Consider the following 57,671-nt stretch of genomic DNA (forward strand, 5'->3'; position numbering starts at 1 on the left):
GGTCCAAAAATGGCCTAACATGTGGGCTCGTAGAGCCGCAATCTCTTAACTTTAGGCGAAAATTCAAAGGGATTTTCAAAAGGGGTTCAGAATTTTTAATTCCGAACCCCTTTTGTCTACAAACTGCAATATTTCATATTTAAAGGCCTTCCACATCATCGGGAAGGCCTTTAAATTAACATGTTTTCCACCGCTACCTGGCTCAGTTGATTTCTGCGAGGTTTTCAGTGCGGTTCAAGAACTCTTTGACACGGTCCACATATTCCTGTTTATCATAGCCGTTATATAAAGCGCTTGCCATACGGACCGGATCCCCAAAAAAGAACCTTTCGTACAGCGTTTGCCTGGATCCAAATGAACTCATGCATACATCCCATGCAAGACGATACAATTTAACCCTGTCATAAGCTCCACCATTCGCGGCTTGAAGATATTTATCCAAATCCGGTCGAAGCTCCGAATTGAAATCAGCTTCATTTGGTATCGCCATTAAGCCACTAGCTCCAAGAAGCTGCATTATTTCACTGAATCTAGGGTAAATCTTCGGATAATAATTACGGGCTATGTTTAAAGGTGTGAAATCGGGTGTCATCATTCCCCACTTATCCACTTTCGCATTTGCCTCAGAAGCTGTAATGAAAGCCTTTACCGTTTCAAGCGCTATGATGACTTCCGAGATTTTCTCCTGAACATGCTGGTATTGCCCGATATTGATGGTTTCCACCATTAGCTGCAAAATCCCCAGAATGAACTCGGTTTTGGCGATATTCTTCGATACCACCTGATGAGTCATATGAACAACGGCATTGCTTTCATTATAAGCCTGGTTGCAAATGCCGACATCCCCATATGCAAATACCCGATTCCAAGGTACGACTACATCATCAAAAACGATAATCGTATCCATTTCCTCAAATCGTGAACCAAGTGGATGGTCAAAATGTGATTTGCCATAGTCGAATGATTCACGACAGATGAATTTCAACCCCGGTGTATTATTTGGGATGGAGAATGCGAATGCATAAGGGTTTTCTTCTTCTGATTGTTTAAGCAATGTGGAAGGGAAAACCATGATTTCATCCGTTATTCCTCCTTGTGTAGCTAATAATCTGGCACCCTTTATAATAAGCCCTTCTGAATTCTTGCCGGCAATCCGTGCAGCGATGTAAGGGTCCGGAAGCTTTGCGGCACTTACTCCCCTATTAACCTGGGGTTGAATCAAGGTATGTGTCAACGACAAATCCTTTTCCCGGCAGAGCTCATAATAATCCTTCATATTTTTTGCAAATGCCGAATCCTGAGTGCCGAACATATCAGCTGCAGTACCGTACGCCATCATCCCACTGTTGATATAGTCAGGGGAACGTCCCATCATTCCATTATTATGTCTTGCCCATTCTTGAATCATTTTCCGCCTTTTTTCAAGGTCTTCCTTAGTCCGCGGCTGCATGAATGAGGTTCCTACTCTTTCGTTTGAAGTTGGTGAAATATAAGTCATGATGTCATGTTTCGCGGAATCATGCTGCAAATCATATAATTCGGCCTGTGTTTTCATGACCCCTTTAAAAGCTGGGTGTTGACTGATCTTATCTTTTACTTGCTCTCCATTGATCCATACATTCGCCTTTGCTTTGTCTACCCTATCGATATATTCTTTACCTGTTTTAGCCGGCATAATTACATCCCCCTTAGCATCAAAGTGATGAAGCGCTTACAATTAAATAAATTCCAAATATTGAATTAATTCCTATAACAAAATATACCATGTGTTATGATATATATATAATACTTAAAAAATTCAATATGTATATGTTAATCATATGTATGAGGTGTATATAATGGACATCCGGCAGTTAAAATATTTTGTGACGATCGTTCAGGAAGAGCAAGTAACCAAAGCCGCAAAAAAATTACATATGGCTCAACCTCCTCTTAGCCAGCAACTTAAATTAATGGAAATGGAAATCGGTGAAAAACTTTTCGATCGGAATGGAAAGAAACTTGAACTCACTGAAACTGGCAAGGTCCTTTATAAAAAAGCTGAAGCTCTATTAAACCAGTTCGAAGAATCACTACTGGAAGTGAAGGAAGTCAGTAAAGGGGTAAAGGGCACTCTTTCCATAGGGTCAGTAAAAACTTGCTTTTCTTACATTCCGCAAAGGATGAGAACCTTTAGAGTTAAATACCCTGACATACGTTTCAAATTAATGGAAGGTGATACGTTCCGTTTGACAGAAGGCTTAATAAACAGGGAAATCGAGTTGGCCATTGTGAGGCTTCCTATTAACGGTAAGCAATTCTCATCGATTAACCTTCCGCCGGAAGATTTTGTGCTTGTCACCCCAAAAGATTGGGATATCCCAGACTCGATCGAATTCAAACAAATTAAGGAATATCCCCTCTTATTGCTACATAGGGTTAGCGGTCAAGGCACTTACGAACTTATAGTGGATGAATGCTTAAGACATGGATTTGACCCTACGATTGTATGTGAATGTCCTGATGCTGCAATGATCTTATCTTTAGTGAAGGAAGGAGTAGGCGCTACCATCATGCCACGTACGACGTCCAAATCGTTTTCAACCCAGGGGATAAAAATAGTCGAATTGATAGATTGTGAAGTACAATCGGAAGCCGCCCTTATTTGGCTTGAAGAACGCTATCTTTCCAAAGGCGCCGTCAAATTCCTAGAAACATTTTCTGAATGAATGCCCAGTTACCCTTGAATATTAGTGCACCTGTACCTCATTCTTTGGTATCTGTTCGGATTTCTTTATCCATTGAAAAGAAAAAAGCAACCCATCAGGAGATGGCTGCTTTTTCAAATCCATTCACAAGTGCGTTGACCTGCGCTTTATTTATAGGCATGCCTTTATATCATTCAATGTCGCAAAACACCCTTAACATCATGACCGGTATTGGACTTTACCAGGATTTCATTATAATTGTCTTTTGCAACCGTTTTCGGACCGGTCCTGCGATTACCGATCAAGGCACCTAAATAGCAGGCGATGAATCCAAGCGGAATGGAAACGATTCCTGGTGAATTCAAAGGGAAAATTGGTTCACCTGTCATTATGGTTGCTCCGGGGACCGGGTTCCAGACATTTGGACTGAGGGCCACGAGCAAAAGTGTACCAAAAAGACCTGTCATCATACCGACTATCGCTCCAGTTTTATTGAATTTTTTCCAATAGATCGTTAGAAGGATTACTGGCAAATTCGAACTGGCGGCCAATGTAAAGGCGATAGATGCCAGAAACGCTACATTGAATTCCTGCAGACCTAATGATAAAACAATCGCAAGTGCAGTCACACCAATGGAAGCCCATCTAGCCATCGTCATTTGCTGTTTTTCCGTCGCTTTTCCATCTTTTAATATTTCATTATAAAAATCATGTGAAAATGCCGTAGCACCTGTTAAAACGATTCCCGCAACCACTGCGAGTATCGTTGCGAAGGAAACGGCCGCAATAAATGCGAATAAGATGTCCCCGCCCACAAGTTGGGCCAATAAAGGTGCAGCCATGTTACCTGCTGGATTAGCGGCCATGATATTCGATGTTCCGACCAACTTCGCGGCACCGAATCCGAGAAAAATGACCATGATATGAAATGCACCCATAATCCACATCACCCAAACAACCGACTTTCTTGCCACTCGTGCATTCGGGACAGTCAAAAAACGTATTAAAATGTGAGGCAGACCTGCCGTTCCCAGAATCAGGCCCAGTGACAAGGATGCTGCATCCCACCCACTGGCATACTTAATTCCTGCCTTCAGGTAATCTGCACCCATGGGTGTCGCTGTTTTCATATCCGTGAAAATTCCTATGAAACTAAAATTCAACTTCCACATGACGATCATGAATAATATAAACACTCCGCCTATCAGCAGGATGGCTTTAATGATCTGCACCCAGCTCGTCGCCGTCATCCCCCCAAATAGAACAAATACCAACATTACAATACCTACGATGATGACAGAGGTATTATACGGGATGTCCAAAAGCAATTTAAATAAAGCACCTGCAGCAACAAGTTGCCCCAGCATGTACATGACTGATATCACCAGGGTATTAAAAGCGGTCACTCCCCGGACCTGTTTATATTTAAACCTTGTAGTAACCATATCAGCCAATGTGTATTTCCCTAAGTTCCTTAATGGCTCAGCCACTAGTAATAATACGACAAGAAATGAAACAAGTGCTCCATACATCAGGAAAAATCCATCATATCCCGTTAAGGAAAATGCCCCTATCAACCCTAAAAACGTGGAAGCCGACATAAAATCCCCGGCCAATGCAAGTCCATTTTGCCTAGCGGTCAACCCGCCCCCAGCCGTATAAAAGGAGCCTGCCGTTTTAGTTTTTTTGGAAGCGAAATACGTGATGAAAAGCGTACCTATCGACATTAGCGCAAAGAGAATGATAACTGTCCAATTCATAAATCAAAGCCCTTCTTTCTCGATGATTTCTTTTATTTGTTCATCGATTCTTTCAGATTTCCTTACATATATGCTGCAAACCCATACAGACATAACCGTAATGGAGACACCGTACACCCACGCCCATGTTATGTCCCCAATGAAAGGGTGATCCAGGATATCTGTGTAAAAAACTAAGAAGGGCAAAAGCAAGGAATATCCCATAAAGAAAATCGTAAAAGGGATGACGAACTTCTTTTTGTCGGAAAGCATATTCTGAAACTCTTTCGAGGCAACAATTTTTTCATAATCCACTAGATCAGTTTGTTCCGATTCTTCAAGTTTTTTTTCCAGCCGAACCATCTCTTCACACCTCTTCTGATATTTATTTTTTCCAAGGACGGTCCTGGTAGTATTCCTCCGATGTCAGCCGCATTCTTCAACGGCACATCCCCCTCCATCCCAGAACACCTACAGCCTCATCTTCCCAAAGAGGGTCTGAAGCCAATTCCCTAAGCTTTCCGTACTCCTTTTGTGAAACCGATGAAACTTACAAATAGGGCAGCAGTAAGCTCCCACTGCTGCCCTGTCCCAGACCGTATCTTTTAAAAGGCTTGCACTTTCACAATAGTCTTGGCTCGCCTATCCTTCATCTGTTTCGACTTCTTGATACATTCACTTTTCCATTTGATATGAATCTTCTTTCCTTTCAAGTGAAGAGAATCATTGAAATGTAAGTGCCAACTCCCTTGAACTGATCCGTCCATTATTTGATGGGCTATTCCTTCATGAACATTTCCTTCGGTATTGATTTCGATTAAATACACGCCGGGCGGGGGTGTCAGGAATGCTTCCGATAATGTAACGATGACGTGTTGATTATCCTCGGAATCGATTGTCCCTTGACTTTCAAAATATGAGCCAAGATACGACGGGATATCTGCGAACCGACCTTTCGCAATCAAGACTCTAAGCTTAGTAGAACTTACTTTTTCATGATCAATTTCAAATTTCTTCATTTCCGTCACTTCAAAAAATCGCTTACCTTCGATTTTCAGCGTTTCCATATTCCCTTCCCCTTTATGCCCATAGCGGAAATCGAATCCAGCCACGGCATGTTTGCATTTAAATCCACATAGATAATCCTCGATAAAATCAGAAGGTGAAAGATTGGCAAATGCGGAATCGAAGTTCACGACTATCAAGGTATCTACACCCAAATCCTGCATTAATTTTGCTTTTTGCTCTAAGGGAGTAATGTATGTTTGAGGCGTTTGATCGTTACCAATGATTTGCTTTGGATGTGGAAAAAAAGTCATGACTGCCAATTTCAAATCTTGCTGTTTGGCAATCCTTTTGGCTAGATTTATCAATTCTTGATGGCCTAGATGAACTCCGTCGAAAAATCCTAGAGCCAGCACACACGGTTCTGCTTCTGCTGTATATATACTGGAAAGTGGGTGCTGAACATGAATGATATCCAAATCCATCTTCCTTCCTATGCCTTGAAAGGTTCCATTTTAGACTTAGTAAAAGGAACCCCCATAATTCAGCAGTCTTCCATCAATTTTCACCATTTACACTAGCACCCTATTGAAAAGACTATGAGAGTTCATGCATATTTTTCCTGAATTTTCCATAGTTCATCCTAAATTTTGCTTCTTTTTAGATGATGAATTCAGGCTTACTTTTTGCCAGGATCGGTTCTTTAAGAGGAACTTCTTCACCTGATATTATATCAAGTACAGAAGATGCCTCATCAAACCATGAATCCGGAGCTTGGGCTCCCCAGAATGTCTGGCGTCTTGGATCATTCAAATCCCAATGAATCGGTTCGGTATCCGGGTCAGATGTTAAGTAATCCCCATTGTATAATTCGATCCTGTGACCGTCCGGATCTCTTAAATATAGGAAGAATGCATTGGATAGGCCATGCCTCCCTGGGCCGCGTTCGATCGACTTTGCATATCCAAGAGATGCCAGTACATCACAGGCATGGATAAGTGCAAGGGGGTCAGGCAGAAAGAAGCCTACATGATGAAGTCTTGGACCGATACCGTTCATGAATGCCTGGTCATGGACCGTTTGCTTTCTATGTAGCCACGTTGCCCATAATTTGCCCGACTCATCAACTGTATCTTCCGAGCAGGCAAAACCTAATTCATTCATATAAAAGTCAGAGGCTTTTTGCACATTTGGCACACAACAATTCACATGATCGATTCTTTGGACCCTCGAACCCCTATGCAGATCATATCGTTGCAGCAATCTCTCGGCTTTATCCATTTTGTAAAAAAACTCCACTGGCAATCCTGAAATATCCTGAACTCGCAGTGACTTGCCTAGTGCATGCTGTGTTCCTTCCTGCATCCACTTCATTTTCATTCCCTTGGACAGGAAGAAAGATTCCAACCCTTCAAGGTCTTCCTCTTTTTCAACCTTGTATCCTATTGCTTCAACGCTTGGCTTTTCTGCCTTTTGCAAGATAAGCGAATGATGATGCGCTTCCTCTAAACCACGTAAATATATGTGGTCATTCGTTCTTTCCGTTTCAATAAAACCTAAAGCATCCACATAAAAGGCTCTTGATTTATCTAAATCTGTTACATTAAGTATCGTTCTCGCAACACGAATAATAGAAAAATTCATAGTATTCTCCCCTTCTTTTTTGAAACCCGGTTTATTTTTCAGCAGAAGAAACGGCATTTTGTTTTAAGTCGCCAAATTTTGGAATGTGATGTTCTCCAATTGCCACGTGGATAACTTGTGTTTCCGTATAGAATTCAAAGCTATAATGGCCGCCTTCACGTCCTACCCCACTATATTTCGATCCTCCAAATGGAATCCGCAAATCCCTAACGTTTTGGGAATTCACCCAGACCATCCCACTATCGACAGCTTGAGCAAATCTATGTCCACGTTTCATATCATTGGTCCATACATAAGCAGCCAGCCCATACTTTACATCATTAGCCATTCTCAGTACTTCCTCTTCAGTCTTGAAAGGAATGACTGCCATGACTGGTCCAAAAATCTCTTCTTGGGCGACCGTCATATCATTTGTACAGTTCAAAAGAAGCGTCGGGGCAATATAATTCCCTTCCTTGAATGCACTTGGGATGGCACCGCTTACAATTTCCGCCCCTTCATCTTTTGCTATATCCAGATATCGGGAGACATTATTAAAATGGTTACGATGGATCAGCGGTCCGATTTCCGTGTCTGGATCCATTGGGTTTCCAATTTTGATATTATGAACACGTTCCTTCAATTCTGCCACGAACTGGTCTATTATCGATTCATGGACAAATAATCTTGAATTGGCTGTACAGCGCTCCCCATTGAATGAATAGATTCCCCATACCACTGAATCCAGGGCCTTTTCTAAATCGGCATCTTCAAAAATGACTGCTGGTGATTTACCGCCGAGTTCCATGGAAAAACGTTTCATCGTATCTGCACCATTTTTAATGATTTCAGCGCCGGTTGTCGTTTCTCCGGTAAAGGATATCAATTGGACTTCAGGATGGGCAACCAAGGACGCCCCTGCTGTCTCCCCAAAACCGTGAACGATATTGAATACGCCTTTTGGCAGACCGGATTGATCAATGATTTGAGCTAATTTATTGGCAGTCAATGGAGACCACTCCGCCGGTTTAAGGACACATGTATTTCCTGTAGCCAGGGCCGGGGCGATCTTCCAGGTTTCTAACATGAAAGGGGCATTCCAAGGAGTGATTAATCCTGCCACTCCTATCGGTTTATGAATCGTATAATTGATGAAAGTGTCATCCACTTGATATGACTCTCCTATTAGCCTGCTTTTCACCATTTCAGAATAAAAACGGAAATTCTCCGCTCCCCTTGCCGCTTGTTTTTTTGTCTGGCTAATCGGCAACCCTGTATCCAGTGATTCCAAAAAGGAGATTTCTTCGGCATTTTCTTCAATTAGATCAGCAATCCTATTCATGTACTTCAATCTTTCTTCCACTTTCATCGTTTTCCATGGACCATTATCGAATGCAGCTCTTGCGGCGGCGACCGCTTGATCAATATCCTCTTTATAGCCTTCTGCCACATTATTGATTGCTTGATTATTAAAAGGGCTTAGATTTTCAAATGTTTTTCCTGAGATACCCTCGACAAATTGACCATTGATGTAATGCTTCACATCCTGCACGGGAAAAGTTTGCATGATAAGTCCTCCTTTAAAAATTAATTCGGGAAGATGACAATAACCGTTTGGATTTGTGCAATCTTCCCAACTAGCCATTATGACTGGATTTTTTGGTCAATCAACCCGTATGATTGAAGGGTTTCACGCAGTTCTTTTTCCAATGGTTCCGAAGGCGGTCCCATAGGCGGCCTTAATGCGGGATTGATTTTCCCCATCATCCCCATCGCAGCTTTTAATGGTCCTGGATTGGTTTCTTTAAACAAAACATCATTCAATGGCATTAATTTGTAATGGAGGTCAAGCGCCTTATTTACATCACCCTCCACCCAAAGGTTATAAATGTCCGCCACTTCTTTAGGAGTGATATTAGCAGTAGCACTTATATGTCCTGCCCCTCCAATAGCCAACATTGGATAGCATAATAATTCAATGCCAGAATATAAGAGAAAATCCCTTCCGCAATTCAACAAGACACGGTTCACATGTTCGAAATCTTTATTAGATTCTTTTACACCAATAATATTTTCACAATCTTCAGCTAGACGTGCCAATGTCTTCACTTCTAAATTCGTCGCCGTTCTTCCGGGAATGTTATAAACGATCAGCGGGATATCAACAGCATCGGCTACCGTTTTAAAATGATTATAAAGTGCCTGTTGATTCGGTTTATTGTAATAAGGAACGATGACTAAAGCAGCATCCGCGCCCATTTCCTGTGCCCTTTTTGTCAAATGCAACGTTTCTTTCTGATTGGCAGATCCGGTACCTGGTGCAACTGGAACACGGGCTTTTGCTGCTTTAATTGCCGTTTCCATCACTAATTCCCGTTCCTCAATCGTTAGTGAACTCGGCTCTCCTGTAGTCCCGCATACCGATATTCCATGGGAACCGCTTTCAATATGCCAGTTTACTAGATTTTCAATGGCCTTTACATCAACTTCCATCTTGTCATCAAAGGGAGTGATAACGGGTGCGATGGATCCTCTTAAACGACTTTTGATTTCCTCGTACATTTTTTCTACCACCTTTTCATTATTTGAATATTCCGAATAATCTAAGTGAAAAAATCGGCTTTGCTTTTATCAATAATCAATCGACTATAATAAAACAAAGCCTGGGTCATCAAAGTGCCTGATCTTGATTCGTTTCCGCCCTCTGCTTGAAAGTGCTTATCGCATTCAGTTTATGCTTTCTCACCAATGATTCAATTTCTTCAAAAGATGCTTTTTCCTTTAGGAGCTTTATGATGCTTTCATGTTCGCGAATCGATTGGACTGCGCGTTGCGGCACCATGGTGAACATGGACTTTCTGACTCTATTCATTCTTTGTTGTGCCTGTTTAATTTCCTCCAATAAAAAGGAATTTCCGCACTTTTCATAAATTTCCGCATGGAAACATTCGTTTAATTTACCAAACAGCTCTAATTCAAAGTTATGGAGGGCTTTTTCCATTTCTTTGTTTAAATTAATTAGATTTTCAAAATCATGATCATTCATGGTCAAAGAACTGAGGGCAGCTGCATATCCTTCAAGCAAAGATAAGACAGAAAGAGTTTCAATGTATTCGCTCTCATTTATGCTTGTAACCACCGCTCCACTATAAGGCTTATATTGAATAAGGCCGTCAGATTCCAGTTGCCTGATCGCTTCCCTGACAGGAATCGGACTTAAACTAAGTTCTTTTGCCGTTTGATCGATAATGATCCGCTGTCCAGAACCATATGTTCCATTCAAAATTAATTTACGAAGGTGCTCATAAGCTATTTGCTTTTTGCTGGGGTTTTTGTTTTTCTCTTCCATATTTTCATCATATATGAAATCATATATGATTGCAATCGATTTTCATTAAAAATCATATATGATTTTTTCACATGCTCGTTTTGCATATATGAATGACTGTGCCTATGAATAGACTGAATGTAACTATGAAATCCGGCAGCCCACCTTTTCCTTTACAATAGTGAAGTGAGCTAAAATGCATTGTGCCGCCCTTCTTCCCGTTTCGAAATATAATCCAACTAAAAAAAACCTGCAGACCCAGTCTGCAGGTTTTTAATAAATTAGGCCATTTTTGAATTAACGAATGAATGTATTCTTTCAACGGCTGCTTCCAGCAGCTCCAGTGAAGTTGCATAAGAGAGTCTGATGTTATCAGGTGCACCAAACCCTGAACCTGGAATAACAGCCACTTGAGCTTCTTCAAGCAACGCAGTCGTAAAATCTTCGACATTGCTGTACCCTGTTAATTCAACTGCACGTTTAACGTTCGGGAATAAATAAAATGCCCCTTGTGGTTTAATGCAGCTTACGCCTGGAATTTCAACCAATTTATCATAGATTTTATTCAAACGGCCTTCAAATGCTTGACGCATTTCCTCAACAGGCTCCTGTGTACCTTCATAAGCCGCAATCGCACCATATTGAGCGGTTGTGGTTGGGTTGGATGTGCTATGGCTAGCAAGGTTCGCCATTGCTTTAATGATGGACTCATCACCGACTGCATAACCTATTCTCCAGCCAGTCATCGAATGTGATTTAGAAACACCATTGATGATGATCGTTTGCTTTTTCAGTTCAGGTGAAATCTCTGCAATGGATGTATGTTTAGCATTTCCATAAACCAATTTTTCGTAAATTTCGTCGGAAACGATCAAGATATCATGAGCCAGGCAAACTTCCCCGATAGCCGCCAATTCTTCCCTGGAATAAAGCATGCCAGTTGGATTGCTTGGAGAGTTGATGATAACCGCTTTCGTTTTTTCGGTAATTGCTTGTTCTAATTGTTCTTTCGTGATTTTATATTGATTTTCTTCCGTACCGACTATATAAACCGGCTTACCGTCTGCAAGCTTGATTTGCTCAGGATAGCTCACCCAATATGGTATCGGAACAATGACTTCATCTTCTTCATCCAGGATCGCTTGAAACAATGTGTACAGCGAGTGCTTGGCACCTGAGCCAACTGCAATTTCAGACGGTTTGTAATCCAAGCCCTGATCACGCTTCAATTTAGCCGCAATTGCTTCTTTTAGCTTCGGCAGACCAGCGGATGGCGTGTATTTAGTTTGACCTTCATTCATGGAAAGAAGTGCTGCATCTATGATATGTTTGGGCGTATTATAGTCTGGTTCACCAGCACCCAAACCAATTATATCTAAACCTTGGGCCTTAAGTTCCTTTGCTTTTGCCGTAATGGCCAATGTTGTTGATGGCGTTAATGACTGAACACGGTTCGCTAATTTCATTTTAAATTAATCCTCCATTCTAAATGCTTCGATAATACTTTAGCCATTCCCCAGTTTTAAAATCATAATAGTCATAGTTAAAGCGCTCGGACTCATCAAGATACGTTACTTCCCAAAGCGGGACGTTCTTTTCCATGCCTAGCTTAACCGAAATGATTTTTTGGGGATTAAGCTTTTCTTTGACAATGTTCATGATCTCTTTTTTTGATTTACCATCTTTATAGTTTTCCACTACTATTTCTTTCTTCTTGTCTTCAGGAAGCCAGACTATTTTCTTAGTCCCCTTTTCACCTTCACCAATGATGACGGAGTATGAATCCTGCCCATTATAAAGGTAGAACTCTTCCATGGTCACAAGGCCGCCCTCTTCCTTTGCCTTTTTAAAAGCCTCATTACCAGCCTCTTTTTTAGGCTGCAACGCTTTAATATATGCCCCGCTGACAAATCCGATAAAACAAAGGACTAGGATGGAAGCAATAATCAACCATTTTTTCAAAGCTGCTTTTCCTTCTTTCTATGTACGATAAATTGTAAATATCGCTTTTTCTTGATCTTGGGAATCCAATGCCAGACCGAACATCAAGTCATCTTTTTTCAATGTTCGGTTCAAGGAATCCACAATTTTATACAGATCAGGAGAATGTTGCAACCTGACTGTTGAAATTACTTCGATTTTACTTTCCATGAAAACGCCCCTCCATTTTAATAAATTGTCAACAACCACTGGTATGAATAGGATTTGAAGGCTTTACCACCTATCACATTATACCAGTTCAAAGGTTATATTTCTTTATAAATTCATAAAAATTCCTGGATTAATGAATAATCAAGATTCTTTAAATCCACTCTTCTATCATTTCAGCCATTTCTGATATAGAGCCTTGGTGCCAGTCCACTTTCGGAATGGCCTTTTGAAATTCAGTTCCGTATTTGGCAGTGATGATGCGGCGATCAAGTATAACCAAAATCCCTTTATCTTCTGGAGTGCGTATAAGCCTGCCGAAACCTTGTCGGAACCTTAATAGGGCTTCGGGTAATGAATACTCAGAGAATGGATTGCGCCCCTGCTTCTCGAGAAGTTGGCATTTTGCAGCTGTCACAGGTTCATCCGGTGGCGAAAAAGGCAGCCTGACAATGATTAAACAAGATAAATCCTCGCCCGGGATATCGACGCCCTCCCATAGGCTGGTTGTCCCAAACAGGACCGCTTTCTCGAAGTTTTGGAAATTCCTGAGCAGCCTCATCCGGCTTCCGCCAGAAATCCCTTGTGCAAACAGGGTGAACTCATCCAGAACACCACAATCTTTGACCGAATGATAGGTCGCCCGCAGCATTTCATGCGAGGTGAATAATACCATCATTCTCCCTTTCGCTGCCTGAGCGGCAGCAATAATATGGTTTGCCGCGGTTTCGGAGAATTCCTCCACCGATAAACAATTGATATCTGGCAGATCATTTGGAACCAGTACCTTTACGAGTTCCTTATAAGGGAAGGGTGATGGAAAACTTGCTGTCTGGATCGGCTCATTCTCTAATCCGAGTTGTTCCTTAAAATACTTAAAAGAATCCTTCACCACAAGGGTTGCCGATGTCATGACCACACTTTTCTGGCGCCCGAAATAGGAATCCCATAGCCGTTTACTGCCTGCAATCGGCTGAACCGTCAAAGTCACCCCATGCTGAGGTGCTGCATTCGTATAATCAAGCCAATAAATATTTTCTTCGTGGGGCTTGATGAAAAACTCATGCAAGGAGTCCCTGGTATCCTGTAAATGTCCAAGCAGCACCTCGATATCATTCAAGTGAAATAATGAATTTTTTCCTAATGGGGACTCATTATTCAATAAAAGGGCCAATCTTTTCTCTAACTCCTTGATGATGTATCCTAATAAATCCACCAACCGCTCAGCGACAAGAATCGCTTTACCCCATCTTCCATCATTTATTTTGAATGAAAGCCGTTTTGGGCTCACAGAACGTGAAAGTTTTTCCGCCTGATTGGAAAGGTAATAAAAAAGCTGTTCGAATTCATACGAAAAATCACTAAGCTTCTGATCTAATTCATGTGAAGACTTTCCATCCGTCAGTCCGTTATTTAAGAGCATCCTGTCCAATTTATATAATAATTGCTTTTGATCAGATGTCCCCAGTCTGTTCAAAATCGTCTTCACCGAAATGTAATTAAGCCTGCTCCCAAGCTGTTTGGATGCAGCCTGTTCCAAATGGTGTGCTTCATCGAGAACCAAATACCCTTTTTTGGGGATCAATGCGTCTTCTGTAAGCAGATCCGTCATTAAAAATGAATGGTTAGTAATGATGATATCCGCCTTGGCAGCTATTTTTTTTGCCCGTTCAAAAAAATCCAGTTCAAGCCAGGGCTGTTTTAAACCGGCGTATGTAAGACCATCACTTTGAAGCCTATTCCAAAATAGCTGACCGCCGCTTGTAAGGTTCAATTCATCTTTATCACCTGTTACGGTTTCAGTAAGCCAAACCAATATCTGCATTTTCGTTAAGGCCGTTTCATAATTATCTTCCTTTTCACGCAAAGCCCTTTCGAACTTTGCCAAGCTCAAATAATTGCTTCTCCCCTTCAGTAAAACAGCTTGAAAGGTAAAAGGAAGGATTTTTTTAAGCTTAGGAACCTCGTTTTGAAGAAGTTGGTCCTGCAGCTGAAGCGTATACGTCGAAACGACGACAGGTTTTTGATGTTTTTTTGCAAAATAAACAGCCGGAAGCAGATAACCTATGGATTTTCCAATACCTGTTCCAGCTTCAATGATTGCATCCTGGCTGGTTTCGAAAGAATTGTGGATCAGGTTCATCATATCAAGTTGTCCGCTTCTTGCTTCGAATGCCGGGAATGCATTTTGAAGCATGGCTATTTTTTCCTCATTGTCGAGCGGGAATTTCGCCCCCGTGTCTTTATGATCACCTTCATGTTCGGCCTTTTTAAAGGCAAGGCCCCTATAAGTAATTAGATCAGGTGAATGGACTTCTGCTTTAGCAAGTTTGCTTGCAATGCAAGCATCTATTAATTCGGAAACCTCACTTTGTAAAGAATAAGATAACCGATACAACTGTTTTAGTGTCATGACTGGAAGATTCATCAGCTTTTTTTTCAATTCCAACAACAATAAAGCGGTGGCATATGCATCACTATCCGCTTGATGGGGCCTGGAATGATCTAGGTTTTCTTCTTTAGCCAGCTGGTGAAGCTTATATCCATCGGATGTTGGTTTTAATATTTTCGCTAACTCCACTGTATCAAGGGTGGAACCATAAAACGGCTCAAACCCGCATCGCACTAGTTCTTCCTGTAAAAAGGATAAATCAAATAAAACATTATGGGCAACAAAACAAGCCCCTTCTATAAGCCGGGCAATATTTGCTGCAACATCTTCAAAGTCAGGTGCATTTTTTACCGTCTCGTTGCTTATTCCGGTCAATTCTTCAATAAACAAGGAAATTTCCTGTCCAGGGTGGATGAATGTCGAGTATTCATCCACAATTTGGTCATTTTCGATGACCACTCCAGCAAATTGAATGATTCTATCTCCTTTTTTCGGAGAATTCCCTGTTGTTTCCAAATCGACCACTACATATCGTTGCATCATGAATTGTACACCTCAAACTTCACTTTCTCCACTTCCTGATGGAATTCTCTTATCTTTTTTATACCATAATAATCGTAATAAAGGAAACAAGCCGTTCATCAACAGACGAAAAGGGCCGGCACCTGTATGCATGTTTCATGCACATGTGCCGGCCCTCCGCTTACATGATTGTAGCTGCAGGTTCGTTTGAAATTAAATCAATGATTTTATTGTTTTCATCCATGATCGCAACTTTTGGTTTGTGATCTCCCAGTTTTTCCTCAGAAACCATCACATAAGAAATGATTATCACGATATCATCCGGCTGCACCAGTCTTGCTGCCGCTCCATTCAAACACACGACACCGCTACCCCGTTCACCCGCAATGACATACGTTTCAAGCCTTGCACCATTATTATTATTCACGATGGCGACTTTTTCATTAGGCAGAATGCCCACCGCATCTATTATATCTTCATCAATCGTAATGCTGCCTACATAATTCAAATTAGCTTCAGTTACCCGTGCACGGTGGATTTTTCCATTCATCATCGTTCGAAACATCTCAATTCCCCCTGATCTTATGATTTATTCTATATATAAGGTGATATTATCAATTAGTCTTGCATGCTTGAACTTTACAGCCATTGCAATGATGATGTTTCCTGCCAGTGATTCAAGTGGTTTAAGTTCCGGGTATTGATAGACTTCAATATAGTCGATCACGCCACTTGTTTGGGCAGCAATATGTTCACTGATTAGAGCCGTGACGGTAGCTGCATTTCTTTCACCTGATTCAACCGCCTCTTTGGCCTTCAATAAACTTTGGTACAGCTCTTTAGCCTCCATGCGTTCTTGATCTGACAGGTTCACATTTCGCGAGCTCTTCGCTAACCCATCTTCCTCGCGTACGGTATCTACAGCAACAAGCTGGATAGGGAAATTGAAGTCTTTGATCAGGCCATCTATCACGGCGACTTGCTGGGCATCCTTCTTACCAAAGTAAGCTCTATCGGGAAGGATGATATTGAAGAATTTCGTTAAGACTGTCGCTACACCATCAAAGTGTCCAGGCCTTTGTCTCCCGCATAAAACATCCGTCCTGCTTTGGACAACAACTTTCACAGATGGTTCTTCACCGTACATTTCATGGACTGTTGGATAGAAGAGGTAATCCACTCCGCCATTGGCAGCGACATTTTCATCCCGTTCCAAATCCCGTGGATATGTTTCAAAATCCTCATTCGGTCCAAACTGCATCGGATTTACAAAAATACTCAATACCACAATATCATTTTCTTTGCGGGCCTTTTCCAGGAGGGTTGCATGCCCTTCATGCAAAAACCCCATTGTCGCTACATAGCCAATGCTTTTGTGATTGTTTTTATCCTCTCTAAGTGCCAATTGCAAATCAGCTGCTGATGTAAAAGTTTTCATCTTTTTCCTCCGTAAAGTTCAGAAAGTTGCTCTTCCTTCATCGTGAATGTATGTTCTTCCGACGGAAAATCTTTAGATTTCACTTCATTCACAAAGCTTGTAATCGATTGGCCAATCAGTTCATTTGCATCTCCATAAACTTTTACGAATTTCGCTAGCCGGTCTACCCCATACTTGATGAGATCATGGTAAACGAGGACTTGACCATCCGTTTCTGCGCCTGCTCCAATTCCAATGGTTGGAATTTCGAGGTTCCGTGTGACGAGTTCCCCCACTTGATATGGAACACATTCAAAAACTACTAGCATCGCCCCTGCCGCTTCACACTTTCTCGCATCTTCCAAGAGCTGTGCTGCACTTTCTGCATCTTTTCCTTGCACTTTATATCCGCCCAGAACGCCGACGGATTGAGGAGTCAATCCAAGATGGGCTACAACCGGGATGCCTGCCTTTGTCAATGCTGATATTTTTTCAACAACATCATCCGCTCCCTCGAGCTTCACGGCATCCGCATGACCTTCCTGCATGATCCGGGCTGCATTCTTCAGTGTTTCATCCATAGATAGGTGATAGCTCATAAAGGGCATATCCGTCACGACAAATGTATTTGGCGCCCCGCGTTTTACTGCCTTTGTATGATGGATCATGTCATTCACCGTAACTGGAATCGTTGAGTCATACCCTAATACGACCATTCCTAAAGAATCACCGACTAAAATCATGTCTACACCTGATTGTTCGGCTAACTTTGCTGACGGGTAATCATAAGCCGTGAGCATCACAATCTTCTCTTGATTTTGTTTCATCTTCAAAAAATCTCCGGACAATTTCATTACGTTTCCTCCTTTTAATGGAGGAGATGAAAACATCAGCTAAAACTGGTGTCTATACATTCATGCGCAAAAAAAGGACTGACTAAAAAAGTATCTGTTTCGCTACGAAAAATGGCATGAAAAGCCACAATTCGATCAATAAACAGCACTTAGCTTTTTAGTCAATCCCTTTGTTTCATCAGAAGTTTCATCCCTCCGTCCCAGTCCAGTTCTCTGGATCAAGGCAGATTTTCAAATAATTTGGTATTTATGGGGGTGCAGTTCAAATAAGATACTGCCCACTTGCATTATATCAAGCAAAATTGAAATTTTCTATTTAATTTTCACGAATTTGACAAAAATCTACTGAATTTCAATATCTGCAGAATATATCGAATGTACGGTACCTTTTCCGTCTTCGAGAAGTAAAACGCCTGAATCCGTTATGCCCAATGCCTTTCCGACAATCGTGTCATTAACGGTACTGGCTTTGATTACCTGTCCAAGACTGATTGCATAACTCTCCCATAAATCCTTTATAGGCATGAACCCTTGATCCAAATAGAGTTCGTACAAATTTTCAAGACGAAATAATGCTCGTTGAATGACCTTGGACCTTGAAACCGTCCCTCCACTTTCTATGAGAAGGGAAGACGCTTTTTCCTGCAGTTCTTCAGGAAAATCCTCCAATTGCTGATTGATATTCATTCCAATTCCGATAATGACAGAATGGATTCTATCTGACTCCGCCTGCATCTCCGTCAGGATGCCCACCACTTTCTTGCGATTCACCAAAATATCATTCGGCCACTTTATCTGCGGCTTCAAATCAGTGGTATCCTCTATGGCCTGAGCTACAGCGACCGCGGCCAATAATGTAAGTTGTGGCGCCTCATGAATCGGAATTTTCGGTCTTAGGATCAGACTCATCCATATCCCGCTGAATTTTGGGGAATGCCAAGATCTCATTAGCCTTCCTTTTCCGGATAACTGCTCCTCGGCAACGACGAGGGTTCCCTCCTGAACACCTTCATTTGCTAGTTGATGCGCAATTTTTTGAGTGGATTCCACAGTTTCCTGATAATGGATCATTTTGCCGATCGTTTTTGTTTCCAAGCCAAGTTGTATTTCGCTCTCGGACACTTTTTCCGGCGCCGATATGATCCGGTAGCCTTTTTTCCTAACAGCTTCGACATTATACCCTTCACTGCGCAGGTCTTCTATATGCTTCCAGACCGCTGTGCGTGAACAGCCAATGTATTCAGCAATTTCCTGACCGGATATAAACGCACCATCCGCTTTTGAGAGGGCTTCCATCAGCTTTGTTCTTAACTCAGATTGCATTTCACCAGCCACCTCTTAATTTCTTCTTTATCATTTCTTAATTCTTCATTCAAGACAGCTTTCAATATTTTTTCCAAGTATTCCTTGACCCATGGACCTGGCTTTTCTTGATGCCAAATCAGTAAATCCGTCCCCGTGACGGCAAGATCCGACATTTGTTTTATAATAAGTCCATTATAGCGGTGGTGTGCATTCTCTTCAGCATCCGATACATTCCCGCCATTCAGTGCAGCTCTGACTTTAGCAGCTTGTACCGTTATGCCATGACCTGCCTGAAATACATCGATGGCTGCTGGTTCCTTACTCTTCACCAGCTTTATCGTACGTTGAACGTTTCTTATGGTTTTCAATGGCAGCTTCCATGCCCTCAAAGCCTCTTCGATTTCTTGATCCTTTGTGTGAATCATGATGATAGACCATATTTCTGCCGCATTCAGTTGATGAAGCGGCAGGTTCAGTAAGTCCATTAGATGTTCTTTTTTACTTGAGAATAGAGGCAGGTATTGATATAATCCGCTTTCAAGCAAGAGTGAGAAAGCCTTTATCTTATTGGAGCCGGCCGCTAGTTTCTCAAATTCAACCAGGATTCTTTCGACAGCGATTTCACTGATGTTCCGGGCGTTCTCTTTAAGGGAATCAAAGGTTTCATGATCCAGTTCAAAATCAAGTTGACTGACGAACCTTAAAGCACGCATCATTCTCAATGCATCCTCATGAAACCTTTCATGCGGGTTACCAACCGTGATAATCCTTTTTTGTGCCAAATCGCGCTTACCATTAAATGGATCGATGATCTTTCCGGTCTTATCCATTGCTATTGCATTCATGGTAAAATCTCTTCTTTGCAAATCTTCGGTCAAAGAACGGACAAACTCTACGGCATCGGGCCTGCGAAAGTCCGAATACCCGCTTTCCGTTCTAAACGTCGTAATTTCGTATGTACCCGTATCCGTAATGACAAGCACTGTACCGTGGTCGATTCCGATATCAGCCGTATTAGGAAAAATCCTTTTGATTTCCTGGGGTGTGGCGGAAGAAGCGATGTCCACATCGTTTATGGGCCTGCCAAGGATATAATCCCTTACAGAGCCGCCAACGAAATAAGCCTCATATCCTGCTTCTTCAATCAATTCCAGAATGGGTACTGATTTCAAGAATAATCGATCCATCAGCGTCTCCTCCCTATTCCATGGATTTACCTTCAAGTGCTTGAATGTAGATGGCTTCATACTCTGACATAATCGTATCACTATGAAAATCGGTATTGGCCCTTTCAAGCGCAGCTTCAGAAAAGCGTTTATGTAAACTCGGGTCGCTTAAAAGTCCAATCGCTTTTTCAGCAACCATTTTGACATCTCCCAGTTCACAAATATAACCAGTCTCCCCATCAACGATGACTTCGGGTATTCCCCCGATATTCGTCCCGATACAAGGAACTCCACATGCCATCGCCTCGAGCAGCACAAGTCCGAAACTCTCTTTTTCCGATAACAGGAATATCAAATCACTGATTGAATATAATTCCGCAAGGTTATCCTGCTTACCAAGGAACAAGACCGCATCATCGATTCCAAGATCTTTAGCCAATTTCAATACGGTTGTCACTTCCGGCCCGTCTCCTACGAGCAGTAGCTTTGCAGGCATTTTCTTTTGAGTTAAATAAAACGCCTGGATGACATCTTTCACTCGCTTGACCGAACGGAAATTCGAAACATGTATGATCACTTTTTCATCTTCCCTGATTCCGTATTCATCCTTAAGGTAATCGGAATCGGTTTTACGGTACTCTCTTTCATCAATAAAATTATAAACGGTTTTGATTTCCTTATCCGGTGCGATTAATTCGTGCGTTTGCTGAACAAGGGAATTAGATACTCCTGTAACGACATCTGATTGCTCTATGCCGAATTTAATCAAATTGGTCAATGAGGGATCCTGGCCCAAAACAGTGATATCCGTACCATGCAGTGTAGTTACGATCTTTACTTCATTACCTGACATCTGCTTTGCAAGGATCGCACAAACAGCATGTGGAATTGCATAGTGAACGTGTAAGATATCTAATTTCTCCCGTTTTACGACATCCGCCATCTTGCTCGCAAGCGCCAGGTCATATGGTGGATATTGAAAGACTGAATATGAGTTCACTTCAACCTGGTGATAAAAAATATTACAGTACATCTTATTTAAGCGAAAAGGGATGCTTGAAGAAATGAAATGTATTTCATGTCCTTTTTCTGCAAGCATCTTACCTAATTCAGTTGCTACGACACCAGAACCCCCAACTGTCGGGTAACAGGTAATTCCAATTTTTAATTTCATAAGATTATTATTCTCCTAACAAGTCGGCATCGATAAGTAACGGTTTTTTTGTCATGAATCCCTCCGCAAAGGCGACACCCACTTCTTTGCCAAACATCCGCTCCCGTGCCTCTACAGTCTCGATATAGCCATTAACTAACGGTGTTTCTACAGATACTTGACTTTTTTCGAATTGGCTCCCATATGCCCTAAGGCTATCCAGCTTTTTCGACATTGTAGAAGTGATATCCACGACAAAGTCCGGTTTGTGAAACCCATTGATCATATAATAGTGCATATTTTGGACACGATGGGAATCCATGCCTTCTTCTTCCATATACTTTCTTACTCCTGCCGAAAAAACTGCTTCCTCCACTAATTTGGCACAGTTACCATGATCGGGATGGCGGTCTTCCAAAAATGGGGCAAATACAAGGGCAGGTTTATATTGGCGAATGACCTTGATGATTTGATTTATGTATTCCGCCTTCATGTAAAGGCCCCTGTCGGGTAGATCAAGGGAAATCCTCTTCACCCCAAGGATTTCAGCAGCCTTATCGGCTTCCTCTTGCCGCAATGGAACGGTTCCATTGGACGACATTTCAGCTTTTGTCAAATCACAAATGACAATTTTCCTGCCTTGTTGCACATATTTAGCGATCGTGCCACCCATTCCGATTTCAACATCATCCGCATGTGCCCCGAAAGCCAGGATATCTATGTTACTTTTGTTTATCATTTATCTCACCTTGTTTTTGCCTTAGTTTTAGCCAGTCCATATATCCATGTTTCAAACCTTGAATGAGCACTTCTGCAGTGCCCATATTCGTTGCCAAGGGAATTTCATATACATCTGATAGGCGGATAAGCGCCGATACATCAGGTTCATGCGGCTGTGATGTCAAAGGATCGCGGAAAAATAGGACCATGTCCATTTCTCCGCGTGCAATCATTGCACCTATTTCCTGATCCCCGCCAAGAGGTCCTGAATGAAAACGATGGACAGGCAGTGATACTTCTTCCATGATTCGTTTCCCAGTCGTACCTGTTGCAAATAATTCATGCTGCTCAAATACATCTTTATAGGCTGTAACAAATTGAATGATATCTTCTTTTTTCATATCATGGGCAATTAAGGCAATTTTCATCGTAAATCCTCCTGATCCCTATTCAATAATATTTTCCAAGCCGTATACAAGAACATCCAATTTCATGACGGTATCGACAGCAAGTTTGACTCCTGACATGAACGAAGCTCGATTAAAGGAATCATGCCTAACCGTCAATAGCTCTCCTTCACTTCCGAAAAGCACCTGTTGATGGGCAACGAGTCCCGGTAGACGGACACTGTGGATATGCATGCCATCTACATTTGCACCTCTTGCCCCCTGGATGGTTTCTTTTTCATTAGGGTGCCCCTGTTGTTTTGTTTCACGTACCGCTGCAATCATGTCTGCCGTTTTGGAAGCAGTTCCAGAAGGTGCATCCAGTTTTTGATCATGGTGCATTTCTATGATTTCCACATCCGGGAAATACTTTGCGGCCATTTGGGAAAACTTCATCATCAAAATGGCGCCAATTGCAAAGTTTGGCGCGATGATGCAACCAATGCCTTTTTCTTTTGTCAATGAATCCAGCTTTGCTAAATCATCTTTTGTAAAACCAGTCGTTCCCACTACGGGGCGGATGCCATGATTAAGTGCCGTTTCGGTATGGAACATGCCCACTTCCGGTGTGGTCAAATCGATCAATACGTCTGCCTCTACAGAAGAAAAGCATTCATTTATATCAGAAAAAACCGGCGCTTCGATCCCGTGAAAACCTTCTATTGCGGAAAGGCTTTCCCCGTTATGCTTGCGATCTATGACAGCTGCCAATTCAAACCCTTCTGTCCTATGTACAAGCTTCACCGCTTCATTTCCCATTCTGCCTCGTGGACCTGCTACAATCACTTTCACTTTACTCATCTTTACCTTCCTCCTTCATTTCCTCTTCTTTTCTTGTCCATCTATCTTTATCGCGGGTTGTAAATTTTTCCATGACCAAATCATGCGAGTTTTGAAGATCAATCCCTAAAGAATTGGCAAAACAAATCAACACAAAAAGCATGTCCCCCAATTCCGCTTCAATGGTATTCTCTTCCTCTGTCGCTTTCTTTGGTTTTTCACCATGGTAATGATTGACTTCCCTAGCCAATTCCCCAAGTTCTTCAGACATGCGGGCGAGCATGGCGAGAGGGCTGAAATATCCTTCTTTAAATTGTCCTATGTATTGGTCGACTTCCGCTTGCATTTGTTGGATCGTCTTTTGCTTTTCCATATGAGTCACCCATTCTTGATTTTCGTTTTCAAACATCATACCTTCTCCATGTTAGCTAAAAGTGAAACAGATGACAACAGATACGTTTGCGAATCAAAATTGCCCATAGTTGGTTAATTAGTTATAATAAGTAAATTAATGCTATGCAAACCTTTGGAGGTATGGGACATGCTTTTGGGCTTAAAATTGAAAAATATCATATTCATCCTTTTTGGGGCTGGAATATTCGCATTTGGCCTCGTGCATTTTAACATGCAGAATAACTTGGCCGAGGGCGGATTCACCGGTCTCACCTTGATTATATATCAACTTATCGGGATAAATCCTTCTTATTCTAATTTGATTTTGAATATTCCTTTATTTTTAATCGGGTGGAAATATTTAGGGCGCACATCTTTTTTTTATACGATTATCGGAACGGTTGGACTCTCCGTTTGGCTATGGGTTTTCGAGAGATACGAATTTGAAATCAATCTTGGTAATGATTTGATGCTTGTGGCATTGTTTGCCGGGGTCTCGGTTGGTGTCGGCCTGGGCATCATTTTCCGTTACGGCGGTACAACAGGCGGAGTGGATATCATTGCCCGTTTTGCCCATCGTTACTTAGGGATGGGCATGGGTCGGACCATGTTCATCTTTGATGCCGTCGTCATTGGCCTGTCCATCCTTACCTACCTGGATTACCGGCAAGCGATGTATACCCTCGTTGCCGTTTTTATAGGTGCCCGAGTAATCGACTTTATGCAAGAAGGAGCCTATGCTGCTAGAGGTGCAATGATCATTAGTGATAAAAACAAGGAAATTGCAGAAAAAATCATGAATGATATGGAGCGGGGCGTAACTGTATTAAGGGGCTATGGGTCCTTTACACGCAATGACCGGGAAGTCCTCTATTGTGTTGTTGCGAAAAATGAGTTAGTCCGCTTAAAAAATGCCATAACTTCTGTGGACCCTCATGCATTTGTATCAGTCAGTGAAGTTCATGACGTATTGGGTGAGGGCTTCACCCTTGATGAGAACAAGAATCCCATTGAAAGGTGATCCATTGACTGTGGCATACCGATTGAATGCAACCCTTATGAATGTTGCCCTGTCCAACTGAATTTTATTAGCAATGTGCAGCAAATACTCTTAAAAATAAAAAAAGGACCCCATCCCAAGATGGTGTCCTTTTCTCATTAATCTTCTTCCCTCATTCCTGTATACATAAGCAGAAGGCGAACTAATTCCAGTACGGCTACAAGAGCGGCAGCAACATAAGTCATCGCAGCGGCACTTAATACTTTTTTCGTTTCCCGTTCTTCATCATTCCGGATGACCCCGGCGGAAACGAGTTGATCCATCGCCCTAGAAGAGGCATTGAATTCAACCGGCAGGGTTATCACTTGGAACAATACAGCGGCGGCCATAAATACGATACCCGCCAATAGTAACCCAGGAATTGAAGCTAACATCCCGATTAAAATCAAAATCCAAGATATGTTAGAGCCAAAATTAGCTACCGGTACTAATGCATGACGGAAACGCAAGAATGCATAGGCTTCTTTATCTTGAATCGCATGTCCAACTTCATGGGCTGCGACCGCTACACCGGCAACTGAATGGCCGTGATAGTTATCCGATGATAAACGCACTGTTTTATCCCTTGGGTCATAATGGTCAGAAAGCATACCAGGTGTCTCTTCGACCCTGACATTGAACAGACCATTTTGATCTAAAATGGCCCGCGCCGTCTCAGCACCGCTCATACCGGAAGAGGCCGATACCTTTGAATATTTTTTATATGTGCTTTTCACTTTCATTTGTGCATAAATCGGGATTAAAATGATAATCGCCAAATAAATGAAATACATGGTATCCTCCTATAACTATTATTACTCTTAATTCTATGGATTGAAGGCAACCGTGTCAAATATAGTGTTCTCTTCCCCTGTCTTTTTAATCATTATGTTCTTTCCTTGGTTTTTCCCTATCACCTTTATACTTCCTCCAGCCTACATAAGAAAGCGTCATGATGATGATTGAGCCTGTCGATATGATGACCCACCAAAGGGAAGGATCTGCATCATCTTCCCCCATATCATCAAAAATGGAGGTTAGTTCGTTTTGCAACGCATCCAGTTCCTTTTGACTTTCTCCATCACTGATTACCTCCGGACGGTATTGGTTGATGTATTGAATCCTCGTGTCCAGTTGCTGCATCGTTTCTTTAGAAAGGTCGACTTTCAAGCTTGGATATATCATTTCATATTGTGATAGGAATAAGTTCAATTGGCTATTGAAGGTAATTGTGTCTTGGTTGATCGCGGCATTCTTTGTCTGCTGGAAGGAATTCATCATTTGATCCTCCATCTCTGTCCAAAGGGGCTGATGGGTAGACTTGACCGCATCAACAACAAGCCGGAACTTTGTAACAGAATTAACCTTTTCGGAATCTCCCTTGTTCATATCCTTTATTGTCATCAACGCCTCATTATGAGCTACAGTGATAATTCGAAGTTCGTCCATGTCAAGGATCTGCTCTTTCGCTGTCTCTTTTAAAAACCGGTCAGAAAAAAACGTCAGCATCTTTTCCGAATCTCCATATCGCTTCAACTTGGTCATTTCCAAGGCTCTATCGGAAATGTTATCTAATTGCTCCAAACTTGAAGAGGATTCTGCATAGACAGGGAAATGTAAGACGACAAATAAAACAGCAATGGTTAATATGAATTTTTTCAACATGCTACTCGTCCCTCCTCATATCTCTACTAAAACGATATGAAAGAAAAAACATGAGTAGACCTCGTTCAACATAAAAAAGTTAACCCTGCTTTTACAAAGCTGTATTTAGAGTTAACTTTTTAATGGATGATGGATAGGGTGGTCCGCTTTTTTCTATATCCAAAGTACCAGCCGACAAAAATGGATAGTATACTGAGCCAAAAAGTGAAATAACCTATCGAATTCATATATACCAATAAATCACGATAAATTGGCATCATTTCAAAAACATAATCGATTATGTCATTATGTATGGTCCAAATCGCAGCCACTATCAAATGCCAAGGTTTTATTCGATAAAATGGTGCATATAATACCCCTTGTATCGCCATCCCCAAATGAGAAGCCATTAACATATAACCTTCCCATGGCAATGAACCGGTTGTCAAGAAGGTCATCAAATTCATTGCAACCGCCCATATTCCATATTTGAATAGTGTCATGATTGCCAACGCTTCCATAAGTCCGAAATTCCTTCTTAACAGGAACCCCAATAAAACAAATACAAAGAACAGGCTAGCTGTCGGGCTGTCCGGTACAAATGCCAAAAAAATCGCCGGAGTGTTTTCCAATTGACTACCGTACCAATAATATCCATAGGCAGTACCGAATATATTTATTAATAATAACAAAGCGAGCATTTGCCGGCTTGCAAGCAAACTGTAAATAACATTCATTCTTTTACCCTCACTTACATTCTCAAGTATATTCATTTTACAGGCCATCAACCAGAAAACCAAGTATTCATTTCAATTTCTTCTCATATACGCTTCAATTTACCAATAAAAAAGCCGACAACCGTAGTCGTCAGCTTCATTTACAGCCTATGAAAGAAATTGATGTTGATGGCTATATTACTTTGTCGATAAGCCAGATACAAATTCAGCTAATGTTGCCAATTCTTCATCTGTACCCTTGAACATGCCAGCTGGCATGGCACCCTGGCCTTTGACTGCGATTTTAGAGATTTCTTCTGGACTTAAGCCTGTGTCAATTAAGCTTGGCGCTCCTGCTCCACCAGTTAACTCTGCTCCGTGACAGCTAATACAGCCACTGGAATCCATCAGTTTATACCCATCGCTCTCTTTATCAATGTCTGCACCTTCCACGATCGCTCCTTGTTTCTTGGAAGCTTCCCAATCATGGTGGGCTGCAGACTCCCATGTCAAATAGAATACGCCGGCAATTGCCAATAGCATGAAGCCTACAGCAAAAGGACGTTTTGCCGGGCTCCGCTCTGGACCACGATCTAAAAAAGGTGCCAGGAGCAACGCTCCGAAAGCCAAACCAGGTATTACCAGGGCCCCGATTGCATTATAAGGACCTGAAGCATAAGTATACTTAAGTAATTGGTAAAGGAATAGGAAATACCAGTCTGGCAGCGGAATGTACGCTGTATCTGTAGGATCTGCTATCCTTTCCAATGGTGACGGATGTGCGATTGTCAGGCAAAGATACCCTACAAGAAATACAGCTCCTACCATCCATTCTTTTAAAAGGAAATTAGGCCAAAATGCTTCAGTTTTCCCAGGATATTCTGAATAATCTTTCGGAATATTCGGTTTACGGTTCGCGGAGATACGCGAGTCACCTACGAATTTCATACCTTTCCCACGATGCATAGAACAATTCCCCTCCTTTATGAAAAGGTTTTTTTGGTTCTTGGTTCACCATTCTTTTATAGTGGACCTGAAATTCCTTGTTTTCGGATCATCAGGAAATGAGCCGCTAGTAATGCAAATAATGCTGCAGGCAGGAAGAATACATGAATTGCAAAGAATCGTGTCAATGTCTGTGCTCCAACGATGGTTGGATCTCCTGCTATCAATGTCTTGAGTGCCGGTCCCATCAACGGTACCGATTCGACAATTGTCAACGTAACTTTCGTTGCGAATAGCGCTTTCATATCCCATGGCAATAAATAACCAGTCAAGCCTAATGCCAGCATGATGAAGAAAATCAATACGCCGACCATCCAGTTCAATTCACGCGGTTTTTTGTAAGCTCCCTGGAAGAAGACACGAAGAGTATGTAAAAACATCATAACGATAACTAGACTTGCTCCCCAGTGATGCATACCACGGACAATTTGACCGAAGGCAACTTCATTTTGCAAATAATAAACAGATTCCCAAGCGTTTTTAATGTCCGGGACATAGTACATCGTCAAGAACATGCCTGACAAGATTTGGATGACCGTAATAAAGAAAGTTAACCCACCAAAACAATATACGAATGCGGAAAAATGATGTGCGGGGTTAACATGTTCAGGAACCTCATGGTCAGCAATATCCCGCCATAACGGCGTAATATCTAAACGCTCGTCCACCCAGTCATATAACTTTGTTAGCAATGTTTACGCCTCCCCGTGCGGTTTTAGTTGACCCAAATAAAGTATTCCATCTTTTTCTTTCGTGTCAAAGACATCCAATGGTGAAACCGGCGGTGTCCCTTTCACATTAATCCCATCTTTCGTATACCTGCCATAATGGCAAGGACAGAAAAATTGATTCGGATTAGTCTTATCCGTATTCCACCCTACCGTACAGCCTAAATGTTTACAGATTGGAGATAAAGCAACGATCTTACCATCATCCGTTTTGTAAACCCAAGCTGTATTTGTTTCTTCAGACTCATACCACCCATCGACCTGTTTAAAACTAAAGTCGACACGGGTCGGTTCGGTAGTCAGATCACCTACCTTCTGCTTAGTTGCAACGTAATCCCCGCCTTTATCAGCTGATAATACAGGATCAATTGCAAACCTAACCATAGGCATCAACATACCGGCCGCCATAAATCCACCAACGCCAGTAAGTGTGTAATTAAGGAATTGACGTCGTGAAACATTATGCTTGCTCATGCATTTTCCCCCCCTCTATTACTATACTGAGAGCCCAAAGGACCAATAAATAGCGACACTATAAAACTAGGACATTTCCATGATATCTCAATAATTTACCAAGGTCAATATTTGTAAAACCCAAAAGGTGGCAACTATGTGTCAAATAATGCGAAAAATCCTACTTTTTTTCATTTTTCCAATTATAAGAGAAAATATCAAGGATTTGGAGAACTTGCTGGTTAATCATTTCCCTTGCTTGGTCAATTTCAAGCCCTTCCAAGGGAATGGCAGGAATCCATACTAAATTATTCTCTAATTCCCGTTCTTCTTTTTTCCACTCGAAGTCCGATGTAAGAAAGAAAACATGCTCGAAATTATTTTCTTTCACTTCATTGGCCCAACGCTTTAACCGTTCAACCTTATCCATTTCATCACTTAAATAATGAAATGTCGGCAATAAAAGAATTCTACCTTTCATCTGCTTTTCAATTTCCAAGCTTAAAATGGTAAGAAATTCATTCATTGAGCCCGTTTGTTTCATTTGCCCTTTAAAAGATAGGGGAACCAAAGGAATCAAAACGGTATCCACATACTCTTTTGACTGCATATACATGTCAAGATCTTTTGCTGTCCACTTCATGTTTTTTCTTCACTCCCGATTTTTTGAATCAACTCCTTATCATTTTACCATTATTTTTATAACATCTTTACCATATACCCATAGTCTTTACAAAAATGTGGATTTTATCAATGTTTTATAAAAAATAAAAACCTTTCCTGATTACGGAAAGGTCAATTTATTTCATCCAAGTACTTTCAATTGATTCAATTGTTCGGTTAAATCCTTAAATGCTTGTTCATCATGCTTATCAAGCGCTTCATCGATTTCCTTAAGCAGACGGTCCCTTTGAAAATACAACATGCTTCTTTCTAAAAATTGTTCAGCTAGCAGCTGATCTTTTTCATTCGATGCCGTCGATTTCGGCATGAAGGGATTGTGCTCGAGTACCGCTGCATATTGATAGGAAGAGTAAGACGATTTAAAATTAAGCTGAATATAAATGTCTTCATCCCGATTTAAACGGATATCATGAAAAGATTTCTCTGCATCGGTCGTCATGATATTGGACTTATAGAACCTGAAAGGGACCTCATCCACACAATGTGTCGACATAATCAGTCCACGTGGGCAATATTGTGCATTTTCTACAAAATGAACCTTTTTCATCAGTTGATCATGACTCATTAAGTAATTCAATATCCACACGCATTCTCTTCGTTTCAGTTGATAATGATTTAAGAACCACCGAATAAAATCCTTCTTCTCATTCACAGAAACAGGGGCAGCCACCATGAATTCCCTCCTCTGTCTTGATTTAGTTTTGTTTCACTTATCTACATTTCCTCTGTGTTTTCACCTAGCCGCTCCAAAATCATTGCATACTCATCATTCGCCGGATTCATCTCAAGCAGCTTATTAAATACTTCTCTAGATGTGGCTCTGTCTCCTTCTTCAATTAAAAAGAAACCATAATCTTCAAGGAAATCTTGATTGCTCTTGAATGAATTATATGCTTTATGATAGCTGGTTAATGACTCTTTAAATTGTTCGGTATGTTGATAAGATACAGCAGCTATCCAGTCAAACTGAGGATCATCCTCTCCATATCGCCTTACTTCACCTATACACTCCAATACATCTTCATACCTTTCTTGGTGCATATACAATTTCAAAAGGGTGAGTGCAGCTTCCAGATATCCCGGATCAATGGCAAGTGCTTCTTTAAATAGATTTTCAGCCTCTTCGTCAAGACCGCTTTTCAAGGCTATTTTACCACCGAAGAAGTAAAGTTCCTTATTGAATTCATCAGCCTTGATTCCTTCTTTGACCGTTTTCAAGGCATTTTCGAGATCTTCAAGATGTTCATAACTCTTTGCCAGGTACAAATATAGTGAATGATATTCATGATCTAATTCTTTCAGTTCAATAAACTTTCGTACGGCTGTCTCATAAAGACCTGCCTGAAAAGCTGTAAATGCATATTCAAATAAAGTATTGATTTCAAGTCCATCCTTCAAGACCTTCTCAAAGTGCGGAAGGGCCTCCTCGAACTTGCCCGAGCTGCTTAATGCTTCAGCAAGCCTCTGATTGACATTAACACCAGCGATTTCTTGTTCCTGTTCCAAAACCTTTATGTAATTTGCAATGGCTTCCTGATCCCTGCCTTGATGAAAGAACAGTTCAGCTAGCGCAAAATCAATGATGATCTCATCTGGAAGCATTTCCTTAGCCTGCAGTAATTTCCGTTCGCTGACCTCATCCATCCCCTGTAATTGATAAAGGTCCGCTTCCAAAAGCAAAGCACTTGGATATACTTCATCATCTGCACTTACTTTTTCAAGCATCAGCATCGCTTCATCTTCCTGGTCCATATCAATCAGGATTTCCGCCAACGAAACAATCAATTCTCCTTCATCGGGATAGAGTTGCAGCAGATGTTCAAAAAGATCCTTTGCCTCTTCCGCAAAGCCAAGCTGGAGCATTTCTTCGGCCAGCAATAAAATGTCCTCTGCTGACTCTGATGATTTAATTCGATTTATATGTTTAAGAGCTTCTGTTAATTCCCCTTTTTTTAAATGCTGTATAACTTGTTCCACTGTGTTCATTGTTGAATCCTTCCTTTTGCATGATAGACTTGGTCCCTAGTCATACACATTCACGCCATAATGTAACATATTCTGCCATTAAGAACAAAATACCATGTAATCGTGAGATGCATAGTAAACAGTATTCATTAGTTTACCATACTGCAGCCTTGTATTCCATCGATGAAGTCCCCTCCCATTCTCATTAAAAAAAGGTTACTAGTTAATTCTCCACGCTGTGGTAAATCTCCTTTTTGATCATGAACCCCTTTTTCATTATTTTCATGATCAATACAGATACAAAATAGCCCTGATGTTAGCGCTTTCAACACTTTTGAGCATTTAAAAAAAGTTTACAGACCAAATAAGGTATGTAAACTTTTTTTATATTTACTTTATCAATTGCGTCAAATGCCCAAAAAATTGTGGATACGATACATCGATGGCATCAGGGTCGGCAAGTTCCACTTCCCCATCCGTTATCAAAGCCGCTACAGCAAGCATCATCCCGATACGATGATCCCCATGGCTTGTAACCGTACCTCCATTCAGGGCTTTACGGCCTTTGATGATCAATCCGTCTGCTGTCGGGGTTATATCTGCCCCCAGGATGGAAAGCTCATTTGCAACAGTATCAATTCGATTCGTCTCTTTCACTTTTAATTCTGCTGCATCCTTGATTGTCGTTACCCCTTCTGCCTGTGTCGCCAGAAGTGCAATTACCGGTATTTCATCGATGAGACGGGGAATTAAATCACCGCTGATGGTCGTTCCTTTTAATCGGGAGCTTCTGACCGTGATGTCACCTGCAGGTTCGCCCTCGCTCGTCTTCTTCTCTATCGTGATATCAGCACCCATCGATTTCATGACTTCGATGATTCCAGTCCTTGTCGAATTAAGGCCCACATTCTTTAATACCACTTCACTATTTTCCGTAATCGCTGCAGCCACCATGAAGAAAGCTGCCGAAGAAATATCACCCGGCACATGGATGTTCGTCCCTTTGAAGACTTGATTTCCGCTTACTTTAATCGTTTGGCCGTCTTTTTCGATTTTTCCGCCAAACTCCTGGATCATTCGTTCTGTATGATCACGGGTCTCTTCCGGTTCGATAATGATCGTTTCACCTTCTGCCTGTAAACCAGCCAAGATTATCGCAGATTTCACCTGTGCACTCGCTACAGGCAATTCGTAGCGAAACCCTTGTAATTTGCCTCCTCTTATGGCGAGGGGAGTATATTCTGCTCCTTTTCGGCCATCAATGGCTGCTCCCATCTGACGAAGAGGGTTTACTACCCGGGTCATTGGACGTTTGGCTATCGATTCGTCACCTGCCAAAACGGCTGAAAAATCCTGTCCTGCCAATATGCCCATCATTAACCTGATCGTGGTACCAGAATTTCCGACATCCAGTACTGATTCAGGTTCCTTTAATCCATTAAAACCTTTGCCTTCAATTTTGACGTGCTGGCCATCTTGTTCAATATGGACTCCTAGCTGCTTAAAACAGGAAATCGTACTTAAACAATCAGCTCCTGGAAGAAAATTAGTTACTGTCGTTTCCCCTTCGGCAAGGGCTCCAAACATTATCGAACGATGGGAGATCGACTTATCTCCAGGTATGGCAATCGAACCACGCAATGTTTGAATGTTCGTTTGTAATTTTTTAGTATTCATAAAACCATCCTTCCCTATATTATTATGCCAGGATCGTTTCATAATCTGTATGTCTTGAAATACACTCCGCAGCTTTTATGCGATCAACATCCGTTTGGAAACTGATGACCAGCACACCGTATATCTCTTCCCTGGTTTCAATGATCCTTATGTTTGTAATGCTGATACCTTCTTGTGCCAAATATCCGGTAATCTCAGAAATTATTCCGGCATAATCCGGTATATCGATATATAAATCATAAAACGCTGGTATGGCGCCTTTCGCATGTGTCGGCAAATCATCCCTGAAAATCTTGGCATCGGTAAAGAATCGAAGGATTTCTTCACTATCTTCATTCGCAACCAGACCTTTTATATGCTCCATTTCATTCAGCCAATCATTCATTAATTCAAGCAGCACTTCCCGGTTATGTAACAAAATGTCACGCCACATTTCCGGACTGCTTGAGGCGATTCTGGTAATATCCCGGAATCCACCTGCTGCGAGCCTTGAAATCAACTTGTTTTCCTTACTGTAATTTTCTGCCTGCTTAACGAGCCCCGATGCGACAATATGCGGAAAATGACTAATGACCCCAGTCAGCTTATCATGTGTGGCAGGACTAACAATAAGAAAGTTAGCTCTTGTCCCCTGCAGCCACCCTTTCAGCTGCTCAACCTTTTCTTCTTTGATGGAATCCCCGGGAGTTAGCAAATAAAATGCATGTTCGAATAAATGTAATTTGGCTGCCGCAGCGCCGCTCTTATGGGAACCAGCCATAGGGTGCCCCCCGATGAAGGCCACCCCTTTATCTATCAATGGTTTCGCTGCCTTAACGACTGTATCCTTCGTACTTCCTGCATCAGATATGAGGACCTCACTTTTTAAATCCATATCAGCCAATTGAGCTAAAATCTTCACGGTTTCATTGACAGGCACAGCAAGTAGAATCAAATCAGCTTCACATGCTCCCGCTTCCAAAGATGATACAGAATCATCAATGATCCCCAATAGCATCGATAGTTGAATATTCTTTTCACTTAGGTCCATACCAACAATCACGGCTTCAGGATGTGCATGGCGTACAGCCATGGCCAGTGATCCGCCTATTAGACCTAAACCTATTACAAAAACCTTACCCTTCACTCTTCTCTCCCCCGCATCTTTTATGCTCCTCTAGGTTTGATGAAACGTTAAAGCAGCGAATCAGAAGGTGCCTCAACTTCATTCAAAAAAGCTTTAATAGCATGGATCATTCCTTCATTTTCTTCCGTAGAACCAATCGTCACCCTCAGGCTGTTTGGAAAACCGAAAGATTTCCCCGACCTTGCGATGAAGCCGCGCTCAAGCAAATATTGAAATACCACATCGGCATCCTGTTTAAAATGGATAAAGATGAAATTACCTTGTGACGGATAATAAGCCAAATTTTCCTTATTGCAAAATTCATAGTACTGCTTTAACCCTTTTTGATTTTCTTCCTTGCATTTTTCAATGAAGGCCTGATCTTCCAAAGCGACGATAGCGATATTCTGTGCAAATGTGTTCACATTGAATGGTTCCCGTGATGGATCTAATTTCTGGATGATATCCTCATCCGCCAAACCGTACCCTACCCTAAAACTGGCAAGTCCATAAATTTTCGAGAAAGTCCGGAGTATGATCAAATTTTTATATTTATTAATCCATTGATTCGTTCTCGGGTAATCCTCAGCGTTTGCATATTCACAATAAGCTTCATCCAAAACGATAAGAACATCTTCCGGCACTTTTTCGATGAACGATAATAAGTCCTGTTCCGAAATGTATTTACCTGTTGGATTATTCGGTGTACAAAGCCAGACAACCGCTGTTTCATCATCTATTACTTTAAGCATTCCTTCTAGATCATGAGCACCGTCAATATGAGGAACTTCCCTGATTTCCGCTCCTTCTAGCGTGGCATTATGGCGATACTGCGAAAAAGTGCCTGTTGCCATGACCGTATTCTTTCCAGCTCCCAATAGACTCCTGGAGATGATTTGAATGTTCTCATCAGATCCATTTCCAAAAATAAGCTGAGTTTCTTTCACACCTGTATGTTTCGCAACAGCTTCCCTTAGCATCGTTGCATATCCATCTGGATAGATGGCAAACGAATGGGTTGAATTCCTAACGGATTCCTTGACCTTTTCCGAACAGCCAAAAGGATTTTCATTTGAAGCTAATTTCGTGATTTTTTCCAACCCGTATAATTTTTTCACTTCATCAGTGGATTTTCCCGGTTGATAAGACTTCAAGGAAAGGACCGCTTCATTCCATTTCATGTCAATCACCTCTATATTTTTATCACTTTAAAGTAAGAAAGTGTGAGAATAGTATATCATATTCATAGATTTATAATCATCTTATATCCGCTTTGTCAAATCTGGCCGTAATACGGTAGCCCCTGCCTGGTAAACATGCTGTATCTCTTTTTGAGATTTTGTCGTATTTACGTGGATCATAACCCGGATGCAAAATGGCAAGGAATTGCTCACCGGTATTTCTTTCATGCATGTAACCGGTACATAAGTCCAGCCTTCGAATTTCCTCAAGGCTTTGGCAGGGAAGACAGAACGAATCTCTTCCGTAGCAGAAAAAAATACAGAAGCTACCATATCGGGATCAATTTCATTGACCTGAATGATCTCGGCCATCAACTTTTCGACAGCAGAAATCACTTCCATTTCTGTGTCTCTTTCTACTGTAGTGGCACCCCTTATTCCTCTTATCACACATAGTCCCCCTTCTCCTGAACTCTAAATCATCTCCGTCATTTCCTCTATCAGCTCAGAGTCGGCTATATCCATTAATAGCGGTGACCCCACTTCGTTTAGCAGGACAAAGGTAGCTGCATCATTGACCGATTTTTTGTCTGTTTTCATTAATTCAAGCAGCATTGCATGTTCAAGTCGGGTTGGAATGGTTATTTGATAACCTAAAGAAGAAACCCAGTCAATAAACTCATCCAGTTTAAAATCGAGATCCACTTTCTTTCTGCTTAATTTAAGTGCATATACCATCCCGATTAAAATCGATTCCCCATGCGTAAAGTTTCCGTATCCCATTGAACCTTCCACTGCATGTCCAAGCGTATGACCAAAATTCAAAAAGGCACGAATGCCGTTTTCCTTCTCATCCTCTTCGACAATTTTAGCTTTAATGCCAATCCCTTTTGTAATCATGGTAAGGAATTGCTCATCCGTTATATCATTCAAATCAACAATATTCGACTTTAACCATAGATAAAGCTCATTATCTGCTATCAAGGAATGTTTAATGACTTCTGCAAAACCTGACCTTAATTCTTTAAGTGGCAGAGTCTTTAAAAATTCCAGATCATAAATGACCGCTTCAGGCTGATGAAAGGCCCCAATCATATTTTTCCCTAGCGGGTGATTGATGGCAACCTTGCCGCCCACTGCACTATCGTGGGCAAGCAAAGTCGTCGGAACCTGTATAAATGGAATCCCTCTCATAAAAGTAGCTGCAACGAATCCGGCCAAGTCACCGACTGCACCGCCGCCAAGGGCGATGATCAATGACTTGCGATTAATCTGTTGGGATAAGCAGAAGCTTTGGCATTCATAAAACACATCGAATGTTTTAGCATGCTCCCCTTCTGGCACTACATGATGCAAGACCGGTTTTCCCGTCTTGAGCAGGGCGTCCTTCACGGTCTGCAAATGAAGTGCCGCCACTTTCTCATCAGTTATGATCAGAATCTTGTTTAGATGATTCAGTTCACGTGTTATTAATTCGGGCAATTCATTGATTGCCTTCTTGCCAATTAAAACCGGGTATTGCTTGGAAGCCGTTTTAATTTGAATGGATTCCATGATTTAAAACCCCTTTACTTCTTCCCGATATGATCTTATGTACTCTGCTAATTGCTCATAACGATCTGAAGGGAATTGATCAACGATGGCAGCCGCCAGTTCCCATGCCACTACCGCCTCAGCTACCACTGCTGCTGCAGGGACCGCACAACTATCGGAACGCTCGACACTTGCTTCAAACACTTCCTTCGTATCGATATCAACACTTTTCAAAGGTTTATATAAAGTGGGGATCGGCTTCATCACACCGCGTACAACTATCGGCATTCCAGTTGTCATACCGCCTTCAAAACCGCCAAGGCGATTGGTTTTCCGGTAATAACCCTGTTCTTCATCCCATGCGATTTCATCATGGACATCACTGCCGAATAGATGGGCCGCTTCAAATCCTAGACCTATTTCCACACCTTTGAATGCATTGATGCTCATTATCGCTGCGGCTAGTTTTGCATCAAGCTTACGGTCATAATGCACATAACTTCCCACTCCCACCGGCATTCCTTCTACAATGACTTCGACGATTCCGCCGATGGAATCACCTTTTTGTTTCGCTTCATCAATTGCATCCTTCATCTGCTGCTCAACGTTTTTGTCGAAACATCTAACGGAAGATTCTTCTGTTACTTGTTGCAATTGCTGGATCGTTTCATATTTTGGCGGTTCTGCCTTCACTCCGCCAATTTCCAAAACATGCGATGCCACTTCAATCCCCAATAAAGACAAAAGTTTTTTTGCGACAGAACCTGCTGCCACCCTTACTGTCGTTTCACGGGCTGAAGATCGTTCCAGAACATTTCTCAAATCGCGGTGCCCATATTTAATCCCGCCGTTCAAGTCGGCATGACCAGGACGAGGCCGGGTGATTTTACGTTTAATTTCTTCAGCTTCCTCTTCTGAAAGCCCTTCACTTCCCATAATCTTTGTCCAATGTTTCCAATCATCGTTCTCGACCACCAAAGCAACCGGTGAACCGAGAGTGTAGCCATGTCTGATTCCTGAAGAAATAAAAGCCTGATCTTTCTCGATCTGCATCCTTCTTCCACGTCCATGCCCTTTTTGCCGGCGTCCCAATTCTTGATTGATATCCTCATTCGAAATCGGCATTCCCGCCGGTAATCCTTCAATGATAGTAGTCAGTTGCGGACCATGTGATTCTCCCGCTGTTAAATATCTCATCTTCCAGCCCCCTTTTAGCACTTTAAAGTGTATATGTATCAATATACCACAATTTTATGAAATGTGGGTATATGTAAAACGTAAAAACCATATTGTTTGAATTTAATCACTTTTCACTCTATTTTACAAGTACTTAAACATTTTCGATATAGTTTAATCTTTCAAATCAGAATTCTGTTGGATTTACTATAACTCGACAAACGAAAAGGACTGAACGCCCATGAGCAGAATCAGTCCCTTTTTTAAAAGTATTTACTTTTTCTTATAAAAAAATGTGTCGATCGTTTCAAATTGATATTTTCCAGGGGTGAATATTTGCTCTGTACTTCCTACAAAAAAAACCCCGCCGCTCCTTAATGATGCACTGAAATTTTCATATAACAAATTTTTCGCTTCTTCCGTGAAATAAATTAGCACATTGCGGCAAATGATTAAATCGAACCCTTGTTCAAATCGATCAGCGAGAAGGTTTTGCTTTTTAAATGTTACCCTTCTCTTGATTTCTTCATCGACACGATAAAAATCCGCTTTTTTTTCAAAGTATTTCCTTTTGATTTCTTCAGGCACTTCATTTAAGGAACGCTCAGGATACATCCCCAATTTCGCTCGCGCCAACACATTTTCATCCAGATCCGTCGCCAATATCTCTATCTGGCTAAGTGGAACCAGATTGGATAAAATCATGGCAAGCGTGTATGGTTCCTCACCAGTTGAACAGGCCGCGCTCCAAATCTTCAACTTTTTTTTGCTTGCTAATAACCCAGGAAGGATTTTCCGCTCCAACACTTCCCATCTTTTCGCATTTCGATAAAATTCGGAGACATTGATTGTCATTCTATCCAGAAACTCATTTAAAACTTCGGAGTTGGTTTGAATGTCTTTATAGTATTCACGAAATGAATGATATCCTCTTTTTTCATATAGAGATGTCAGTCGCCTTTTCATTTGCCCTTCCTTATATAATGCCAAATCAATGCCTGTCAACGTCTTGATATTGCGAATAAACTCTTCATATTCTTGAGGCATTCCTACGACTCCCCTGCACATAATTATTTTAAGTGGTCCTTCCCTTTATATATCGGAGAGTGCCATATTTTCTTTAAACTGCAATAATTCCTTACCATGCCGGGAAGCTTAAAAAGCAATGCAAAAAAAACGGGTTCCATCGCATAATGACGATGGAACCCGCTTCCTATATAGTGATGAGTACTAATTAATAAACCCACTCGTTTACAAGTTTAGAATACTCAACAAGTTCTTCTTCTTTGAAGAATAAACCGATTTCACGTACAGCGCTTTCAGCTGAATCAGATCCGTGAATGATGTTTTTGCCGACAGTTACGGCAAAATCGCCACGAATTGTTGCTGCTGCTGCATCTTTAGGGTTAGTAGCACCCATCATTTGACGTGCTGTAGCGATTACATTTTCGCCTTCCCAAACCATTGCGAAGACAGGACCTGAAGTAATGAAGTCCACTAATTCGCCAAAGAAAGGACGTTCTTTGTGCTCGCCATAATGTTGCTCAGCCAATTCTTGAGAAATGACCATTAATTTTGCTCCTGCAAGAAGGAAGCCTTTCTTTTCGAAACGGGAAACGATTTCACCGATTAAATTGCGTTGAACGCCGTCAGGCTTTACCATTAAAAATGTTCTTTCCATGAATGTCACTCCTAATATGTATCATTGTTATTTGCCTATATAAGGCAATACTTTTAGAATATTACCATTGTTTGATGAGTTTCGCAACTCCCATTATCAAAACTTTCTTTTTCCGATATTTTTCGCGATATCCGATAAAGTTTTTCTAGCTTTAATGGCAGGAAGACCTTTCAACTCAGTAAAAGCTTTTTCTAAATACATATCACTGATCCTCGCTGCCTGTTCAATGGCACCGGAAGTTTTTATCGCATTGATTATATGGGACATTTCATCTTTTGGCGTATCTTCCCGAACAGTTTCGATAAGCTTTTTTAACTTTGGATCCTCCATAGCGATCAAAACGGGTAAAGTGATATTACCTTGAATCAAATCACTCCCGGCCGGTTTACCAAGTTCTTCTTCCGACGCCGTAAAATCCAATATATCATCGGTGATTTGATAGGACATACCGACATAATATCCGAATTTAAATAGCTTTTCGTGAATCCCCTCGTCAACACCTGCTGAAATGGCTCCCAACTGGCAGCTGGATGCAATGAGCAATGCCGTTTTCCGTTTGATCCGTCTAAAATATATCCGCCAATTCTGTTCGAAATTATACTTATCTTTAATTTGTTCAATTTCCCCAAGACATAGTTCAACCATGGTATCAGCGAGAATTTGATGCGCAAGCGGAGACTCGATGACCGCCATCATTTCCAGTGCACGAGCAAAAATGAAGTCGCCTGTGTACATGGCGACACGATTATCCCATTTCGACTTGATGGTAGCCGACCCCCTGCGTAAATCCGCATCATCCACAACATCATCATGTACAAGGGAAGCCGTATGGATCAGTTCCAAAGTCGCTGCGACATGCTTTACGACATGAATATCATAGTTGCCAAACTTCGCACCCAATAGGACGAATACCGGACGGATCCGTTTTCCACCGGATTGCAGTAAATGCAGGGAAGCTTCCCTTAAAACCGTGGAATCCGCTTCAATTGCGGCTTCCAGTTCTTTTTCTATTAATTGCAAATCTGCATTCAAAAATGAATACATCATTTTAAATTTCATACATTCCACCCAGCTTTGTCCATTGCTATTCTGCTTATTTTGAAGGCTTGTACCCGAAATGTGTTGCTGCTACCCCACCGAAATGGGCTTTATAACTGACATTTTCCATTCCTGCCTGCTTAAACATGTTTTCAAGCTTTTTCATGCCTGGGAAATCTCGAGCCGATTCCTGCAGCCATGAGTATTCACTATAGCTTTTTGCGAATAATTTGCCGAACATGGGCATGATGAAACGGAAATAAAAATAATAGCCCTGTTTAAAGCCTAGCATCGTTGGCTGTGACGTATCCAGGCAAACGACCATACCACCTGGCTTCGCTACACGGTTTAACTCTTTAAGCACCTTCATGTAATCAGGGACATTCCGCAGCCCGAAACCGATCGTGACATAGTCAAAGCTATTATCCTCAAAAGGAAGTTCCATTGCATTCCCATGCATTAGGGAAACTTGATCCAGATTGAGTTCCTTCACCTTTTGTTCGCCGATTTTCAGCATGTTTTTACTAAAATCCAGACCAACAACCTTTCCTTCTGGTCCTACTTCATTAGCAAGGGCAATGGTCCAGTCCGCTGTTCCACAGCATACATCCAGTGCATGGGCGCCTTTTGGGACATTCATGATGGCCATTGTAGCCTTCCGCCATTTAAGATGCTGTTTAAAGCTGATGAGGGAATTCATCTTGTCATAATTTCCGTAAATCTTTTCAAAGACATGATGAACTTTTTGCTCTTTAGACTGCTCCATGATTCACCCTTCTTTCACATATGAATTTGCCATACTCTCTGTTTGTTCCAAGATGGCCTTCACTCTTTCCAGTAGTTCATCATCCAACTTTGCCAGCTTCCGCATCGAGCGCTCTACGGATTGCCTGGCATCCCTCAGGCACTTGTCGAATCGGGTGCGTACCTGTTCTTCCTTATCCGAAATGGGAACATCCCCACCGGTCGAGTCATCAAAAGGCATTTCCCTTAGGACATCAAAAACTATTGATTCCCCCGACTTCATATAACTGCTCTTCTCGGCATGCAACCGTTTTAAAAGCAGCAGGTCTTCCGATATTTCTATCCAGGCAGGCTCATTATAGTAATCCGCCAGTTTCTGAATCAGCGAAGCCTCTATCGCTTTTACCGTCATTAAAAGCGTTGGTACATCATGAATCGATCCTTGTTGGTATAGAATGATTTTATTATCATTTATTTTTTTTATCGCGCTTGAAAGGATACGGATCATATCAACATTACCTACACTGGCAAGCCCTTGATAATATAAGCCGCTATAGTAATCACCGGCAAGCACTTGTAATTGACGATTTTTCAATACCTCGGGCGACTCGATTCCTTCACCCGAATTCGAGACGATTTCATGGGTATCCAGAGCTATTTGCACTAACATGGTTGAAATGATGTATTGATTCCGTTTTTCGCTTGTAACGTCCAAATCGTTAAACAATCCCCAAAGCAACATCAGTTTATCTTCGTCCAAGCTTGGCTTTTGTATATACTTCAACAAATATGGATGTTGAGCTTTCGTTTCTATTAATCGTTTTAATTGCCTTATGTCGTCCGTAATGTTTAACAATTGAGATCACCCTTGCATCCCCGAAAGATAATTTTTTTCATACATATTGGTTTCTGTCTGTGTAAAATACACATTATTATACCATAAAAACAATCAGATGAAATGGTCAACGTTTATAAAATGAAACTTCCAAAAACAAGGAAATCATCGACTTTTGCTCTTCAAAAAAATGGATGCGGGAAATTTACAGCTTGTTAAACGCGATATCAGGTGATTGATTTATAATGAACCAAGCATTGAGAAACGATCATTTGTCAGGTGAATTCTTTTTGGAATCACTTTCTATCTCTCCGAATGGAGTATAGACCTTTGCATGGCCCCTGATTTTAATTGCCGAGGTATGCTCCGTGAATTGTGCGATCATCACCTCTCCTGAGTCCAGTTTTTCGGAGTGGTGAAACTTGGTGTCCGTTCCCCTTGTCAACCCGATGACATTCACACTATCCTCAATGGCTTTGATTACGACAAAATCATTCAGAATCTTTTTATCATTCATTTTTTCCTGCCCCCATATCCTTAGTCTTTAATGAATGCCAGTACTTCAGCTCTCGTACGGTGATCCTTCGCAAACGTTCCCCTTACAGCTGAAGTCACTGTTTTAGAGCCGGGTTTTTTTACGCCTCGCATGGTCATGCACATATGTTCAGCCTCTACTACAACCATTACACCATGAGGCTCGAGCTTTTCCATTATCGAGTCTGCAACTGTAGAAGTGATGCGCTCTTGAAGCTGCGGACGCTTCGATACTGCCTCAACCGCCCGTGCCAATTTGCTTAAACCAGTCACTTTTCCGTTTTTCGGAATATATGCTACATGGGCTTTCCCGTAAAAAGGGACTAAATGATGTTCACATACCGAGTAAAACGGAATATCCTTTACAAGTACGAGTTCTTCATGGTCCTCCCCAAAAACAGTATCGAAATATTCCTTTGGATCCTGATTAAGTCCAGAAAAAATTTCTTCATACATTCTGGCTACACGAGCAGGAGTATCCAGCAGTCCTTCCCTCGTTGGGTCTTCCCCTACAGCCTCGAGAAGCATTTTAACCGCTTCTTCTAATTTGGCATGATCAACATTAGCCATTTTTTGTACCTCCTAAAAAATCAATAATATTATGTATTAGATAAAAAAACCAAAGCGCGTTGCACCCGGAAATCCATAATTGCAATTATTAAAGCTACCGATTACCCATAGATTGAATTCCATTAAAGGCAGTTTCGCCGGAAGCGGTTTCGGATGGATATTTTCTTGTTACAGAATTACCATCTGAAGCGTTTCTAAAATATTCACTGTCTTTTATATTATCACAGATGGAAATTAAGAAGCAAAAAAAGGACCGCGTTTTCACGCGGCCCTTTTCGGTTAAGCACCCGTATGTAATGGTAGAATTACTTCACTGCATCTTTCAGCGCTTTACCGGGTTTGAAAGCTGGCACTTTGCTAGCTGCAATTTCGATTTCGTCACCAGTTTGTGGGTTACGGCCTTTACGAGCCGCACGTTCACGAACTTCAAAGTTACCAAAACCAATCAATTGGACTTTATCACCGTTTTTTAGAGCTTCTAAGATTGTATCAAAAACAGCATCAACAGCTTTTGTAGCGTCTTTCTTAGAAATTTCAGTTGCTGTAACAACTTCATTAATTAATTCTGTTTTGTTCATGCCATTCACCTCCTCCCAAAAGGAATCTTTATAAAAAATCATTATTACAACACTATAATAGTGATTTGATATTAGCTTCGGTCAAAAAATTTTCATTCCCTGACAATCAGGGATTACCAAGCCGGTTTAATTTCCAAATTATTCATCCAGAAATGTATAAATAGGTTGAAATCGCTGTTATAACGCGTTTTCTGTATGTAGATTATCACAAATCCTATAAGCTTAGCAAGGGAATTCAAAAAATAATGGGAATCTTTTCATTAATAATTGTATATATTATAAATTTTGTCTTTCGCTATTCATCATTTCCCTTTTTTATAGAAATTAAACTTATTATATTGCTGAAAATCGCTTAACCACAGGGTTTTTTCATGATTATACTAAAAAACAGCAGGTTAATTCAAATATTAGCGTTCATAAATGATATTTTTCTTGCGATCCTGCCATTTCCTTCATGTAAAAAGACCAATCCATAAATGGAGTTGGTCCAGCCTTAAACGTTTTCTATAAGATGATGGCAATCAAGCCGCCACTGCCCTCATTAATAATCCTCTCAAGTGTTTCTTTCAATTTATAGCGTGCATTGTCTGGCATCATTGCTAATTTCACCTGTATGCCTTCCCTTACGTAGGAACTTAGGCTTCTTCCAAAAATATCGGAGTTCCAAATGGAAAGTGGATTGTCTTCGAAATCCTGCATCAGATACCGTACTAATTCCTCACTTTGCTTTTCCGTACCGATGATTGGCGAGAACTCGGATTCGACATCGACCTTGATCATATGGATGGAAGGAGCTACGGCTTTTAGCCTGACACCGAACCTGGCTCCCTGGCGGATGATTTCCGGTTCATCAAGACTCATATCGTTAAGGGATGGGGCTGCGACACCATATCCAGTTTGTTTAACCATTCTCAATGCATCGGCCACCTGATCATATTCTGCTTTCGCATACGCAAAGTCCTGCATCAATGATAACAGATGATCCTTGCCCCGAATCTCCACACCGACAATTTCCTTCAGAATATCATCATAGAGTTCATCCGGAGCGTATAGGTCTATTTCTGCAACCCCCTGCCCCATCTCAATGCCTGCAAGCGCTGCACGGTCAATGAACTCAAATTCATTGAAATGACCGACTACACGGTCAACATCCCTCAGGCGCTTAATGTCCTTGACGGTCTCTTTAACCGCTTCCTGGTAACTTTCCCTTAACCAATGATCCTCGCGCAGAACCATTACCCAGCTCGGGAGATTAACATTTACCTCGAGAACAGGAAATTCGTACAAGGCCTCGCGCAGTACGCTGTAAACATCCGATTCCCGCATTCCTTCGACACTCATGGCCAATACGGGGATATCATACTTTTCCTGCAAGGATTCCCTCAGTGCTACCGTATTCGGGTGGTGAGGCTGAACGGAATTGACAATCATGATAAATGGCTTGCCAACCTCCTTCAATTCTTCGACGACCCTTTCCTCGGCCTCTAAATAATCACTTCGCGGGATTTCTCCTATCGAACCATCCGTCGTAACGACCACGCCTAATGTGGAATGATCCTGAATTACTTTGCGAGTGCCGATCTCGGCAGCTTCATTGAACGGAATCGGCTCTTCATACCAAGGCGTGTGAATCATGCGGGGACCATTTTCATCTTCATACCCTTTTGCCCCGGGTATTGTATAACCGACACAATCGACTAAACGGATGTTCACGTCGAGACCTTCAGCTACTTGAATCGATGCTGCCTGGTTCGGTACGAATTTGGGTTCCGTCGTCATGATCGTCTTTCCGGCAGCACTTTGAGGCAATTCATCCTGCGCCCTGGCACGGTCCGCCTCAGACGGTATATTCGGAATGACGACTAGCTCCATGAATTTTTTAATAAATGTGGATTTTCCAGTCCTGACGGCACCGACCACCCCCAAGTATATATCGCCACCGGTCCGTTCAGCTATATCTTTAAAAATATCTACCTTTTCCAAGGTATCCCCTCCCGAATTAGAGTTTTGGGATTTCGTTTATCCATTTGCATTTATTTAGGACAATATATATCTATGATGTTGTCCTAAAAATTTATTCCATTTATTTCCCTGGTTCAATCCCTTCCTCCACCAGAAATTTTTATATAAGGGTTGTTATTTTAAAAGTAAGATGAAATAAAGATAAAAGAAATAACCCTTCCCCTACAATATATTTTGCAGAAGAAGGGTTATGCCTATTTTGTAAGAAATATTGGAGTATTTGTTTTTTCATCAATTGTATATGGTAACGAATAGGCAGGGACGAAATCCGTACTCTGCACCAGCAGTTCCCGGATATCTTCACCTTGCTTGATTTTCCCCTCATGCTTCTTCAATGCCTCAAGTAAATCCGGGGTATAATCAACAAAAATGCTGCCTTGACCATCGACTACAAGGTATAAATCTTTTTGTGAAAATGGACTCGTGACCGTCGGAGCTTCCTTCAGGCCCATCTTTTCATAATCAAGCGTGAAGACATTATCGGATAACCTTTCCTTAAACGGCGGGTATCCGTTGCTTTGCTGATAGGCAGTCAATCTCAAGGAAACATCCTGAATCTTCTGCGCCATTCTGACATCCAACAGCTTTACAGTCGGGTCTTTTTCAACATTTACGAGGATGTATTGAAAGACACCCCCTGATTCAAAGGCATTGTCCGGCGGTTCAGCCATATACCTCGGCGAAATCTTAGAAAATTTTATGACATATTTTTGATAAATCGGTGTCCCTGCATCTTTAGTAACTATCGGCAGTATGCCGCCTTCATCTTTCTGAAATTGATCCACTGCACTTTGGACGGATTGTAATTGCTCTTTATAAGGCAGTTGGTTTTGCATTTTTTGCTTCTCCGGATATAAGCAGCCAGCTAATGATACAGAGATGCATAATAAACATAATATTTTGAAAAAATTTCTCATCATTTCTCCTCACCTATCAAGTGGTTGGCCCGCTAAGTACAACGATAAGGATGATCAAGCCGGCCAGAATCATAAGTATGTATGCGATAATTGCTGTCAAGACTCTCCAAAAACCTTTTAATTTATAGCGGCTTAAGTAGATTAGAAATATAGAGATAACCATAAAGCCCATAGCTATAAAGGATATCCACATTTTTTGCAGGGCAGGTGTCATATCTTCATCACTCCTTTTTCCAGAAATTATTATAACATACCAAATTACGTTAAAGGAATTAAATCCTTGTCCACTCTGTGTAATTCCTTACTCGTTCTCGTGAAAAAAAATTTCTGAGATCCAGTTATATAAAGAGAAATATGTAATTATTCCCTCCTCCAAGCAACAAAAAACAGCGCAAAGACTGTTTCAATTTATAAACAAACTCGATAATAATTGAGTTTGCCGACCGTTTTTTAAGGTGTTTAAAATTTGACCGTTGATTGGAATGTAGGGCACTCGCTTTCCACGGAAGGTCCGCCCTCGGCGCCATTAGCGCCTGCGGGGGTCTCCCTTGGCCCCGCTTTCCCGCAGGAGTCCCGTAAGTTCCGTTCCAATCAACTTTGTGTTAACAGGAAGATAAGCTCCTTATTTAAGGATGAAAGCTCGAGGTGATGAGGATACCTTTGATCAGCTTGAAATGTTTACTTTAGACCACCTGGTGCAGTGAACTATTTGACTAGTAAAATGGAGGCTGCCATTGATGTAAAGAAGATGGCCACCTGGACTTGACGAAGGGTGGGAATGGTCGAAACAATGACCTTGGAGAGTTCATCAATCTCTAAAACTGCTACAAATTCAAAAAGGTTTCGGAATGATACCATTCCGAAACCTTTTTATCTACAGTCTGAATCAGCCCAAAGGCTGTTTTTCTGCTCTTTTAATTAAGATTGAAGCGTCGGCAAGACTTCTTTAAACGCTTTAATGACTGTATCGACTTCATCCAGCTTAATAGTCAATGACGGCTCGATCCTGATTGTTTTGGAATTAATAAGCGTACCTGCCACCAAGATGCCTTTATCAAAAAGGGCTTTTGAGAATTCATAACCCACTTCATCTTTATGGAATTCAATACCGATCATTAAACCTTGGCCGCGGATTTCCAGCACCTTATCTTTGTGCTCAGCAGCCACTTCCCTTAACCCATTTAAGAAGTATTCTCCAACTTCTGCAGCACGCTGCGGTAAGTTTTCTTCCAAAAGTACGTCGATCGTAGCAATTGCCGCAGCACAAGCTAGTGGATTTCCGCCAAATGTCGTAGTATGCATGAATGGATTGTCGAACCAGCTTTTAAATACTTTTTCATTGGCTACAACCGCGCCTGCTGGCATTACTCCGCCACCAAATGCTTTCGCTAAACAAATAATGTCCGGAACAACATCATATAGCTCAGAAGCGAACATTTTACCTGTCCGTCCCATTCCTGTTTGCACTTCATCCAAGATCAATAACGCATCATATTCGTCACATAATGCACGAACCTGCTTTAAATAATCTTGCGGAGGCAGAATGACCCCTCCTTCACCTTGAATAGGCTCCAACAGCACAGCAGCAACATCTTCACCGACCAATGCACAACTTTCAAACGTTTTTCTCATCATATCCACATCACCGAATGGTACATGGCGCACACCTGGTACCAACGGGATGAACGGTTTTCTGAACATGCCCTTTGCCGTTGCCGATAGGGAACCAAGGCTTTTCCCATGAAATGATTTTGTCGTGGAAATGATCGTGTATTTGTCACTGTACATTTTAGCCAGCTTAAGTGCAGCCTCCACGCTCTCGGTACCGCTGTTCGTAAAGAATGAGTATTTTAGATCTCCCGGTGTGATTTCAGCAAGGATCTTGGCAAGCATTGCACGTAATGGATCAAGCAAGTCCTGGCTATGAAGGGCTTGTCTTTGCAATTGATCGGTTACGGCCTTTACTACTTTAGGGTTACGATGGCCAACATTATAAATACCAAAGCCACCTAAACAATCAATATATTTTTTTCCATTTACATCCGTAAAACAGGAATCTTGATCAGACCACTCCACCGAAGCGAATTGTGTGTCTTTAGTGACCGTCTTCCGATATTCCAAAAATCCAGGGTTTACATGGTTACGGAAATTCTCGACCGTTTCTCTTGTTACCCACTGTGCATCTTCTTTTGAAATTTCTTTTTGCTCGATTAATTGAAGCACCTTTTTAATATAATCTTGAGTTGCTGATTGGTTAGCTTGAGTGTTTTTACTTTCTACGTTAATTGACATTTTATAATCTCCTTTTTTTATAGCTTTAGTTGATGGGTTAATTAAGTTTGCTTTTTTTATGAAACTTTGATGCTTACCTCCCTTTTTTCTTATACTTACTAATCAAGCAAGAACCATGCCAAGTTAATTAACCAATAAAAACGCATTTTTTAAAAAAAATCACTCTAAAACTATGCAAATATGCATATCGTTATTTCACTTTGCATAATCGAGTTTGGGAAATCATTGATAAGCTTCGAAAATGCCCTCATAAAAATAAAAGCCGTTGACAAGTGATTTTCATCACTCGGCAACGGCTTTTAATCAAAATGCATCATTTTCGATTTTCTTACTTTGTTCAGCTAACACTTTTTGATACTTCCTGCTCACTGACGATTGACTTATCCCAAGCGCTTTAGCCGCTTTGGTCGTGGTTTTATACTGTTTCATGGCAAGCATGATCAATTGTTCTTCCACATGATCCTGTGCTTCCTGCAGCGGAAGGATTCTCGTAATGATGGGTTTCGTTTGTTTAAAGTCACTGCCCACAGGTATGAACCTTTGAATGAAGTCAGCATCGATCATCTCTTCATCTGCAGAAACAACCAATCTTTCAATCATGTTCTGCAACTCACGAATGTTTCCCGGCCAAGTATAGACTTCCAGTATATTTAATGCATCGGGGGAAAAGTGATAATTCCGCTGATACCTTTCATTCAGTTTTTGCAGGAAATGAAAGGCTAGCGGCGGTATATCCTCCGGCCTTTCCCTTAATGGGGGCACATGTATGGGTATGACGTTCAATCGATAGAATAAATCTTCTCGGAACGTGCCCATCTCGACCATTTTTTCCAGACTCTTATTCGTGGCCGCAACAATTTGAACATCAATGGAAATGGGTGTAGTGCTGCCAATCGGTATCACTTCCTGTTCCTGGAGTACCCGCAGCAGCTTGACTTGCAGATGTATGGGCATGTCACCCACTTCATCCAGGAATAAAACACCCTTATTGGCCTGCTGAAAGTATCCTACCTTCCCGTTTTTATCCGCTCCTGTAAAGGAACCCTTCGTATAACCAAACAATTCACTTTCGAGAAGGTTTTCCGGAATCGCCCCGCAATTTATCTTCAGGAAAGGTTGTTTAGATCGCCTGCCCATTTTATGAATGGCTTCAGCTATCACTTCTTTACCTACTCCCGACTCCCCATTGATTAATACAGTAGATGAAAAATGGGCGATTTTCTTGACTTGGCTGATTATCTGCTCCATTTTAGGACTTGCAAAAACCAACTCTTTATAAAATTGATCCTGTTTTTTGAATGAGTCCAGTTCTTTCCTCATTTCATTTAATTCCGATTTCAATTGTGTCGTTTCCGTTATATCCCTTGATGCAATGACTATTCGATCTATTTCCCCTTTTTCATTGAACACAGGGGTGCCGACGGAAAGGACTTTCTTATTCATTTTCGTATCTTGGACAATCGATACTTTCTTTTTTTGTTCAAGGACTAACCGGGTTACCGAAGGATTAAAAATCCCTTCATCCTCTAATTGCAAGAGATTCTTCCCGATATAATCTTTTAAGTCCTTCCCCCAGAATCCCGAGATGATGCTGTCACTATAGCGCAGCAGCTCTCCTTTTTGATTGACTACAAGTATTTCATCATAGATATTCGCTAAAATGGCATTCAAGTCTTTATTCGAGCTTTTTATCAATTCTATTTCCATGGCCATTTCCTCAACCATCGGTAAATCCTGAACGATGATGATCAGGCCTTCGACTTCTTTTTCATGGTTCAGAATCGGGCTATAGTCGACAAGCACACTCATGACATCAGTAATCTCCAACTGATTCAGAATACTGCTCCCGCTGGCAAACACGCTATGTATATGCTGCTTATTGAAGATGTTCGCAGCAGGTTCATTAAGGACTTGTTCAGAAGGTTTTTTTATCATCTTCAAGCCTGATTCATTGAAGTTCACGATATTCTTTTCTTTATCAGCCACAAATATCCCCATAGGAATGGAGGTTAAGATAACATTTAGCAGGTCTAAATTTTGTTTGCTGTCCTGCTTGAATAATTCAGCTAATACATCTTCCCTTTTTACATAACCGGTTAGCATGCCATCATCCGTTTTTATCAGCACGATAGGTTCACCGATAATTTGAAACAGATGCGGCAAGGAAATGTTAGGGTGCAATTTACAAACATTATCAATCGAAAAAGCATACTGTAAAAGCTGATCGACTGTCGTTATTTTTTCATTTAACGGGAGGTCATCCATACGGATATACGCAAACACTTGATTTTCCTTCATAAGAAAGAAGAAAGGTTCCTGTATCTCATGAATATTTTGGTCTGAAAACGTAGGCTGATCAATTGTTATAGTTATGAATGGTCTAATTTTATCATCCGGAATATATAACACAGTTTCACTCTCCTTTTGTAACCTAACCTATATTTTATCACAATTCCGAATTGCAAGATAAAAAATAAGAGGCACCATTACTCATATCCAGCATTTACCTTTACTTGTTCCACGACAAAAGGGTCCTTTAACGGACCCTTTTGACCTAAAAACCTGATATGCAGCTTAGACTTATTTTATAAAGGACCGTCCACCTTATCTTACATTCCAATCATGTTTGAATTTTGCTTATTCCTGTTTGTTATGATTCGTGGATGGACGTCCCCTGCTAAGGCTTTTTATACAGATGGGACAGCTCTCGCCATACCGTCATTACGGCTCCATACCTGTTTGCAACACTATAAGGTACCAAGGGTAAAATGTAGCTTCCAATGCTTCTGCCCCCGTCACTTTTCCCTATTCATTCCCCTACGTAATTTCCCAGATGGATAAATACCATCAAAAGCAAGGCGACGAACGTTAGTACCGCATTTGCATTCGCACCGATTTTCCTAACCATGACACGGAACCGTCACAATAATCAGTAAATTCAACGCTTATGGAAAGGTCAGTAAAGAAGGAAATTTATTAAAAGCAATATAATTGAAATGAATAATTAATCCATCAGTATCGACTAGCCTACAAAAACAGGCATATGCATGAATGGACTTTGCATATGAACCTTTACCGATTCCTGCCGAAGGAATGACTTTTCCAACATTACATAACTGTACACCATGAAAGCTCCCGGGAACCAAACTAAGCGACATATTCTTGCTCTAAGCTCTGAATACATGTTGCTAACGGCATGAACGGGATAGAACGACAAGCAATAGCATTACTGACCTCTTCATTTATCATCAGCCATATAACACCCTCCTTCGTGTAATGAAACAGTAGATTAAATTCACTGTGCTTTTTCAAAATGAAATAGCGGAGGGGATTCCGTAAACCATTTGGTCCGATACAGAAGATAACCAATCCCAATTACCGCCCAGACTATTCCTAAAATCAAGGAACTCATCTCGAGATTAAGCCAAAGGATGAAGACTGAAGCCGCGCCTAAAACCGGGGAAAGAATAGTTGAAAGAAAACCTCTAATCGTTCTGAAGCTTTTGTTTCTTATCGAATGGACGATTACGGAAATATTCACGAAGGTAAAAGCGATTAATGCCCCAAAGTTTATGAGGGAAGTGGCCGTAACCAAATCAAGGAATAAGGCAACCAGTGATATCGACCCGACAAAAATGACATTAAAAAATGGCGTGTTGTACTTGGGGTGGACAAACCCAAATAGTTTTTTCGGGATCATTTGGTCACGCCCCATGACATATAGCAACCTAGAAACACTAGCGTGAGATGCAAGACCGGAGGCAAGGGTACCGCATAAGGTTCCTGCAAGAAAGAATGCCTGAAATAACTTCCCGCCCACGAAAAGGGCAATTTCCGGAGAAGCTGCTTCAGGATCGCTAAAACGGGAAACATCCGGGAAAAATAACTGTGTAAAAAATGATGCTGTCACGAATAAAACCCCTCCGATCAGGGCAGTCAAAAAGATGGCCCGGGGGACCGTTTTGGATGGATTCGGTGTTTCTTCCGATAAAGTAGTGACTGCGTCAAACCCCAAAAAAGAAAAACAAAGGATTGTAGCACCAGTTATGAGCGTCGAGACTTCCATATGGGGCCCGATGAATGGCTGAACCGACAAGACCTCTCCAGTCCCTTCTCCACCCATGACTCCTTTAACGACAAGTACGCCAAAAATGACGATGACCAACATTTGAAAAAAAACAAGGAAGCTATTAAAGTTGGCCGCAAAATTAACATTGAATAAGTTAATGACTGTCATTAAAAGGACAAATGCCACCACCCAAATCCACGGGTATACTTCCGGAAAAAGAGCAGTTAAGTATATTTTTGTCAAAATGCCGTTCACCATCGGTAAAAATAAATAGTCAAGTAACGAAGACCACCCGACAAGGAAGCCTAAATGCGGACTGATCGTTTTTTGTGTGTAAGTATAGGATGAACCTGCCTGCGGATATATTTTAACCATTTTTCCATAACTGGCTGCTGTAAACAACATTGCCAAAAGAGCAATGATATAAGCGGTCGGTACATGCCCCCCGGTTTTTTCGGAAACTATCCCGAATGTATCAAAAACAACCATCGGCGTCATATATCCAACACCGAGCAATACGATATGCCACAAGTTTAAAGACCTTTTCAGATTACCTGTTTGCATGTATCATTCCCCTTCCTTTTTAAGCGAGAAAATGGTAACAAACTTTTCTCGCCTCCCCTTAAAATTTTTTGGTCATATTACACTTCGCAATTTTCATACCAAAAAAAAGGGTCGATTTTTCACAAAAAACAAGGAAATATGTAGAATGATTTATGCAAATTTGAATAATCTATTCAATTATTCATAAACAGAAGATTTTTTGCCCATAAAAAAAGCAGAAGATATTTAGATATCTTCTGCTCATTTGACTAAATCCCCCGTGCCGAGGTCAAATTACTAGTTTACTTTCGTTGCATTGTATGCTGATACACGGCAAGGCGCATCATCAAATGCCTAATTTAATGAAATTCTTTTATGAAAATCAACAGATTGGAGATTAATCCTGCTGCCTGCTATCCAATATGTTAAAAAGTTCTTCCATCTCATTCGTTTTTGAACGATTCATCAAAAGGTCAACTGCCTTTTTCACTTCTTCCCCATTGAATAAAACATCGTACAGGGCTTCGGTGATCGGCATATTCACTTCGTACTTTTGGGCTAGTTGATAGGCGGCTTTAGTAGTTCTGACACCTTCAACGACCATCCCCATGTTTTCCAAAACTTCTTCAAGCTTTTGCCCTTTACCAAGCATATTCCCAGCTCTCCAATTACGGGAATGAACGCTTGTACAAGTGACGATCAAGTCGCCAATCCCAGCTAAACCTGAAAACGTTAGTGGGTTAGCCCCCATAGCCACCCCTAGACGGGATATTTCAGCCAACCCTCGAGTCATTAATGCAGCCTTGGCATTATCCCCATAGCCTAAACCATCCGTGATGCCGGCAGCCAAAGCAATGATGTTCTTTAAAGCCCCTCCGATTTCAACACCAATCAAGTCCGGATTCGTATATACACGGAAATTATTATTGATAAAGATGTCCTGAACCCTTTCGGCAGCTTTCATATTCTTTGAAGAAACGGCAACTGTTGTCGGGTGACGTAAACTGACTTCTTCTGCATGGCTCGGTCCTGAAAGAACCACTATATCCTTAAGCCATTCTGACGAAGAGACTTCTTCAATCATTTCCGATATACGAAGCAGGGAATCAGGTTCAATTCCCTTACTCACATGAACGATTGTCAATGGTTTATCATGAGCCTCTTCAATCTGACCAAGCACTTCCCGATAGGCTTTTGTAGGAACAGCCAAGATTATTATTTCAATCCCGGCCAATGCTTCCTTAATGGAAGAAAAACCTTTAATCCCCAAAGGCAATTCAATCCCAGGCAAGTATTTTTCATTCGTATGATTTTGATTGATTTCATTAATTTGATTCTGATTATGTCCCCATAACCTCACTTCATGCTGGTTATCAGCGATTACAAGCGCTAAAGCAGTCCCCCAGCTCCCAGCTCCAATCACTGCGATACTTTCTTTTTCTTTTACCACGGTATAACCACCTTTACTATTTTCTCTGGCGTCCAAAAATTCGTATTGGTGTTCCTTCAAAACCAAAGGCATCCCTAATTCGATTTTCTAAAAATCTCTCATATGAGAAATGCAATAACTCCGGATCGTTAACGAATACGACGAAAGTTGGCGGCTTGATGGCTACCTGTGTCGTATAGTAAATTTTCAAACGGTTTCCATTATGAGTCGGTGTCGGATTCATTGCCACGGCATCCATTACCACTTCATTCAATACATTTGTCTGAACCCGGATAGCATGATTCTCACTAGCCTGATCAATGACCGGTATTAAGGTATGTGTCCGTTTTTTCGTTAAGGCAGAAAGATAAATGATTGGCGCATAATCCAAGAACAGGAAATGAGCCCGGATCTTTTCTTCAAAATCCTTCATCGTTTTTTCATCTTTCTCGATGGCATCCCACTTATTGACGACGATGATGACCGCCCTACCCGCTTCATGGGCATATCCTGCAATTTTCTTATCCTGCTCACGAATTCCTTCTTCGGCGTTCAGGACTACAAGAACAACGTCTGAACGTTCAATTGCCCTTAATGCACGAAGTACGCTATATTTTTCCGTACTTTCATACACCTTGCCTTTTTTCCGCATCCCCGCTGTATCAATAATGACATACTCTTTGCCATTGTACTTATACGGAGAGTCAATCGCGTCACGAGTCGTACCTTCAATATCACTGACAATGACGCGTTCTTCACCTAACAATGCATTGACCAGAGAAGATTTACCTACGTTCGGTCTTCCAATCAAACTGAATTTAATGACATCATCAGCATAATCCGGGCCGTCAAATTTAGGGAAATGTTTAGCCGCTTCATCCAGAAGGTCACCAAGACCAAGTCCATGAGACCCGGAGATCGGGAATGGATCGCCAAAACCTAACGCATAGAAATCATAAATTTGATCTTTCATTTCTGGGTTATCGACTTTATTTACTGCAAGGACAACCGGCTTTCTTGATTTATAGAGTATCTTTGCGACCTCTTCATCAGCAGCCGTTACACCTTCGCGACCATTCGTCATAAAAATAATCACATCAGCTTCGTCAATGGCAATTTCAGCCTGCTGGCGAATTTGTTCTAGGAACGGCTCGTCACCGATATCAATTCCACCTGTATCAATAATGTTGAAATCATGTGTCAACCATTCACCCGAACTATAAATCCTGTCCCGGGTCACTCCAGGAACGTCTTCGACAATCGAAACCCGTTCTCCAACTATTCTATTAAAGATTGTCGATTTTCCCACGTTCGGACGACCGACTATCGCAATTACCGGTTTTGGCATTGCTATTCACCCTTTCTGCTACTATATCTCTGTCAAAGTCACGAAATTCATGAATGCATTTATTACGGTTGCTTTGCATTATTGATTTTCATAATTTCCTTTTAAAGGAAAAGGTTGTATTCATCATCATTTAAAGGAATCTTTCATCAGTAAGAATAATCCCAACTGATGTTCAGTTAAAATCATCAGGTATTCACGGGCGGTTTGTCCACTTGACGCCCCGGTTCCTTAGGTGACATGAAGCTGAACCCTCTGCATGCTAAAACATGATTCTAAACAGCCCAAAAAAATGAAGAAAGCTCCGGCATACGGCTTCCTTTTTAATTGTTTAGAGCATTTTACGATTTATCTACAGACCTCTAACTATCCTATAGTAACAAATTTCTCGCCAATCAACAATGATTGTATGAATAAAAGCCTTCCAATTCCAATTGGTTCCATTTATATTTCTGCCTTTTGATAAAACAGCTAATACCCCATTTTAATT

56 protein-coding genes are annotated in these 57,671 nt (G+C 41.3%); 2 read left to right on the top strand and 54 right to left on the bottom strand.

Annotated features, from left to right (window positions below; genetic code table 11):
* Window positions 1-202: 202 nt before the first annotated feature.
* The gene (gene hpaB / locus ADA55_RS07725; protein WP_048681584.1) at window positions 203-1,675 is read right to left on the bottom strand and encodes a 4-hydroxyphenylacetate 3-monooxygenase, oxygenase component; all 1,473 of its coding nucleotides are present in this window, start codon (window positions 1,673-1,675) and stop codon (window positions 203-205) included.
* 163 nt (window positions 1,676-1,838) lie between these two features.
* Here hpaB and ADA55_RS07730 point away from each other — a divergent pair, with 163 nt between their 5' ends.
* Window positions 1,839-2,708 carry a LysR family transcriptional regulator gene (locus tag ADA55_RS07730; protein WP_181151543.1) on the top strand — a complete coding sequence of 290 codons (870 nt, stop codon included), beginning with the start codon at window positions 1,839-1,841 and terminating at the stop codon, window positions 2,706-2,708.
* A gap of 173 nt (window positions 2,709-2,881) precedes the next feature.
* Here ADA55_RS07730 and ADA55_RS07735 read toward each other — a convergent pair whose 3' ends face one another.
* From ADA55_RS07735 to ADA55_RS07830, 21 genes are all read right to left on the bottom strand, one after another.
* Window positions 2,882-4,447 carry a solute symporter family protein gene (locus ADA55_RS07735; RefSeq protein ID WP_048681587.1) on the bottom strand — a complete coding sequence of 522 codons (1,566 nt, stop codon included), beginning with the start codon at window positions 4,445-4,447 and terminating at the stop codon, window positions 2,882-2,884.
* A gap of 3 nt (window positions 4,448-4,450) precedes the next feature.
* On the bottom strand, window positions 4,451-4,789 hold the full coding sequence (locus tag ADA55_RS07740; protein ID WP_048681590.1) for a DUF485 domain-containing protein: 339 nt from the start codon (window positions 4,787-4,789) through the stop codon (window positions 4,451-4,453).
* A 242-nt stretch (window positions 4,790-5,031) separates the two neighbouring features.
* Window positions 5,032-5,910, bottom strand: coding sequence for an FAD synthetase family protein (locus ADA55_RS07745; protein ID WP_161798617.1), 879 nt, complete (start codon window positions 5,908-5,910; stop codon window positions 5,032-5,034).
* A 181-nt stretch (window positions 5,911-6,091) separates the two neighbouring features.
* Window positions 6,092-7,075 carry a 3,4-dihydroxyphenylacetate 2,3-dioxygenase gene (gene hpaD, locus ADA55_RS07750; RefSeq protein ID WP_048681597.1) on the bottom strand — a complete coding sequence of 328 codons (984 nt, stop codon included), beginning with the start codon at window positions 7,073-7,075 and terminating at the stop codon, window positions 6,092-6,094.
* 31 nt (window positions 7,076-7,106) lie between these two features.
* Complete coding sequence (hpaE, locus tag ADA55_RS07755) at window positions 7,107-8,621, bottom strand: 5-carboxymethyl-2-hydroxymuconate semialdehyde dehydrogenase (RefSeq protein WP_048681601.1); 1,515 nt, start codon at window positions 8,619-8,621, stop codon at window positions 7,107-7,109.
* 77 nt (window positions 8,622-8,698) lie between these two features.
* Entirely contained in the window at window positions 8,699-9,616 is a 918-nt protein-coding gene (gene hpaI / locus ADA55_RS07760; protein ID WP_048681605.1) for a 2,4-dihydroxyhept-2-ene-1,7-dioic acid aldolase, read from the bottom strand.
* A 109-nt stretch (window positions 9,617-9,725) separates the two neighbouring features.
* On the bottom strand, window positions 9,726-10,403 hold the full coding sequence (locus ADA55_RS07765) for a GntR family transcriptional regulator (protein ID WP_048681607.1): 678 nt from the start codon (window positions 10,401-10,403) through the stop codon (window positions 9,726-9,728).
* 260 nt (window positions 10,404-10,663) lie between these two features.
* Entirely contained in the window at window positions 10,664-11,848 is a 1,185-nt protein-coding gene (locus ADA55_RS07770; protein ID WP_048681610.1) for a pyridoxal phosphate-dependent aminotransferase, read from the bottom strand.
* Between the two features lie 19 nt (window positions 11,849-11,867).
* Window positions 11,868-12,344, bottom strand: a complete 477-nt coding sequence (locus ADA55_RS07775; RefSeq protein ID WP_048681612.1) for a DUF5590 domain-containing protein — start codon at window positions 12,342-12,344, stop codon at window positions 11,868-11,870.
* Window positions 12,345-12,362: 18 nt separating this feature from the next.
* A complete protein-coding gene (locus tag ADA55_RS27940) occupies window positions 12,363-12,533 on the bottom strand; it encodes a YpmA family protein (RefSeq protein WP_065310840.1) in 171 nt (56 codons plus the stop codon).
* A gap of 151 nt (window positions 12,534-12,684) precedes the next feature.
* Complete coding sequence (gene dinG, locus ADA55_RS07780) at window positions 12,685-15,465, bottom strand: ATP-dependent DNA helicase DinG (protein ID WP_048681615.1); 2,781 nt, start codon at window positions 15,463-15,465, stop codon at window positions 12,685-12,687.
* A gap of 160 nt (window positions 15,466-15,625) precedes the next feature.
* Window positions 15,626-16,009, bottom strand: coding sequence for an aspartate 1-decarboxylase (panD, locus tag ADA55_RS07785; protein ID WP_048681619.1), 384 nt, complete (start codon window positions 16,007-16,009; stop codon window positions 15,626-15,628).
* 24 nt (window positions 16,010-16,033) lie between these two features.
* Entirely contained in the window at window positions 16,034-16,882 is an 849-nt protein-coding gene (gene panC / locus ADA55_RS07790; RefSeq protein WP_048681622.1) for a pantoate--beta-alanine ligase, read from the bottom strand.
* Entirely contained in the window at window positions 16,879-17,715 is an 837-nt protein-coding gene (gene panB, locus ADA55_RS07795; protein WP_048681624.1) for a 3-methyl-2-oxobutanoate hydroxymethyltransferase, read from the bottom strand. The genes panC and panB overlap by 4 nt, the downstream gene beginning before the upstream one ends.
* 342 nt (window positions 17,716-18,057) lie before the next feature.
* On the bottom strand, window positions 18,058-19,038 hold the full coding sequence (locus ADA55_RS07800; protein ID WP_048681627.1) for a biotin--[acetyl-CoA-carboxylase] ligase: 981 nt from the start codon (window positions 19,036-19,038) through the stop codon (window positions 18,058-18,060).
* Entirely contained in the window at window positions 19,023-20,207 is a 1,185-nt protein-coding gene (locus tag ADA55_RS07805) for a CCA tRNA nucleotidyltransferase (protein ID WP_048681631.1), read from the bottom strand. Before ADA55_RS07805 ends, ADA55_RS07800 begins: the two co-directional genes overlap by 16 nt.
* A 13-nt stretch (window positions 20,208-20,220) precedes the next feature.
* Window positions 20,221-21,360, bottom strand: coding sequence for an N-acetyl-alpha-D-glucosaminyl L-malate synthase BshA (gene bshA, locus ADA55_RS07810; protein ID WP_048681633.1), 1,140 nt, complete (start codon window positions 21,358-21,360; stop codon window positions 20,221-20,223).
* A gap of 7 nt (window positions 21,361-21,367) precedes the next feature.
* Complete coding sequence (bshB1, locus tag ADA55_RS07815; RefSeq protein WP_048681636.1) at window positions 21,368-22,078, bottom strand: bacillithiol biosynthesis deacetylase BshB1; 711 nt, start codon at window positions 22,076-22,078, stop codon at window positions 21,368-21,370.
* Window positions 22,062-22,487: a methylglyoxal synthase gene (locus ADA55_RS07820; RefSeq protein WP_048681639.1), complete on the bottom strand. Its 426-nt coding sequence runs from the start codon at window positions 22,485-22,487 to the stop codon at window positions 22,062-22,064. The genes bshB1 and ADA55_RS07820 overlap by 17 nt, the downstream gene beginning before the upstream one ends.
* A gap of 18 nt (window positions 22,488-22,505) precedes the next feature.
* Window positions 22,506-23,306: a 4-hydroxy-tetrahydrodipicolinate reductase gene (dapB, locus tag ADA55_RS07825; protein ID WP_048681640.1), complete on the bottom strand. Its 801-nt coding sequence runs from the start codon at window positions 23,304-23,306 to the stop codon at window positions 22,506-22,508.
* Complete coding sequence (locus tag ADA55_RS07830; protein WP_226990433.1) at window positions 23,299-23,694, bottom strand: nucleotide pyrophosphohydrolase; 396 nt, start codon at window positions 23,692-23,694, stop codon at window positions 23,299-23,301. The genes dapB and ADA55_RS07830 overlap by 8 nt, the downstream gene beginning before the upstream one ends.
* Window positions 23,695-23,826: 132 nt before the next feature.
* On the opposite strand from ADA55_RS07830, the gene ADA55_RS07835 reads away from it, so the two are divergent.
* Window positions 23,827-24,699, top strand: coding sequence for a YitT family protein (locus ADA55_RS07835; protein ID WP_048681643.1), 873 nt, complete (start codon window positions 23,827-23,829; stop codon window positions 24,697-24,699).
* Window positions 24,700-24,836: 137 nt separating this feature from the next.
* Here the strand turns inward: ADA55_RS07835 and ADA55_RS07840 are convergent, their stop codons facing one another.
* From ADA55_RS07840 to der, 32 genes are all read right to left on the bottom strand, one after another.
* Entirely contained in the window at window positions 24,837-25,511 is a 675-nt protein-coding gene (locus ADA55_RS07840; RefSeq protein WP_048681645.1) for a zinc metallopeptidase, read from the bottom strand.
* A gap of 85 nt (window positions 25,512-25,596) precedes the next feature.
* On the bottom strand, window positions 25,597-26,382 hold the full coding sequence (gene ypjB / locus ADA55_RS07845; protein WP_034307968.1) for a sporulation protein YpjB: 786 nt from the start codon (window positions 26,380-26,382) through the stop codon (window positions 25,597-25,599).
* Between the two features lie 119 nt (window positions 26,383-26,501).
* Window positions 26,502-27,098 carry a DUF1405 domain-containing protein gene (locus ADA55_RS07850; RefSeq protein ID WP_048681648.1) on the bottom strand — a complete coding sequence of 199 codons (597 nt, stop codon included), beginning with the start codon at window positions 27,096-27,098 and terminating at the stop codon, window positions 26,502-26,504.
* 177 nt (window positions 27,099-27,275) lie between these two features.
* Window positions 27,276-28,043, bottom strand: a complete 768-nt coding sequence (locus ADA55_RS07855) for a menaquinol-cytochrome c reductase cytochrome b/c subunit (RefSeq protein ID WP_048681651.1) — start codon at window positions 28,041-28,043, stop codon at window positions 27,276-27,278.
* A gap of 56 nt (window positions 28,044-28,099) precedes the next feature.
* Window positions 28,100-28,774 carry a menaquinol-cytochrome c reductase cytochrome b subunit gene (qcrB, locus tag ADA55_RS07860; protein ID WP_034307974.1) on the bottom strand — a complete coding sequence of 225 codons (675 nt, stop codon included), beginning with the start codon at window positions 28,772-28,774 and terminating at the stop codon, window positions 28,100-28,102.
* Window positions 28,775-28,777: 3 nt separating this feature from the next.
* Window positions 28,778-29,284 (bottom strand): ubiquinol-cytochrome c reductase iron-sulfur subunit, encoded by a 507-nt coding sequence (locus ADA55_RS07865; RefSeq protein WP_048681654.1) that lies wholly within the window; start codon window positions 29,282-29,284, stop codon window positions 28,778-28,780.
* 160 nt (window positions 29,285-29,444) lie between these two features.
* Window positions 29,445-29,906 (bottom strand): YpiF family protein, encoded by a 462-nt coding sequence (locus ADA55_RS07870; RefSeq protein ID WP_048681663.1) that lies wholly within the window; start codon window positions 29,904-29,906, stop codon window positions 29,445-29,447.
* 162 nt (window positions 29,907-30,068) lie between these two features.
* Window positions 30,069-30,620 (bottom strand): ReoY family proteolytic degradation factor, encoded by a 552-nt coding sequence (locus ADA55_RS07875; protein ID WP_034307987.1) that lies wholly within the window; start codon window positions 30,618-30,620, stop codon window positions 30,069-30,071.
* A 41-nt stretch (window positions 30,621-30,661) separates the two neighbouring features.
* Window positions 30,662-31,933: a tetratricopeptide repeat protein gene (locus tag ADA55_RS07880; RefSeq protein ID WP_048681666.1), complete on the bottom strand. Its 1,272-nt coding sequence runs from the start codon at window positions 31,931-31,933 to the stop codon at window positions 30,662-30,664.
* Window positions 31,934-32,302: 369 nt separating this feature from the next.
* Complete coding sequence (gene aroA, locus ADA55_RS07885; protein ID WP_048681667.1) at window positions 32,303-33,589, bottom strand: 3-phosphoshikimate 1-carboxyvinyltransferase; 1,287 nt, start codon at window positions 33,587-33,589, stop codon at window positions 32,303-32,305.
* Between the two features lie 22 nt (window positions 33,590-33,611).
* The gene (locus ADA55_RS07890) at window positions 33,612-34,715 is read right to left on the bottom strand and encodes a prephenate dehydrogenase (protein WP_048681669.1); all 1,104 of its coding nucleotides are present in this window, start codon (window positions 34,713-34,715) and stop codon (window positions 33,612-33,614) included.
* A 47-nt stretch (window positions 34,716-34,762) separates the two neighbouring features.
* Window positions 34,763-35,875 carry a histidinol-phosphate transaminase gene (gene hisC, locus ADA55_RS07895; protein ID WP_048681673.1) on the bottom strand — a complete coding sequence of 371 codons (1,113 nt, stop codon included), beginning with the start codon at window positions 35,873-35,875 and terminating at the stop codon, window positions 34,763-34,765.
* 81 nt (window positions 35,876-35,956) lie between these two features.
* Complete coding sequence (gene aroH / locus ADA55_RS07900; RefSeq protein WP_048681675.1) at window positions 35,957-36,325, bottom strand: chorismate mutase; 369 nt, start codon at window positions 36,323-36,325, stop codon at window positions 35,957-35,959.
* A 24-nt stretch (window positions 36,326-36,349) separates the two neighbouring features.
* The gene (aroB, locus tag ADA55_RS07905; RefSeq protein WP_048681678.1) at window positions 36,350-37,429 is read right to left on the bottom strand and encodes a 3-dehydroquinate synthase; all 1,080 of its coding nucleotides are present in this window, start codon (window positions 37,427-37,429) and stop codon (window positions 36,350-36,352) included.
* A 3-nt stretch (window positions 37,430-37,432) separates the two neighbouring features.
* Complete coding sequence (aroC, locus tag ADA55_RS07910) at window positions 37,433-38,605, bottom strand: chorismate synthase (RefSeq protein ID WP_034308003.1); 1,173 nt, start codon at window positions 38,603-38,605, stop codon at window positions 37,433-37,435.
* 252 nt (window positions 38,606-38,857) lie between these two features.
* Window positions 38,858-39,631: a CheR family methyltransferase gene (locus tag ADA55_RS07915; RefSeq protein ID WP_048681682.1), complete on the bottom strand. Its 774-nt coding sequence runs from the start codon at window positions 39,629-39,631 to the stop codon at window positions 38,858-38,860.
* 187 nt (window positions 39,632-39,818) lie between these two features.
* The gene (gene ndk / locus ADA55_RS07920; protein WP_034308008.1) at window positions 39,819-40,265 is read right to left on the bottom strand and encodes a nucleoside-diphosphate kinase; all 447 of its coding nucleotides are present in this window, start codon (window positions 40,263-40,265) and stop codon (window positions 39,819-39,821) included.
* Window positions 40,266-40,361: 96 nt separating this feature from the next.
* Entirely contained in the window at window positions 40,362-41,324 is a 963-nt protein-coding gene (hepT, locus tag ADA55_RS07925; protein WP_048681687.1) for a heptaprenyl diphosphate synthase component II, read from the bottom strand.
* Between the two features lie 34 nt (window positions 41,325-41,358).
* Entirely contained in the window at window positions 41,359-42,069 is a 711-nt protein-coding gene (locus ADA55_RS07930) for a demethylmenaquinone methyltransferase (protein ID WP_034308012.1), read from the bottom strand.
* A 3-nt stretch (window positions 42,070-42,072) separates the two neighbouring features.
* Window positions 42,073-42,903, bottom strand: coding sequence for a heptaprenyl diphosphate synthase component 1 (locus ADA55_RS07935; RefSeq protein ID WP_048681690.1), 831 nt, complete (start codon window positions 42,901-42,903; stop codon window positions 42,073-42,075).
* Window positions 42,904-43,150: 247 nt separating this feature from the next.
* The gene (mtrB, locus tag ADA55_RS07940; protein ID WP_034308017.1) at window positions 43,151-43,399 is read right to left on the bottom strand and encodes a trp RNA-binding attenuation protein MtrB; all 249 of its coding nucleotides are present in this window, start codon (window positions 43,397-43,399) and stop codon (window positions 43,151-43,153) included.
* A gap of 20 nt (window positions 43,400-43,419) precedes the next feature.
* On the bottom strand, window positions 43,420-43,986 hold the full coding sequence (gene folE / locus ADA55_RS07945) for a GTP cyclohydrolase I FolE (RefSeq protein ID WP_034308020.1): 567 nt from the start codon (window positions 43,984-43,986) through the stop codon (window positions 43,420-43,422).
* A gap of 305 nt (window positions 43,987-44,291) precedes the next feature.
* Window positions 44,292-44,564, bottom strand: coding sequence for an HU family DNA-binding protein (locus tag ADA55_RS07950; protein WP_034308023.1), 273 nt, complete (start codon window positions 44,562-44,564; stop codon window positions 44,292-44,294).
* A gap of 504 nt (window positions 44,565-45,068) precedes the next feature.
* Window positions 45,069-46,547, bottom strand: coding sequence for a stage IV sporulation protein A (gene spoIVA / locus ADA55_RS07955; RefSeq protein WP_034308024.1), 1,479 nt, complete (start codon window positions 46,545-46,547; stop codon window positions 45,069-45,071).
* A 233-nt stretch (window positions 46,548-46,780) separates the two neighbouring features.
* Window positions 46,781-47,506 carry a hypothetical protein gene (locus ADA55_RS07960; protein WP_105718769.1) on the bottom strand — a complete coding sequence of 242 codons (726 nt, stop codon included), beginning with the start codon at window positions 47,504-47,506 and terminating at the stop codon, window positions 46,781-46,783.
* Between the two features lie 13 nt (window positions 47,507-47,519).
* The gene (locus tag ADA55_RS07965; RefSeq protein ID WP_048681698.1) at window positions 47,520-47,717 is read right to left on the bottom strand and encodes a DUF2768 domain-containing protein; all 198 of its coding nucleotides are present in this window, start codon (window positions 47,715-47,717) and stop codon (window positions 47,520-47,522) included.
* Between the two features lie 491 nt (window positions 47,718-48,208).
* Window positions 48,209-48,361, bottom strand: coding sequence for a hypothetical protein (locus ADA55_RS29255; RefSeq protein ID WP_153246109.1), 153 nt, complete (start codon window positions 48,359-48,361; stop codon window positions 48,209-48,211).
* 60 nt (window positions 48,362-48,421) lie between these two features.
* On the bottom strand, window positions 48,422-49,795 hold the full coding sequence (locus tag ADA55_RS07970; RefSeq protein ID WP_048681701.1) for a putrescine aminotransferase: 1,374 nt from the start codon (window positions 49,793-49,795) through the stop codon (window positions 48,422-48,424).
* Window positions 49,796-50,098: 303 nt separating this feature from the next.
* Window positions 50,099-52,204: a sigma 54-interacting transcriptional regulator gene (locus ADA55_RS07975; RefSeq protein WP_048681707.1), complete on the bottom strand. Its 2,106-nt coding sequence runs from the start codon at window positions 52,202-52,204 to the stop codon at window positions 50,099-50,101.
* A gap of 886 nt (window positions 52,205-53,090) precedes the next feature.
* Window positions 53,091-54,428: an APC family permease gene (locus tag ADA55_RS07985; RefSeq protein WP_048681713.1), complete on the bottom strand. Its 1,338-nt coding sequence runs from the start codon at window positions 54,426-54,428 to the stop codon at window positions 53,091-53,093.
* Between the two features lie 376 nt (window positions 54,429-54,804).
* The gene (locus ADA55_RS07990) at window positions 54,805-55,857 is read right to left on the bottom strand and encodes an NAD(P)H-dependent glycerol-3-phosphate dehydrogenase (RefSeq protein ID WP_048681716.1); all 1,053 of its coding nucleotides are present in this window, start codon (window positions 55,855-55,857) and stop codon (window positions 54,805-54,807) included.
* A 16-nt stretch (window positions 55,858-55,873) separates the two neighbouring features.
* Window positions 55,874-57,184: a ribosome biogenesis GTPase Der gene (der, locus tag ADA55_RS07995; protein WP_034308039.1), complete on the bottom strand. Its 1,311-nt coding sequence runs from the start codon at window positions 57,182-57,184 to the stop codon at window positions 55,874-55,876.
* Window positions 57,185-57,671 lie beyond the last annotated feature (487 nt).

It is taken from the genome of Bacillus sp. 220_BSPC (genome assembly GCF_001054655.1).
GTDB classification, from domain to species: domain Bacteria; phylum Bacillota; class Bacilli; order Bacillales; family DSM-1321; genus Peribacillus; species Peribacillus frigoritolerans.

Excerpts from the sequence above, each read along its gene's own strand:
- ADA55_RS07820 (WP_048681639.1), bottom strand. The coding sequence starts at position 22,487 with ATGAAAATTGCCTTAATTGCCCATGATATGAAAAAAGAAGATATCATT.
- ADA55_RS07805 (WP_048681631.1), bottom strand. The coding sequence starts at position 20,207 with ATGGATCGATTATTCTTGAAATCAGTACCCATTCTGGAATTGATTGAA.
- ADA55_RS07915 (WP_048681682.1), bottom strand. The coding sequence starts at position 39,631 with ATGCCTCAAGAATATGAAGAGTTTATTCGCAATATCAAGACGTTGACA.
- dapB (WP_048681640.1), bottom strand. The coding sequence starts at position 23,306 with ATGAGTAAAGTGAAAGTGATTGTAGCAGGTCCACGAGGCAGAATGGGA.
- aroB (WP_048681678.1), bottom strand. The coding sequence starts at position 37,429 with ATGGAATCCATTCAAATTAAAACGGCTTCCAAGCAATACCCGGTTTTA.
- dinG (WP_048681615.1), bottom strand. The coding sequence starts at position 15,465 with ATGATGCAACGATATGTAGTGGTCGATTTGGAAACAACAGGGAATTCT.
- hpaE (WP_048681601.1), bottom strand. The coding sequence starts at position 8,621 with ATGCAAACTTTTCCCGTGCAGGATGTGAAGCATTACATCAATGGTCAA.
- ADA55_RS07730 (WP_181151543.1), top strand. The coding sequence starts at position 1,839 with ATGGACATCCGGCAGTTAAAATATTTTGTGACGATCGTTCAGGAAGAG.
- ADA55_RS07855 (WP_048681651.1), bottom strand. The coding sequence starts at position 28,043 with ATGCATCGTGGGAAAGGTATGAAATTCGTAGGTGACTCGCGTATCTCC.
- ADA55_RS07870 (WP_048681663.1), bottom strand. The coding sequence starts at position 29,906 with ATGAAGTGGACAGCAAAAGATCTTGACATGTATATGCAGTCAAAAGAG.
- ADA55_RS07840 (WP_048681645.1), bottom strand. The coding sequence starts at position 25,511 with ATGTATTTCATTTATTTGGCGATTATCATTTTAATCCCGATTTATGCA.
- ndk (WP_034308008.1), bottom strand. The coding sequence starts at position 40,265 with ATGGAAAGAACATTTTTAATGGTAAAGCCTGACGGCGTTCAACGCAAT.
- hpaB (WP_048681584.1), bottom strand. The coding sequence starts at position 1,675 with ATGCCGGCTAAAACAGGTAAAGAATATATCGATAGGGTAGACAAAGCA.
- panD (WP_048681619.1), bottom strand. The coding sequence starts at position 16,009 with ATGTTTCGAACGATGATGAATGGAAAAATCCACCGTGCACGGGTAACT.
- ADA55_RS07770 (WP_048681610.1), bottom strand. The coding sequence starts at position 11,848 with ATGAAATTAGCGAACCGTGTTCAGTCATTAACGCCATCAACAACATTG.
- panC (WP_048681622.1), bottom strand. The coding sequence starts at position 16,882 with ATGAAAACTTTTACATCAGCAGCTGATTTGCAATTGGCACTTAGAGAG.
- mtrB (WP_034308017.1), bottom strand. The coding sequence starts at position 43,399 with ATGAATGATAAAAAGATTCTGAATGATTTTGTCGTAATCAAAGCCATT.
- ADA55_RS07800 (WP_048681627.1), bottom strand. The coding sequence starts at position 19,038 with ATGCAATCTGAGTTAAGAACAAAGCTGATGGAAGCCCTCTCAAAAGCG.
- ADA55_RS07735 (WP_048681587.1), bottom strand. The coding sequence starts at position 4,447 with ATGAATTGGACAGTTATCATTCTCTTTGCGCTAATGTCGATAGGTACG.
- ADA55_RS07835 (WP_048681643.1), top strand. The coding sequence starts at position 23,827 with ATGCTTTTGGGCTTAAAATTGAAAAATATCATATTCATCCTTTTTGGG.
- ADA55_RS29255 (WP_153246109.1), bottom strand. The coding sequence starts at position 48,361 with ATGGTATCATTCCGAAACCTTTTTGAATTTGTAGCAGTTTTAGAGATT.
- ADA55_RS07875 (WP_034307987.1), bottom strand. The coding sequence starts at position 30,620 with ATGGTGGCTGCCCCTGTTTCTGTGAATGAGAAGAAGGATTTTATTCGG.
- ADA55_RS07965 (WP_048681698.1), bottom strand. The coding sequence starts at position 47,717 with ATGACACCTGCCCTGCAAAAAATGTGGATATCCTTTATAGCTATGGGC.
- ADA55_RS07850 (WP_048681648.1), bottom strand. The coding sequence starts at position 27,098 with ATGAATGTTATTTACAGTTTGCTTGCAAGCCGGCAAATGCTCGCTTTG.
- ADA55_RS07930 (WP_034308012.1), bottom strand. The coding sequence starts at position 42,069 with ATGGAGCAGTCTAAAGAGCAAAAAGTTCATCATGTCTTTGAAAAGATT.
- aroC (WP_034308003.1), bottom strand. The coding sequence starts at position 38,605 with ATGAGATATTTAACAGCGGGAGAATCACATGGTCCGCAACTGACTACT.
- hepT (WP_048681687.1), bottom strand. The coding sequence starts at position 41,324 with ATGAAATTTAAAATGATGTATTCATTTTTGAATGCAGATTTGCAATTA.
- bshB1 (WP_048681636.1), bottom strand. The coding sequence starts at position 22,078 with ATGATAAACAAAAGTAACATAGATATCCTGGCTTTCGGGGCACATGCG.
- ADA55_RS07880 (WP_048681666.1), bottom strand. The coding sequence starts at position 31,933 with ATGAACACAGTGGAACAAGTTATACAGCATTTAAAAAAAGGGGAATTA.
- ADA55_RS07740 (WP_048681590.1), bottom strand. The coding sequence starts at position 4,789 with ATGGTTCGGCTGGAAAAAAAACTTGAAGAATCGGAACAAACTGATCTA.
- panB (WP_048681624.1), bottom strand. The coding sequence starts at position 17,715 with ATGAAATTGTCCGGAGATTTTTTGAAGATGAAACAAAATCAAGAGAAG.
- ADA55_RS07830 (WP_226990433.1), bottom strand. The coding sequence starts at position 23,694 with ATGTTTGAAAACGAAAATCAAGAATGGGTGACTCATATGGAAAAGCAA.
- ADA55_RS07865 (WP_048681654.1), bottom strand. The coding sequence starts at position 29,284 with ATGAGCAAGCATAATGTTTCACGACGTCAATTCCTTAATTACACACTT.
- hpaD (WP_048681597.1), bottom strand. The coding sequence starts at position 7,075 with ATGAATTTTTCTATTATTCGTGTTGCGAGAACGATACTTAATGTAACA.
- bshA (WP_048681633.1), bottom strand. The coding sequence starts at position 21,360 with ATGAAATTAAAAATTGGAATTACCTGTTACCCGACAGTTGGGGGTTCT.
- ADA55_RS07985 (WP_048681713.1), bottom strand. The coding sequence starts at position 54,428 with ATGCAAACAGGTAATCTGAAAAGGTCTTTAAACTTGTGGCATATCGTA.
- ADA55_RS07960 (WP_105718769.1), bottom strand. The coding sequence starts at position 47,506 with ATGATGAGAAATTTTTTCAAAATATTATGTTTATTATGCATCTCTGTA.
- ADA55_RS27940 (WP_065310840.1), bottom strand. The coding sequence starts at position 12,533 with ATGGAAAGTAAAATCGAAGTAATTTCAACAGTCAGGTTGCAACATTCT.
- folE (WP_034308020.1), bottom strand. The coding sequence starts at position 43,986 with ATGGCTAATGTTGATCATGCCAAATTAGAAGAAGCGGTTAAAATGCTT.
- ADA55_RS07950 (WP_034308023.1), bottom strand. The coding sequence starts at position 44,564 with ATGAACAAAACAGAATTAATTAATGAAGTTGTTACAGCAACTGAAATT.
- ypjB (WP_034307968.1), bottom strand. The coding sequence starts at position 26,382 with ATGTTGAAAAAATTCATATTAACCATTGCTGTTTTATTTGTCGTCTTA.
- ADA55_RS07765 (WP_048681607.1), bottom strand. The coding sequence starts at position 10,403 with ATGGAAGAGAAAAACAAAAACCCCAGCAAAAAGCAAATAGCTTATGAG.
- ADA55_RS07970 (WP_048681701.1), bottom strand. The coding sequence starts at position 49,795 with ATGTCAATTAACGTAGAAAGTAAAAACACTCAAGCTAACCAATCAGCA.
- hpaI (WP_048681605.1), bottom strand. The coding sequence starts at position 9,616 with ATGTACGAGGAAATCAAAAGTCGTTTAAGAGGATCCATCGCACCCGTT.
- der (WP_034308039.1), bottom strand. The coding sequence starts at position 57,184 with ATGCCAAAACCGGTAATTGCGATAGTCGGTCGTCCGAACGTGGGAAAA.
- aroA (WP_048681667.1), bottom strand. The coding sequence starts at position 33,589 with ATGAATACTAAAAAATTACAAACGAACATTCAAACATTGCGTGGTTCG.
- hisC (WP_048681673.1), bottom strand. The coding sequence starts at position 35,875 with ATGAAATGGAATGAAGCGGTCCTTTCCTTGAAGTCTTATCAACCGGGA.